The organism is Streptomyces sp. YPW6 (genome assembly GCF_018866325.1).
Lineage (GTDB): Bacteria > Actinomycetota > Actinomycetes > Streptomycetales > Streptomycetaceae > Streptomyces.
Genome location: NZ_CP076457.1, coordinates 7,257,713 through 7,315,383, shown reverse-complemented (window position 1 = coordinate 7,315,383; position 57,671 = coordinate 7,257,713). Strand labels below are relative to the sequence as shown.

General features: G+C 72.6%; 47 protein-coding genes (2 of these 47 running past the window's edge). 15 read left to right on the top strand and 32 right to left on the bottom strand.

Annotated features, from left to right (window positions below):
- The 4 genes from KME66_RS31995 to KME66_RS31980 all read right to left on the bottom strand — a co-directional run.
- Window positions 1-372, bottom strand: the beginning of a protein-coding gene (locus KME66_RS31995) for a discoidin domain-containing protein (RefSeq protein WP_216328500.1). 3,918 nt of this gene lie to the left of the window's left edge; only the first 372 of its 4,290 coding nucleotides appear in the window; its start codon is at window positions 370-372; its stop codon lies off the left edge, out of view.
- Window positions 373-587: 215 nt separating this feature from the next.
- Window positions 588-1,778: a S8 family peptidase gene (locus KME66_RS31990; protein ID WP_073224099.1), complete on the bottom strand. Its 1,191-nt coding sequence runs from the start codon at window positions 1,776-1,778 to the stop codon at window positions 588-590.
- 99 nt (window positions 1,779-1,877) lie between these two features.
- Window positions 1,878-3,011 carry a type III polyketide synthase gene (locus KME66_RS31985; RefSeq protein ID WP_269086427.1) on the bottom strand — a complete coding sequence of 378 codons (1,134 nt, stop codon included), beginning with the start codon at window positions 3,009-3,011 and terminating at the stop codon, window positions 1,878-1,880.
- Between the two features lie 19 nt (window positions 3,012-3,030).
- The gene (locus KME66_RS31980) at window positions 3,031-4,266 is read right to left on the bottom strand and encodes a cytochrome P450 (RefSeq protein ID WP_216328498.1); all 1,236 of its coding nucleotides are present in this window, start codon (window positions 4,264-4,266) and stop codon (window positions 3,031-3,033) included.
- Window positions 4,267-4,588: 322 nt separating this feature from the next.
- Between KME66_RS31980 and KME66_RS31975 the strand changes: the two genes are divergently transcribed.
- A complete protein-coding gene (locus KME66_RS31975; protein ID WP_216329759.1) occupies window positions 4,589-5,734 on the top strand; it encodes a Dyp-type peroxidase in 1,146 nt (381 codons plus the stop codon).
- Window positions 5,735-5,876: 142 nt separating this feature from the next.
- On the opposite strand, the gene KME66_RS31970 is transcribed toward KME66_RS31975, so the two are convergent.
- The 7 genes from KME66_RS31970 to KME66_RS31940 all read right to left on the bottom strand — a co-directional run bounded on the left by KME66_RS31970 (window position 5,877) and on the right by KME66_RS31940 (window position 13,774).
- Window positions 5,877-6,293, bottom strand: coding sequence for a thioesterase family protein (locus KME66_RS31970; RefSeq protein ID WP_216328496.1), 417 nt, complete (start codon window positions 6,291-6,293; stop codon window positions 5,877-5,879).
- 263 nt (window positions 6,294-6,556) lie between these two features.
- Complete coding sequence (locus KME66_RS31965; RefSeq protein WP_216328494.1) at window positions 6,557-7,621, bottom strand: aldose epimerase family protein; 1,065 nt, start codon at window positions 7,619-7,621, stop codon at window positions 6,557-6,559.
- 76 nt (window positions 7,622-7,697) lie between these two features.
- Entirely contained in the window at window positions 7,698-8,729 is a 1,032-nt protein-coding gene (locus KME66_RS31960; protein ID WP_216328492.1) for a LacI family DNA-binding transcriptional regulator, read from the bottom strand.
- A 46-nt stretch (window positions 8,730-8,775) separates the two neighbouring features.
- Window positions 8,776-9,825 (bottom strand): ABC transporter permease, encoded by a 1,050-nt coding sequence (locus tag KME66_RS31955; RefSeq protein ID WP_216328490.1) that lies wholly within the window; start codon window positions 9,823-9,825, stop codon window positions 8,776-8,778.
- Window positions 9,822-10,799, bottom strand: a complete 978-nt coding sequence (locus KME66_RS31950) for an ABC transporter permease (RefSeq protein ID WP_216328488.1) — start codon at window positions 10,797-10,799, stop codon at window positions 9,822-9,824. The genes KME66_RS31955 and KME66_RS31950 overlap by 4 nt, the downstream gene beginning before the upstream one ends.
- A 40-nt stretch (window positions 10,800-10,839) precedes the next feature.
- Window positions 10,840-12,558: a sugar ABC transporter ATP-binding protein gene (locus KME66_RS31945; protein ID WP_216328485.1), complete on the bottom strand. Its 1,719-nt coding sequence runs from the start codon at window positions 12,556-12,558 to the stop codon at window positions 10,840-10,842.
- 133 nt (window positions 12,559-12,691) lie between these two features.
- On the bottom strand, window positions 12,692-13,774 hold the full coding sequence (locus KME66_RS31940) for an ABC transporter substrate-binding protein (protein ID WP_216328484.1): 1,083 nt from the start codon (window positions 13,772-13,774) through the stop codon (window positions 12,692-12,694).
- A 593-nt stretch (window positions 13,775-14,367) separates the two neighbouring features.
- Between KME66_RS31940 and KME66_RS31935 the strand changes: the two genes are divergently transcribed.
- The gene (locus tag KME66_RS31935; RefSeq protein WP_216328482.1) at window positions 14,368-16,719 is read left to right on the top strand and encodes an AbfB domain-containing protein; all 2,352 of its coding nucleotides are present in this window, start codon (window positions 14,368-14,370) and stop codon (window positions 16,717-16,719) included.
- A 142-nt stretch (window positions 16,720-16,861) separates the two neighbouring features.
- Here KME66_RS31935 and KME66_RS31930 read toward each other — a convergent pair whose 3' ends face one another.
- Together KME66_RS31930 and KME66_RS31925 are read right to left on the bottom strand one after the other, a co-directional pair.
- Window positions 16,862-18,532: an alpha/beta hydrolase gene (locus tag KME66_RS31930; RefSeq protein ID WP_253208530.1), complete on the bottom strand. Its 1,671-nt coding sequence runs from the start codon at window positions 18,530-18,532 to the stop codon at window positions 16,862-16,864.
- Between the two features lie 262 nt (window positions 18,533-18,794).
- Window positions 18,795-22,169, bottom strand: coding sequence for a LamG-like jellyroll fold domain-containing protein (locus KME66_RS31925; protein ID WP_216328479.1), 3,375 nt, complete (start codon window positions 22,167-22,169; stop codon window positions 18,795-18,797).
- A gap of 224 nt (window positions 22,170-22,393) precedes the next feature.
- Between KME66_RS31925 and KME66_RS31920 the strand changes: the two genes are divergently transcribed.
- The 4 genes from KME66_RS31920 (at window position 22,394) to KME66_RS31905 (ending at window position 27,320) form a co-directional block, all read left to right on the top strand.
- A complete protein-coding gene (locus tag KME66_RS31920) occupies window positions 22,394-22,810 on the top strand; it encodes an ATP-binding protein (RefSeq protein ID WP_073224105.1) in 417 nt (138 codons plus the stop codon).
- 250 nt (window positions 22,811-23,060) lie between these two features.
- Window positions 23,061-25,418, top strand: coding sequence for an FHA domain-containing protein (locus KME66_RS31915; RefSeq protein WP_216328478.1), 2,358 nt, complete (start codon window positions 23,061-23,063; stop codon window positions 25,416-25,418).
- 9 nt (window positions 25,419-25,427) lie between these two features.
- Window positions 25,428-26,297, top strand: a complete 870-nt coding sequence (locus KME66_RS31910) for a hypothetical protein (RefSeq protein WP_216328469.1) — start codon at window positions 25,428-25,430, stop codon at window positions 26,295-26,297.
- A gap of 6 nt (window positions 26,298-26,303) precedes the next feature.
- Window positions 26,304-27,320 (top strand): serine/threonine-protein kinase, encoded by a 1,017-nt coding sequence (locus KME66_RS31905; RefSeq protein WP_073224108.1) that lies wholly within the window; start codon window positions 26,304-26,306, stop codon window positions 27,318-27,320.
- Between the two features lie 19 nt (window positions 27,321-27,339).
- Here the strand turns inward: KME66_RS31905 and KME66_RS31900 are convergent, their stop codons facing one another.
- Complete coding sequence (locus tag KME66_RS31900) at window positions 27,340-28,647, bottom strand: streptophobe family protein (protein WP_216328467.1); 1,308 nt, start codon at window positions 28,645-28,647, stop codon at window positions 27,340-27,342.
- 189 nt (window positions 28,648-28,836) lie between these two features.
- On the opposite strand from KME66_RS31900, the gene KME66_RS31895 reads away from it, so the two are divergent.
- Window positions 28,837-30,195 (top strand): DUF6777 domain-containing protein, encoded by a 1,359-nt coding sequence (locus KME66_RS31895; RefSeq protein WP_253208529.1) that lies wholly within the window; start codon window positions 28,837-28,839, stop codon window positions 30,193-30,195.
- A gap of 70 nt (window positions 30,196-30,265) precedes the next feature.
- On the opposite strand, the gene KME66_RS31890 is transcribed toward KME66_RS31895, so the two are convergent.
- From KME66_RS31890 to KME66_RS31875, 4 genes are all read right to left on the bottom strand, one after another.
- Window positions 30,266-30,616 (bottom strand): YkvA family protein, encoded by a 351-nt coding sequence (locus KME66_RS31890; RefSeq protein ID WP_216328465.1) that lies wholly within the window; start codon window positions 30,614-30,616, stop codon window positions 30,266-30,268.
- Window positions 30,617-30,689: 73 nt separating this feature from the next.
- A complete protein-coding gene (locus tag KME66_RS31885; RefSeq protein ID WP_216328463.1) occupies window positions 30,690-30,965 on the bottom strand; it encodes a WhiB family transcriptional regulator in 276 nt (91 codons plus the stop codon).
- A 152-nt stretch (window positions 30,966-31,117) separates the two neighbouring features.
- Window positions 31,118-32,221 carry a PP2C family protein-serine/threonine phosphatase gene (locus KME66_RS31880; protein WP_216328461.1) on the bottom strand — a complete coding sequence of 368 codons (1,104 nt, stop codon included), beginning with the start codon at window positions 32,219-32,221 and terminating at the stop codon, window positions 31,118-31,120.
- 56 nt (window positions 32,222-32,277) lie between these two features.
- A complete protein-coding gene (locus KME66_RS31875) occupies window positions 32,278-33,111 on the bottom strand; it encodes a Scr1 family TA system antitoxin-like transcriptional regulator (protein WP_216328459.1) in 834 nt (277 codons plus the stop codon).
- A gap of 177 nt (window positions 33,112-33,288) precedes the next feature.
- Between KME66_RS31875 and KME66_RS31870 the strand changes: the two genes are divergently transcribed.
- Window positions 33,289-33,699, top strand: coding sequence for an ATP-binding protein (locus KME66_RS31870; protein WP_073224114.1), 411 nt, complete (start codon window positions 33,289-33,291; stop codon window positions 33,697-33,699).
- Between the two features lie 36 nt (window positions 33,700-33,735).
- On the opposite strand, the gene KME66_RS31865 is transcribed toward KME66_RS31870, so the two are convergent.
- Entirely contained in the window at window positions 33,736-34,455 is a 720-nt protein-coding gene (locus KME66_RS31865) for a ribonuclease H (protein ID WP_216328457.1), read from the bottom strand.
- A 216-nt stretch (window positions 34,456-34,671) separates the two neighbouring features.
- Here KME66_RS31865 and KME66_RS31860 point away from each other — a divergent pair, with 216 nt between their 5' ends.
- Window positions 34,672-36,570 carry an ABC transporter ATP-binding protein gene (locus tag KME66_RS31860; RefSeq protein ID WP_216328455.1) on the top strand — a complete coding sequence of 633 codons (1,899 nt, stop codon included), beginning with the start codon at window positions 34,672-34,674 and terminating at the stop codon, window positions 36,568-36,570.
- Between the two features lie 107 nt (window positions 36,571-36,677).
- Here KME66_RS31860 and KME66_RS31855 read toward each other — a convergent pair whose 3' ends face one another.
- Window positions 36,678-36,944, bottom strand: a complete 267-nt coding sequence (locus KME66_RS31855) for a hypothetical protein (RefSeq protein WP_073224184.1) — start codon at window positions 36,942-36,944, stop codon at window positions 36,678-36,680.
- A 152-nt stretch (window positions 36,945-37,096) separates the two neighbouring features.
- Here KME66_RS31855 and KME66_RS31850 point away from each other — a divergent pair, with 152 nt between their 5' ends.
- From KME66_RS31850 to KME66_RS31840, 3 genes are all read left to right on the top strand, one after another.
- A complete protein-coding gene (locus KME66_RS31850) occupies window positions 37,097-37,750 on the top strand; it encodes a bifunctional 2-polyprenyl-6-hydroxyphenol methylase/3-demethylubiquinol 3-O-methyltransferase UbiG (RefSeq protein WP_216328453.1) in 654 nt (217 codons plus the stop codon).
- Between the two features lie 318 nt (window positions 37,751-38,068).
- Window positions 38,069-38,665 (top strand): carbonic anhydrase, encoded by a 597-nt coding sequence (locus KME66_RS31845; RefSeq protein ID WP_216328445.1) that lies wholly within the window; start codon window positions 38,069-38,071, stop codon window positions 38,663-38,665.
- A gap of 73 nt (window positions 38,666-38,738) precedes the next feature.
- A complete protein-coding gene (locus tag KME66_RS31840) occupies window positions 38,739-40,208 on the top strand; it encodes a SulP family inorganic anion transporter (RefSeq protein ID WP_216328443.1) in 1,470 nt (489 codons plus the stop codon).
- Window positions 40,209-40,302: 94 nt separating this feature from the next.
- Here the strand turns inward: KME66_RS31840 and KME66_RS31835 are convergent, their stop codons facing one another.
- Both KME66_RS31835 and KME66_RS31830 read right to left on the bottom strand, forming a co-directional pair.
- Window positions 40,303-40,740 (bottom strand): DUF2267 domain-containing protein, encoded by a 438-nt coding sequence (locus tag KME66_RS31835; protein WP_216328441.1) that lies wholly within the window; start codon window positions 40,738-40,740, stop codon window positions 40,303-40,305.
- A 286-nt stretch (window positions 40,741-41,026) separates the two neighbouring features.
- A complete protein-coding gene (locus KME66_RS31830) occupies window positions 41,027-41,812 on the bottom strand; it encodes an SAM-dependent methyltransferase (RefSeq protein ID WP_216328439.1) in 786 nt (261 codons plus the stop codon).
- Window positions 41,813-42,176: 364 nt separating this feature from the next.
- Here KME66_RS31830 and proP point away from each other — a divergent pair, with 364 nt between their 5' ends.
- Window positions 42,177-43,691 (top strand): glycine betaine/L-proline transporter ProP, encoded by a 1,515-nt coding sequence (gene proP / locus KME66_RS31825; protein WP_216329746.1) that lies wholly within the window; start codon window positions 42,177-42,179, stop codon window positions 43,689-43,691.
- Between the two features lie 812 nt (window positions 43,692-44,503).
- Entirely contained in the window at window positions 44,504-46,570 is a 2,067-nt protein-coding gene (locus KME66_RS31820) for a neutral/alkaline ceramidase (RefSeq protein WP_216328437.1), read from the top strand.
- Between the two features lie 33 nt (window positions 46,571-46,603).
- Here the strand turns inward: KME66_RS31820 and KME66_RS31815 are convergent, their stop codons facing one another.
- From KME66_RS31815 to KME66_RS31795, 5 genes are all read right to left on the bottom strand, one after another.
- The gene (locus KME66_RS31815; RefSeq protein WP_216328435.1) at window positions 46,604-47,086 is read right to left on the bottom strand and encodes an NUDIX domain-containing protein; all 483 of its coding nucleotides are present in this window, start codon (window positions 47,084-47,086) and stop codon (window positions 46,604-46,606) included.
- A gap of 30 nt (window positions 47,087-47,116) precedes the next feature.
- A complete protein-coding gene (gene lnt / locus KME66_RS31810) occupies window positions 47,117-48,709 on the bottom strand; it encodes an apolipoprotein N-acyltransferase (protein ID WP_216329744.1) in 1,593 nt (530 codons plus the stop codon).
- Between the two features lie 259 nt (window positions 48,710-48,968).
- Window positions 48,969-49,532, bottom strand: coding sequence for a hypothetical protein (locus KME66_RS31805; protein ID WP_073224128.1), 564 nt, complete (start codon window positions 49,530-49,532; stop codon window positions 48,969-48,971).
- Window positions 49,533-49,772: 240 nt separating this feature from the next.
- Window positions 49,773-50,276 carry a lamin tail domain-containing protein gene (locus KME66_RS31800; RefSeq protein ID WP_073224129.1) on the bottom strand — a complete coding sequence of 168 codons (504 nt, stop codon included), beginning with the start codon at window positions 50,274-50,276 and terminating at the stop codon, window positions 49,773-49,775.
- Between the two features lie 320 nt (window positions 50,277-50,596).
- Window positions 50,597-51,382, bottom strand: coding sequence for a glutamate racemase (locus tag KME66_RS31795; protein ID WP_216328432.1), 786 nt, complete (start codon window positions 51,380-51,382; stop codon window positions 50,597-50,599).
- A gap of 58 nt (window positions 51,383-51,440) precedes the next feature.
- Between KME66_RS31795 and KME66_RS31790 the strand changes: the two genes are divergently transcribed.
- Window positions 51,441-52,622 carry a glycosyltransferase gene (locus KME66_RS31790; protein WP_216328430.1) on the top strand — a complete coding sequence of 394 codons (1,182 nt, stop codon included), beginning with the start codon at window positions 51,441-51,443 and terminating at the stop codon, window positions 52,620-52,622.
- Window positions 52,623-52,674: 52 nt separating this feature from the next.
- Here KME66_RS31790 and KME66_RS31785 read toward each other — a convergent pair whose 3' ends face one another.
- The 5 genes from KME66_RS31785 to KME66_RS31765 all read right to left on the bottom strand — a co-directional run.
- Window positions 52,675-54,006, bottom strand: a complete 1,332-nt coding sequence (locus tag KME66_RS31785) for a TerD family protein (RefSeq protein WP_216329742.1) — start codon at window positions 54,004-54,006, stop codon at window positions 52,675-52,677.
- Between the two features lie 171 nt (window positions 54,007-54,177).
- The gene (locus tag KME66_RS31780) at window positions 54,178-55,710 is read right to left on the bottom strand and encodes a SulP family inorganic anion transporter (protein ID WP_216328428.1); all 1,533 of its coding nucleotides are present in this window, start codon (window positions 55,708-55,710) and stop codon (window positions 54,178-54,180) included.
- Window positions 55,711-55,788: 78 nt separating this feature from the next.
- A complete protein-coding gene (locus KME66_RS31775; protein ID WP_216328427.1) occupies window positions 55,789-56,388 on the bottom strand; it encodes a carbonic anhydrase in 600 nt (199 codons plus the stop codon).
- 236 nt (window positions 56,389-56,624) lie between these two features.
- Window positions 56,625-57,284, bottom strand: a complete 660-nt coding sequence (locus KME66_RS31770; protein ID WP_216328425.1) for a response regulator transcription factor — start codon at window positions 57,282-57,284, stop codon at window positions 56,625-56,627.
- Window positions 57,214-57,671, bottom strand: partial view of a cell wall metabolism sensor histidine kinase WalK gene (locus KME66_RS31765; protein WP_216328423.1) — the end only. It continues 1,042 nt past the right edge of the window; the window shows 458 of its 1,500 coding nt (coding positions 1,043-1,500); its start codon lies beyond the right edge, outside the window; the stop codon is at window positions 57,214-57,216. The genes KME66_RS31770 and KME66_RS31765 overlap by 71 nt, the downstream gene beginning before the upstream one ends.

Genomic DNA, 57,671 nt, shown 5'->3' with positions numbered 1-57,671 from the left:
CGTCGCGGAGTTCTTCAGGGTCGCGAAGCTGGTGCCGTCCGCGCTGCCCTGGAGGGACAGCGTCTGGGTGCGGGCCTCCCAGCCCGCAGGGAGGGTCAGCGTCACCTCGTCGACCCGGGTGCCCGCGCCCAGGTCGGTCTGGATCCACTGGGGCATCCCGCCTCCGGCGCTCTCCCAGTACGTCGACCGGTTGCCGTCGGTGATGTTGGCCGCGCCGTACTCGGCGTGGGCGCTGCTCGCGGCCGCGGCCCGGCCCGCGGCGAGGTTGGGGCCGTCGGCCGCCGCGGCGGCGAACGACGGCACACCGATCATCAGAAGACTGGTCGTGATGACGGCGGATATCGCTCGCCATCTCCAGCGTTGGGCTCTCATAGCTCCCCGATCTTCGGCCTCGGCGCAGGGCGCGCCGAGGGCGCGGCTCTGTGACCGCAGCCAGGGAACACGAGTTTCTGCGTATGCTGCGGCCTGTTTTGCGTTGTGTCGTCAGAGAGTTGCAGAGAAATGAGAGAGCGTCCACCGTTACGGCAACAGCCGGGCGGCCTGTCCGGTCCCGTCGCGGGGAGCCGGACGGGCCGCCCGGCCGATCGTCAGAGGCCGCCGGTGTACAGCAGCCGGTCGGGCGAGCCCTGGCCGAGACCGAGGAGCACGCCGGGGGTGGCCGTGTCCGTCAGCCATCGCGCGACGGCGGCGGGCGAGGCCGAGGGGTTCTCCTCCTTGTAGAGCGCGGCGACGCCCGCGACGTGGGGGCTGGCCATGGAGGTGCCGTTCAGCGAGACGGTGCCGCCGCCGAGCCGGGCGGAGACGATGTCGGCCCCGGGGGCGTACAGCGCGAGGCAGGAGCCCCAGTTGCTGAAGGAGGTCTCCCGGTCCTGCCGGTCGCTCGCTCCGACCGTGACCACGCCGTCGGCGGCGGCCGGGGAGACGTCGCAGGCGTCGCGGTCGTCGTTCCCGGCGGCCACGACGGGCAGCACGCCGGCGTCGGCGACGGCCTCGACCGCCGCGTCGACGGCGGTGGAACGCGCCCCGCCCAGCGAGGCGTTCAGCACGCCGGGGGCCTTGGTGCGCTCGGCGTCCTTGGCGACCCAGTCGAACCCGGCGAGGATGCCGGCCCAGGTGCCCCGGCCCTGGCAGTTCAGGACGCGTACGTTCACCAGCGAGGCGTCCTCGGCTACGCCGGAGGTCGCACCGCCCGCGGTACCGGCGACATGGGTGCCGTGTCCGTTGCAGTCCATGCCGTCGCGGCCGTCCCCGACGGCGTCGTACCCCTGGACGACCCGGCCGCCGAACTCGCTGTGCGCGGCGTCGATGCCGGTGTCGACGACGTACACCTTGACGCCGTCGCCGGTGGCCGTGGTCGTGAAGGCGTCGTCCAGCGGCAGGGTGCGCTGGTCGATGCGGTCGGTGCCCCAGCCGGCCGCGGGAGCCCCGAAGAGGCTTCCCGCCCTGGGGGCCTCCACAGCGACCTCGGCGTTCTCCTCGACGGCGAGGACACCGGGAACGGTCCGTACCGCGGCGAGTTCGGCGGCGGTGAGCGTGGCGGCGAAGCCGTGCAGGACGTTCGCGTAGCGGAACATCGGGCTGAGCCCGAGCTCCCGCAGGACGGCGTCCGGCGAGAGCTCGGGCTCCAGAGTGACGATGTACTGCCCGGGTACGGCCCGGGTGGACTGCTCCACCACGACCCCTTCCGGGCCGCTGTCGGCCGAGGCCGGGGCGGGGGTGGCGACCATCGGGGCGATCAGCAGCAGGGCGGCCGCGGCCCATCGGGCGGGCAGGCGCATGCGTTCTCCTCGGGATGGGGATCCGATCGCGGAGCGAGTGCATCCGCGAAGCACGAACACCCGTTCCTTCGTCTCCGTCCGCCGGTCGCCTTAGCCGGTTCAGCCGGACAGCGCAACGCCGGCGGTCAGCTCCAGCTCGTCGAGGCCGGCTTCGACGGCCGGGCGGAGGTCGTCGTGGGTCCAGCTGCCCACGGCCGCCTCGGCGGTGATGCCGGGTCCGAAGCCGGCGATGAGGCCCTGCGCGGACTCCGCGGCACCGCCGTCGTCGAAGAGGCGGGCCAGCGCGTCGAAGACGACGGAGCTGGCGATGTTGCCGCGTTCGGTGAGGGTGGCCCGGCTGTAGCGGAACATCTCGGGCGGCAGCTTCAGGAAGTGGCAGAGGTCGTCCAGGATGCGCGGGCCGCCCGCGTGCACGATGAAGAAGTCCATGTCCGGGACGGACCAGCCGTGCAGGTCGACCAGGTCCTGGAGGACCGGGGCGAGCATCTCCATGGTGCCGGGGACCCGCTTGTCCAGCAGGAAGTGGAATCCGGTGTCGCGGACCGCGTAGGAGATCCAGTCCTCGGTGTCGGGCACCAGGTGCGAGGCGTTGCGCTCCAGCCGCATCCCCGTGCCGCCCTGTCCGCGTACGACGGCGGCGGAGAGGGCGTCCCCGAAGAGCCCGTTCGAGAGCAGTGAGCCGACGCCGATGTCGGTGGGCTGGTAGCACAGCGAGCAGAACTCGCAGGAGACGATGAGGACGTTGGCGTCGGGGTAGGCCACGCAGAAGTCGTGCGCGCGGTTGACGGCCGCGCCGCCGGCCGCGCAGCCGAGCTGGGCGATGGGCAGTTGGCGGGTCTCGGGCCTGAAGCCCAGGGTGTTGATGAGCCACGCGGTCAGCGAGGGCATCATGAAGCCCGTGCAGGAGACGTAGACGATGAGGTCGATCTCGGACGGCTCGGTCTCGGCGTGGGCGAGGGCCTGCCGGACGACGTCGGGCACCCGCCTCTTGGCCTCGGCCTCGTACACCCGGTTGCGGAGCTCGAATCCGGGGTGCTTCAGGGTCTCCTCGATGGGCTGCACGAGGTGCCGGGTCTGCACTCCGGTGTTCTGGATGAGCCGCAGGACGAGATCGCGCTGCGGGTGCCCGGCGTGGGTCTCGCGGGCCAGGTCCAGGGTCTGCTGCATCGTGATGACGTGCTCGGGCACAGCGATGGCGGGTCTGCACAGGGTCGCCATGGGTTCTCCTCGTATCTCGGAGCGGAGGCTCTCGTCACCAGGTGACGGGCAGGGCGAGCGGGTAACGCCAGATGGACGTCGTGTTCCACTCGATGTCCTCGGGCGGCACGTCCAGACGCAGGGCCGGGAAGCGGGTCAGCAGCGTGGAGAAGGCCACGTCCAGCTCCATCGTGGCCAGCGGTGCGCCCAGGCAGTGGTGGGCGCCCCAGCCGAACGTCATGTGGGGGATGGACGGCCGGTCGGGGTCCAGCTCGTCGGGGCGGTCGAACTTGGCGGCGTCCCGGTTGGCCGTCAGATAGGACACGTGCACCACGTCCCCGGCCTTGATCAGGACGCCGCCGAGCTCCACGTCCTCCAGGGCGATGCGCGGGATGCCGACGCCCTTGCGGAAGGGGATGTGGCGCAGCAGCTCCTCCAGGGTGCGGGGCAGCCGGGCCGGTTCGGCCCGGAGGGAGTGGAGGAGTTCCGGGCGGGTGAGCAGGGTGTAGGCGATGTTGCCGAGCTGGTAGGTGGTGGTGTCCTGGCCCGTGATGAGCAGGACCATCGCCATGACGGCGAGTTCGTCGTCGTCCAGCAGCTCGGCGCCGTCCCGGGCCGTGGCCAGCGTGCTGATGAGGTCGTCGCCCGGGGAGCGGCGGCGGTCGGCGGTCAGCTCCTGGAAGTAGCCGCGCAGCTCCGCCTTGGCGCGTACGGCGTCCTGCTTGCCGGCCGCCCCGACGTTCATCATGGTCATGGCGTGGGCGCGCAGCCAGGGGCGGTCGGCCTCGGGGATGTCGAGCGCCTCGCAGATGGTGATGAGCGGCAGCGGCGAGGAGACGCGGGCGACGAAGTCGGCCGGCGCGCCCTCGTCGGCCATCTCGTCCAGCAGCCGGTCGACGACGCGCTGGGTCCCGCCGCGCATCTGCTCGACGCGGCGCGGGGTGAAGCTCTTGGCGACGAGGCTGCGGAGCCGGCTGCTGGCGGGCGGGTCCATGAGGTTGATGGACTCGGCCTGGACGATCGGTTCCGGGGTCATCCGGGGGAAGTCACGGCCGAGCACGGCGCTGCGGCTGAAGCGCCGGTCGGTGGTGACCGTCCGGACGTCGTCGTAGCGGGTGACGAGCCAGGCCTCGCCCTCGCCGTACGCCATCCGGATCCGGGACACCGGCTCCTCGGTCAGCAGGTGCCTGAGCCGGGGGTCGAACTCGAGCTGCTCCGCGTAGTCGAACGGGCAGGTCCGTACGGTTTCGTCGTGTCGCACCGTGGTGTTCTCCACCGAGGTTCTCCCCATGGCCGGTTCGGGACGTTCAGGGCATCCCGGTGCCAGGCCCGGGAACAGACCTCCCCTGTGTCCCCCGCCGCGCCGGGAAACATGTCACTCACTGTTCGCCATCAGCCGATCAGGGGGGCGCACGCCCCGGCGCTCGGCCTCCGGGCCCAGGCGTACCGCCCGCACGGAGGAAGCAGCGCTGAGCTGGTGCTCCGTGCGGTAGAGATGAGAGCCAGAGCAGACCGTCCGACTCGCGGGAAGAGGAACGGCTATGACGGAAAGTGACCAGCACCGGGACACGCATCTCGGTCGACGTACCTTCGTACGGGGGGCCGCGAGTGTGGTGGGAGGCGCGGGGCTGATCGGCGCCGGGGCGGCGGGCGCCGCTTCCGCTGCCCCGGCGGCGGGCTCGGACGAGGGCCGGGTGCCGTTCCACGGGCCGCACCAGGCGGGCATCCTCACTCCGCAGCAGCGGTTCGGCGGTTTCGTCGCCTTCGACGTGCTGGCGCGGGACCGGGCGGAGCTGGAGGCGCTCTTGCGGAAGTTGACCGTCCGGTGCCGCGTCCTCACCGCCGGGGTCACCCCGAAGGATCCGGATGTGGCAGCGCTGCGGGGACCGGAGGACCGGCTGACGATCACCGTCGGGGTGGGCGCCTCGCTGTTCGACCGGCGTTTCGGCCTGCGGGGAGCACGGCCGCCCGGACTCACCCGGATGCCGCGCTTCCCCGGGGACCGGCTCGAACCGGGCGGCTGCCACGGGGACCTCTCGGTGCAGGTGTGCGCGCAGCACCCGGACGCCGTCCTCCATGTCGTACGGGATCTGGCGCGGGAGACCGGCGGGCTGCTGCGGGCCCGGTGGCGGGCCGACGGGTTCGTGAACCCGCCGCGCCCCGAGGGCAGCCCCCGGTCGTTCACCGGCTTCAAGGACGGGACCGCGCACCCGGACACCGCGTCGGCGCGGGAGATGGACCGGCTCGTCTGGGTCGGGCCGGAGGGGCCGGGCTGGGCGCGTGGCGGGAGCTACCAGGTACTGCGCACGATCCGGTTGAGGGCCGAGGCGTGGGACCGGGTACCGCTGGACGAGCAGGAGCGGATCTTCGGCCGCCGCAAGTCGACCGGGGCACCGCTGGACGGGAAGAAGGAGAGCGACCCGCTCGACTACGGGCGCGACCCGCAGGGCCGGGTGACGCCGCTGGACTCCCACATCCGCCGGGCCAATCCCCGTACCCCCGGGAGTGAGGACTCGGTCCTGCTGCGCCGGAGCTACAACGTCGACCGGGGCCTCGCTCCCGACGGCACGCTCGATGTCGGGCTCGTCTTCTGCTGCTACCAGCGGGATGTGGAGCGGCAGTTCGCGACGGTGCAGAGGCGGCTGGAGGGCGAACGGTTCGCGGACTTCAGCACCACGACGGGCGGCGGCTACTTCCTCACGCTGCCGGGGGTGACCGACGCGTCGGACTGGTACGGCTCGGCCCTGCTCGGTTCCTGAGAGGCCGCCGCCGCGGTGCGGTCCGCGCCCTCCAGCACGTGGTGCCGGGTGGCGGCACCGGGGGCCGCCACCCGCACGGCGGGGCAACGATGACGCCGGCGTCCGTCCGGGTGGGGCCGTCCTCCGGACGACGCTCCCGGTGTCAGCCGGTCAGCAGATCCGGGTTGCCCGCCAGCGCCGCCAGGCGGCCCCGGGGGTCCGCGACGAGCCGGCGTTCGGTGAGGTCGAGGACGCCGGCCACTCCGGTGATCTCCGCGGCCACCGTGCCGTCCTCCTTGAGGATCTGCTGCTCCAGGGTGAACGTCTTGCCGGTGCCGTAGTCGAACCAGCAGGTGACCCGTACGCGCTCGCCGCCGCGCAGTTCGCGGCGGTACCTGACCGTGACCTCCAGCTGCACCGGGCCGATTCCGCCGGCCAGCAGCTTCTCCTGGGGCAGTCCGGCGGCGCGCAGCAGCTCCCAGCGGGCGTGCTCCGCGTACTGGAGGTAGACGGCCTGGTTCAGGTGGCCCTGGGTGTCGAGCTCGTAGCCGCGCACGGTCACATCAACGGAGAAGGTCATGACCGTGCGAACAACCGGGCCGGGCCGTCCATTCCGGTGGACCGAGGGGGGGCCTGTTCCAGGAGGGCCTGCACCCGGGGGGACCCGTTCCGGGGGGGGCCTGCCCCGGGGGCCGGGCGTGCCGGATCCCACGGCGCACCTGCCGTGCTCGGGTGGCGTCGTCCGCCCCGTCCGGCCCCGGCCGACCCGTCCGGCCCCGGCCGACCCGTCCGGCCCCGGCCGGCCCTTCCGGATGCGGCCGGCCCGGCCGCCCGGATGCGCGGCTACCGTGCCCGCAGGTGCGGGAAGCGCCATTCGGTGCGGCTGCGCAGCACGGCTCCGGGGCGCAGCACCGTGCTCGGGTGGCCGGGGCGGTTGGGTGAGTCCGGGAGGTGCTGGGTCTCCAGGCAGAGCGAGCCGTGGCGCCGGTGGCGGCGGCCGGTGCCGTCGGTGAACGCGCCGTCGAGCTGGTTGGCGGTGTAGATCTGGAGGCCCGGTTCGGTGGTCCACAGCTCCAGGGTGCGCCGGTCGCCGGGGGCGGTGAGGCGGGCGGCACGGCGCAGGGTTCCGGGGGCCGCGGGGCGCAGGATCCAGCAGTGGTCGTAGCCGCCGGCCCGTTCCAGCTGGGCGTCGCGGTGGTCGAGGCGTTCGCCGATGCGGCGGGGGACGGTGAGGTCGAAGGGGGTGCCGGCCACCGGGGCGGGCGGGCCCTCGGGGATGGAGCCGGCGTCGACGGGGAGGTAGGCGTCGGCGTCGGCCTGGAGGGTGTGGCCGAGGATGTCGTCGTCGCCGAGGTTGAGGTAGGCGTGGTGGGTGAGGCTGACGACGGTGGGCCGGTCGGTGGTGGCCGCGTAGTCGACGGCGAGGGTTCCGGCGGTGTCCAGGGTGTAGGTGGCGGTGACGTCGAGCGCGCCCGGGAAGCCCATGTCGCCGTCGGGGCTGTGCAGGGTGAGCCGGAGGACGGCGGTGGTGTCGGTGCGGTGCCCGGTGGCCCGCCAGGTCTTGGTGTGGAAGCCGTCGGGGCCGCCGTGCAGGGCGTGGCCGCGGTCGTTGGCGGGGATGTGGTGGGTGGTTCCGTCGAGGGTGAAGCGGCCGTGGGCGATGCGGTTGGCGTACCGCCCGACGATCGCCCCGAAGTACGGGTTCTTGTCGGTGTAGTCGTCGAGCGCGGGCAGCGAGCGCACGACCGGGCCGGGTTCGCCCGCGGTGTCCGGCACGGTGAGGCTGTGCAGGACACCGCCGTAGGTGAGGATCTCGGCCCGGACGCCGGTGCCGGAGTCGAGGGTCCACAGATCGGTCTCGCTCTGCCCGTGGGCGCGGCCGAAGGGTGTGCGGTGCACGGTGGGCATGAGGAAGTCCTTGGAGGATGCGGGGAGGGGCGTCGCTGCGCCGGGTCCCGGGTGCGGGAGGGCCTCGCGGGGAGGGTCAGCTGGTCGGCCCGGAGGCCGCGCGGTGCGCGGTGGATTCACGCAGGACGAGGCGGTGGCCGGGGCGGGGCCGCCGGGGTTCTGCGACGGGGGTGCCGGCGAGGCGTTCCACGAGGCTGTCGACGGCGAGCCGGGCGATGGACTCCTTGTCCGGGGCGATGGTGGTGAGGGTGGTGGCCCCGTACCGGCTCTCCTCGATGTCGTCGAAGCCGACGACGGCGATGTCGTCCGGGATGGCGAGGCCGCGTTCGGTGATGGTGCGCATGGCCCCGATCGCGATCAGGTCGTTGTACGCGAACACGGCGTCGGGCCGCTCGCCCCGGTCGAGGAGGGAGGCCATCGCGGCGGCCCCGTCCTCGCGGCCGTAGCCGTCGGTGACGACGACCAGGGACTCGTCGGGGGTGATGCCGGACGCGGCCAGCTCCTCGCGCCAGCCGCGCAGCCGGAGGTGGGCGGGCTGGCGTTCCCGGCCGGTGCGGGAGCCGAGGAAGGCGATACGCCGGTGGCCCAGGGCGATGAGGTGGGCGACGGCCTCGCGGGCGGCGGCCACGTTGTCGATGGCGATGTGGTCGTACGGGGCCTCGTACTCGCGTTCGCCGAGCAGCACCAGCGGCGCGGTCTCGGTGCGGGCCATCAGGTCCTCGGTCTCCAGGTGGATGGGGCTGAGGATGAGCCCGTCGATGACGTGGGAGCGGAATCCCTGGCAGACCAGCAGTTCCTTCTCCCGCTCGCCCGCGGTGTGGTCGACCAGGACGGTGTAGTCGTGCCGGGCCGCCGCGTCGACGACCTCGCCGGCCAGCTCCGCGAAGTACGGGTTGCCGAACTCGGGGACGGCCAGCGCGATGATGCCGGTACGGCCCTTGCGCAGATGACGGGCGGTGAGGTTCGGCCGGTAGCCGAGCTCGTCGATCGCCTGCTGCACCTTGGCCCGCATCTTCGGGGTGACGTGCTGGTAGTTGTTGACCACGTTCGACACGGTCTTGATGGACACGCCCGCCCGTTGAGCTACGTCCTTGAGGCTGACGCCCACGGCACTCCCTGTCTTTCCTGGTTCGACTCGGCCCGATCCGTACGGCTCAGGTGGTTCTCCGGCTGCGCGCGAGGTAACGCTGTGCCACCACGACCACGATAAGGAAGCCGCCGCTGACCACCGACTGGTACGAGGAGTTGAGCGAGCCGATCTGGTTGATCAGATTCTGGATCACGGCGAGCAGCAGGACGCCCCAGAGGGTGCCGCTGACCGATCCGGCACCGCCGATGAGGAGCGTGCCGCCGATGACGACGGCGGAGATCGCGTCCAGTTCCATGCCGACCCCGACGATGGTGACACCGGAGGAGAGCCGGGCGGCGTTCAGTGCTCCGGCCAGTCCCGCGAGCAGCCCGCTGAGGGTGTAGACGAGGATCTTCGTCCGGGCGACGGGCAGCCCCATCAGGGTGGCCGCGTCGCTGCTGCCGCCGACCGCGAACAGCGTCTGCCCGAAGGAGGTCCGCTGGAGGAGGAGGCCGCCCGCGCCGAAGAGGCCCAGCGCGATGAGGACCGGGTGGCCGAAGCCCCAGACACTGCCCTGGCCCAGCTCGGCGAAGGCGGAGTCCTTGGGCACCAGGTACGTGGTGGCCCCCTCGTCGGTGAAGGCGAGCAGCATGCCGCGCGCCGCGAGGAGACTGGCGAGCGTGACGATGAAGGGCGCCATGCCGGCGCGGGCGATGAGCAGCCCGTTGACCACGCCGATCGCACCGCAGACCACCAGGGGGACGAGCAGGGCGGCGAAGAAGCCCCACGGGGAGGCCCAGGCGGCGAGGACTCCGCCGAGGGCGAAGACGGACCCGACGGAGAGATCGATTCCGCCGGTGATGATGACGAGGGTCATGCCGAGCGCGACGATCGCGAGGAACGACGCCTGGACGGTGATGCCGCGGGCGTTGTCGAGGCCGGCGAACGTCGGGTAGACGAACGAGGCGATGAGGATGACGGTCAGCAGGACCGCGAGGACGCCCTGACGCCGGACGAGTTCCCCGAGGCGGGAGCCGGTGGAGCGCCCGGGGTGGGCATCGGGACGCGAGGGGGCGTTCCCGGGGAGTGCCGGGGCCTGCGCCGCGGGCACGGTGGCCGGTGTGGTCTTGTTCATCGGGACCTACGCTCCCGGGCGACGTAGACGGCGGCGATGATGATGGCCGCCTGGGCGATCTGTGCGGTGGAGTCGGGCAGGTCGTGCTTGACGAGGGTGGCGCGCAGCAGTTGCATCAGCAGGGCTCCGGCCACGGTGCCGAGCACGCGGATGGAGCCGCCGTTCAGGGGTGTTCCGCCGACGACGACCGCCGTGATGGCGGACAGCTCCATGAGCGTGCCGAGGGATGACGGGTCGCTGGCGGTGAGCCGTGCGGTGGCGAGGATCCCGGCGAGTGCGGCCGTCACCCCGCAGAGGATGTAGACGCCGATCAGGACGCGCTTGACCGGCAGTCCGGACAGCGCGGAGGCCGATCGGTTGCCGCCGATGGCGACGATCTGGCGGCCGAAGGTGGTGCGCTGCACCAGGAACGCGACGGCGAGCGCGAGAACGCCCGCGATGAGGACGACCGTCGGGATGCCGAGGAAGGAGCCGGTGCCGAGGGCGAGGAGATCGGGGTTGACGATCTGCTTGAGGCGGCCGTCCGCCATGACGAGGGCGAGACCCCGGCCTCCGACGAACAGGGCCAGGGTCGCCACGATGGGTTGCAGCCCGACGAGGGAGACGAGCGTCCCGTTGACCGCGCCGACCACCGCCCCGGCGAGCAGGGCGATCAGGAGCGCGGGGACCAGTCCGTAGCCGAGGTAGAGCGGCAGCAGGGCCGCGGCGAGCGCCATGGTGGAGCCGACGGAGAGGTCGATGCCCTCGGTGCCGATGACCAGGGCCATACCGAGCGCGACGATCACGATGGGCGCGACCTGGACGAGCTGGGTGCGCAGGTTGCCGGCCGTCATGAAGTGCTCGGTGAACAGCGCGTTGAACAGCAGGACGACGGCGACCGCCGCGTACACGCCGTACTCCTGGTACCAGGCGGGGTCGCGCAGCCGCGCCCGTGGCTTCGCGGCGGGGCGTGGCAGGGTGGCCTGGGTGGTCACTGGCCCACCCTCCTTTCTGCGGGCTCCGGTCGGTTGTTCATCATCGGAGGTCCTCCTGGCCGGCCGGGATCTTCCCGCCGGTGTCGGGCGTGCGGCCGGCGGGCACGGTGCCGGCAGTGCGGTCGGCGGGCACCGCGTCGGGCGTGCGGTCGGCCGCCACGGCGTCGGCAGTCCGGTCGGCGGGCACGGTGCCGGGCGTGTGGTCGGCGAGCACTTCGAGGAGGCGGCTCTCGTCCACCTCGTCGCCGGCGAGTTCACCGGCGACCGCGCCGCCGCGCAGGACGACGATGCGGTCGGCGCCCTCGATCAGCTCCTCGATGTCGGACGAGATCAGCAGCACGGCGAGCCCCTCACGGGCGAGTTCGTCGATGAGCGACTGGACCTCGGCCTTGGCACCCACGTCGATGCCGCGGGTGGGCTCGTCGAGCAGCAGGACCGTGGGCTCCAGGCAGAGCCAGCGGGCGAGCAGCACCTTCTGCTGGTTGCCGCCGGAGAGTTCGCCGACCTTCTGCTCGGGGCTGGAGGCCTTGATCCGCAGGCGTTCCATGAAGATGCCGACGATGCGGTCCTGCTTGGCGCGGGAGACGATCCCGGCCCTGGAGAGCCGGGGCATGGCGGCGAGCACGATGTTCTCGCGGACGGAGAGACCCGGCACGATGCCCTCGGCCTTGCGGTCCTCGGGGAGCATGCTGATGCCCGCGCGGATGGCTGCGGCCGGGGTGGGCCGGCCGATGCGCTTGCCGCCGACGGTGATCTCCCCGCCGTCCAGGGGAAGCGCCCCGGTCAGCGCCTTCGCGGTCTCGCTGCGCCCGGAGCCCAACAGACCACCGAGTCCCAGCACCTCACCGGCGTACAACTCCACAGATATGTCGTGCAGTTGGTGATGGCGTTCGAGGCCGGTCGCGGTGAGCACGGGGGCTCGGGCGGTGTCGTGCCCCTCGGCGGCGAAGCCGGTGAGACCGTCGCGGCGGACCTCGGCCATGTCACGGCCGAGCATCATCGACACCAGCCGCATGCGGTCCAGCGGGGCGAGTTCGCCGGTGTGGATGTGGCGGCCGTCGCGCAGCACGGTGACCCGGTCGCAGATGCGGTACAGCTCGTCCATGCGGTGGCTGACGTAGAGGACGGCGATGCCCTGACCGCGCAGGTTCTCGATGACCCCGAACAGGGTCTCGACCTCACGGGGCTCCAGGGACGACGTCGGCTCGTCCATGATGACGACCCGCGCCCGTACGGAGACGGCGCGGGCGAGAGCGACCATCTGCTGGGTGCCGATGCCGAGGGTGTGCAGGGGGCGCTTCGGGTCGACGCGGACACCGAAGCCGTCGAGGAGCGCGCTCGTCTCCCGGTGCATCCGGGAGAAGTCGATGAGCCCGAAACGGTTCTTCGGCTCCCGCCCCAGGAAGACGTTGCGCGCCACGCTCATCAGCGGGACGAGGTTCACCTCCTGGTAGATGGTGGAGATCCCGGCCTGCTGCGCCTCGAAGGGGCGGGCGAAGCGGACGGGTTCGCCGCTGACGCGCACCTCGCCCTCGTCGCTCCGGTGGACACCGGTGAGCACCTTGATGAGGGTGGACTTGCCGGCCCCGTTCTCGCCGACGAGCGCATGGACCTCGCCCGCGCGCAGGGCGAAGGAGACGTCATCGAGGGCGACGACGCCCGGGAAGCGCTTGCTCACGGAGCGGGCTTCGAGGACGGGCCGGGCGGCAGCGGCCCCGGCGGTCTCGGCATGCGGGGGCGGCGCGTGGGTGGGTGCCATGGATCCTGGCCTTCCGGTGGTACGGGAACGGTGCCGGGCCGCCGCGTCGCCCCGGGGGATGTCCGGGGCCGGGGCGGCGGCCGACGTGCCGGTCGGGGTGCCGGTGCGGGTTCCGTCGGGAACGCCGGCCGGGTCAGTACGCTCCGCCGAGCGACTCCTCGGCGTTGACCTCGTCGTACGCGCGGTCGGCGATGATGACGTTCTCGGGGATCTCCTCACCGGCGTAGAACTTCTGCGCGGTGGCGAAGGCGAGGGGACCGAAGCGCGGGTTGGACTCGATGACGGCGTTGTACTCGCCGTCGACCAGGGCCTGGACGGCATTGCGGGTGCCGTCGACCGAGACGATCTTGACGTCCTTGCCCGGCTCCTTGCCGGCCGCCTTCAGCGCGGTGACCGCCCCGAGGCCCATCTCGTCGTTCTCGGCGTAGACGGCGGTGATGTCGGGCTTGGACTGGATGAGCTGCTCCATGACCTGCTGGCCCTTGTCACGGGCGAATTCGCCGGTCTGCTGTGCGACGATCTCCAGCCCGGGGGCCTCCGCCTTCACCTGGTCGACGAAGCCCTTGGTGCGATCGGTGGTGACGTTGTTACCGGAGGCGCCGAGCAGGATCGCGACCTTGCCCTGACCTCCGGTCACCTTGATCATCGCGTCGGCGGCGCGCTTGCCCTGCTCGACGAAGTCGGAGCCGAGGAAGGCCACGTAGTCCTTGCAGGCGGTGGAGTTGACCTTGCGGTCGATGGTGAGGACGGGGACCTTCTTGGCGGCCGCCGCCTTCAACGCGGGCTCCAGACCGTCGGAGTTGAGCGGGGCGACGATGAGGAACTGCGCGCCCTGGGACAGCATGTCCTGGATGTCGCTGATCTGCTTGGACAGCTGGGACTGGGCATTGGTGGTGAGGAGCTTCTTCACGCCGATCTTCTTCGCCTCGTCCTTGATGGACCGGGTCTCGGCGATCCGGAACGGGTTGGCCTCCTTCTCCGACTGGGAGAAGCCGACCACGGCGTTCTTCAGGTCCAGTCCGGGCGCACCGTAGGTCTCCAGCGTGCAGCCGGCGCCGGACGAGGATTCAGGGGTCTTGGCCTCCTGGGCCGCCTGGCCGCTGTCGCCGCCCGCGTTGCTGGAGGTCTCCGACTTGGCGCAGCCGGCGGCGGCCAGCGTGGTGGCGGCGAGGACGCAGGCCACGGCGAGGGTACGGGATCGACGCTGGATCATCATGCGCGGAACGCTCCTTGGCGGGTTGACGGCACGCTGATCGGCGTGCGGTCGGGCATGCGGGACGAGGCATCGGCCATGGGGCAGCCGGTGCCGCCGCACTCCTCACACCCCTGCTCCGGACTGCGGCAACAGCGGTCGTGAGAGTGTGCGCGGCCTGTCGGCGGCTCGGTTTACAACGTTATATAGGCGGCGCGGCACGGGCGGCAAGAGCGCTGTCGATGCGTTTCCAGAAAGTGCCGGACGGCGGCCCGGGGCGCTGCGCGACCGGGGTTGGACGGCGGCCCGGGACATGGCGCGACCGACGGCTCACCGCTCGGCGCGGGCTCTGCGCGGGGTATGGACACCCGCCCGACCCCGTGCTGTCATACCGCCGGACAGCTGATTTCTAACGTTGCAGAACGGCCCCTCGTCCGCCCCCGCCGCCGCGCGACGGCGCTCCTCGGCATGCGCCCGGCCGATCGCCCGCCGCCTTGCTCCGCACCTCGGTTCACGTGCGTACCACCGGCGGCGGAGCATCTGCCGCGGCTGCCCAGAGCTCTCCCGGCGTACCGACCGCCCCCTCCCCGTACGACCGCAGAAAGGGATGTCCGACCATGCGACCAGCACCCGCACCCCGACGCCGCACCTGGTGGCGGAGATTAACGGCCACCACCGGCCTGTTCGCCCTGGTGGCCACCGCCCTCGTGGGGACCGGCACCGCTCCGGCCGCCGCCGCCCCCGCCGCCTGGGAGCCGAAGCCCGCGCCCATGACGACGCCGTGGACGAACAGCGTCCCGGTCGACAAGCCGCTGCCGGAGTACCCGCGCCCGCAGCTGACCCGCCCCGACTGGACGAACCTCAACGGGATCTGGGACTTCGCCGTCACCGGCCGTGACGCCGGGCAGCCGGCCACGTTCCCGGAGCGGATCCGGGTCCCGTTCGTCGCCGAGTCCGCGCTCTCCGGCATCCAGCGCCGCATCACCGAGAACGACAAGCTCTGGTACAAGCGGACCTTCACCGTCCCCGCCGACTGGGCCGGCCGCCGGGTGAAGCTGCACTTCGGGGCCTCCGACTGGCAGACCACGGTCTGGGTCAACGGCACCCGGGCCGGGGTGCACAAGGGCGGGTTCGACTCGTTCGCGTACGACATCACCCCGCAGCTGAACGGCGGCACGAACACGGTCGTCGTCTCCGTCCACGACCCGACCCAGACCGGCGGCCAGGCGGTCGGCAAGCAGCGGGTCAACGAGGTGAAGCCGCATCCGGGCGGCGGGATCTTCTACACCGCGGCCTCCGGCATCTGGCAGACGGTCTGGCTGGAACCGGTGGCAGCCGCGCACATCACCCGCCTCGACATGACGCCGGACCTGGGGAACAGCACCCTGCGGGTGAGGGTCCGGACGTCGGGCGCGGCCGGGCGCAGCGCCCGGATCACCGTCTCCAGCGGCACTACGGTCGTGGGCACGGCGACCGGAGCGGTGAGCGGCGAGATCTCCGTGCCCGTACCGAACCCCCGCCTTTGGACGCCGGAGGATCCGTTCCTGTACGACGTGGCGGCGGATCTCCTCGACGGCTCGGCCGTCACCGACACCGTGGGCAGCTACACCGGCATGCGGTCGATCGGGATCGCCGAGGTCGACGGCATCCTGCGGCCGGTTCTCAACGGGGAGTTCGTGTTCCAGACCGGCACCCTGGACCAGGGCTACTGGCCGGACGGCATCTACACCGCGCCGAGCGACGAGGCGCTGAGGTACGACCTCCAGGCGCACAAGGACCTCGGGTTCAACATGGTCCGCAAGCACATCAAGGTGGAGCCGCAGCGGTGGTTCCACTGGGCGGACAAGCTGGGTCTGCTGGTGTGGCAGGACATGCCGTCGATGGACACCGGCAAGGTGCCGGACGGGCCGGCCCGCACCCAGTGGGAGGCGGAGTACCGCACCATCATCGACCAGCACCGCAGTTCGCCCTCCGTGGTCATGTGGGTCAACCAGAACGAGGGCTGGGGACAGTACGACCAGGCGAGGATCGCCGACGAGGTGAAGGCCCAGGACCCTTCGCGGCTGGTCAACAACATGAGCGGGGTGAACTGCTGCGGCTCCGTCGACGGCGGCAACGGCGACGTGGTGGACCACCACGTCTACGTCGGCCCCGGCAACACCGCGCCGACCGCGACCCGGGCGGCCGTGCTGGGCGAGTTCGGCGGGCTGGGCTACAAGGTGCCGGGCCACGAGTGGTATCCGGGCGGCGGCTTCAGCTACGAGGACCAGCCGAGCGTCGCGGCTCTCGGCAACCGGTTCGTCGGGCTGCTCGACGCCATCCGGATCGGCCAGCTGCCCGCCGGGCTCTCCGCGTCGGTGTACACGGAGATCACGGACGTCGAGAACGAGGCGAACGGACTCCTGACGTACGACCGCCAGGTGGTGAAGGTGGACACGGCCCGGGTGAAGGCCGCCAACGAGGCCCTCATCCAGGCGTCGCGCGACCCCGTCCCGCCGGTCGGACTCCCCACCGGCCGGTACACGTCGCTGCGGGTCACCACACCCGGGCACACCACGAAGCACCTGCGCCACTACGACGGGCTGGCCTTCACGGAGGTGGTGAACGGCGGAAGCCCGGCCCTGCTCAAGGCGGACGCCACCTGGAAGATCGTCCCCGGGCTCGCCAACAGCAACTGCTACTCGTTCGAGTCCCGGAACTACCCCGGCGAATTCCTCCGCCACCGGGACTTCCGGGTGCGCCGCGACGCCGACGACAACTCCGCGCTGTTCCGGGCGGATGCGACGTGGTGCGCGGTCGCGGGTGTGGGCGGTGTGCGGTTCACCAGCGCCAATCTGCCCGGCAGTTATCTGCGGCACATCGACTCCGAGGTGTGGCTCGCCACGCCCGGCGGCGGCCGGCCCTTCGACAGCCCGGCGCTGTTCACCGAGGACACGACGTGGGCGGTGGACGCACCGTGGGCGCCCTGACCTGAGCGCGGGGGCACGGCAGGGGCCCGGCAGCGGCGGAGAACGTTCCCCCCGTCGCCGCCGGGCCCCTGCTGCTCGCTGTTCCCGCCGTTGAGCCCGGCGGGAGGCGCCCGGCGGGAGACGTCCCGCCGGGCTCAACGGGTCAGAAGCGGTCCGGGGCGCGTTCCGGGACCGGCGACCCGGGGAGCACGTCCGGCTTCCGGTCCTCGCGGGCCCGGGCGTTCGACGCGGCGGTCGCCCTGCAGGTCACGTCCTTCGCGGGCAGCCTGCCAGTGGCCAGGTAGCGGTTGACCGCGCCGTCCGTGCAGGTGGTGCCGCTCGGGTAGACACCGTGGCCCTCGCCGCCGAGGACCGTGACCATCTTCGAGCCCCGCAGCTGGGCGTGCAGGGCCCGGCCGCTGGGCAGCGGGGTCTGCGAGTCCCACTCGTTCTGGACGACGAGGGAGCCGACCCTGTTCCTGACCGCGGTCACCGGCTCGGCGGACTTCCTCCAGAACGCGCAGGGCTTGATGCTGGAGGCGAAGTCCCCGAAGAGGGGGTAGCGGCCCTTGTCCTCGATGGCGTCCCGCCGGTAGGTCCTCGGATCGCGTGACCACGCGGCCGAGTTGTCGCCGCACACCACGGCCCAGAAGGCGGCCGTCATGTTGTCGGCGGGGGCCTCGGCGGCGAGCGCGGCCCTTCCGGCCCACTCGGGCGCACCGGTAGCGCCGCCTTCGGTGATCAGGGAGAGCTTCCGCGCGGAGGCGGGCCTGCCCTGCGCGGCCTTCTTCAGCTCCACGACCGCCTCGGAGGCGGCCTGCGGGGTGAAGGCCAGTGCGCGCATCCCCTGACGGATGTCGTCGCCGCTGGTGGGCTGTCCGTCCACCTCGATCGGGTCCTCGTCGGCCCGCGCGACGAGATCCCAGAAGGTCCGGTCGACCTTCTTCGGGGTGTCGCCGAGGCCGTACGTCTTCGAGCGCGCGGCGGCCCATTCGGTCCACCGGTCGAAGGCGGGTTCCGCGCCTTCGGCCCACCACTGGATCATCCCCCGCCAGGCACGCCGCGGGTCGACCGCGCTGTCCAGCACGAACCGGTCGGCGCGGGCCGGGAAGAGCTGGGCGTAGACGGCTCCCAGATAGGTGCCGTAGGAGTAGCCGAAGTAGGAGATCCTCTTCTCGCCGAGGACCGCCCGCACCAGATCCATGTCGCGCGCGGTGTTGCGGGTCGTGATGTGCGGGAGCCGGTTCCCCATCCTCTTGCGGCACTTGTCCGCCACCGTGCGCGCCCACGCGACGTCCTTGGCGTACGTCTCCGCCTTGTACGGCCTCAGCCAGTTCTCCTGTTCCGGCGTCAGGTCGCAGGAGACCGGGCTGGAGCGGCCGACACCGCGCGGGTCGAAGCCGACCAGGTCGTAGCGCTTCAGCACGGACTCGGGCAGCTCCTCCTTCATCATCAGCGGCATCCACAGCCCGTCGCCACCGGGTCCACCGGGGTTGGAGAGGAGGATGCCGCGCCGCTTGCCGGGCTCGGCGGTTCTGATCCGGGATATCGCCAGCTCGATCCGCTTGCCTCCGGGCTTCCGGTAGTCCAGCGGGACCTTGACGGTGGCGCACTGGTACGCCGCCGACACTTCCGGGGCGCACCGCTTCCACGCGGGCTTCTGCTTCACATACCGGTCGAGCCCGCTCGTGGCGGCGGGTGAGGAGACGGCCGAGGAGGTCCCGGCCGAGGGGGCGGCAGCCGGGGCCGCGGTGGCCGTCGAGGTGACGAGCGCCGGGGCCAGCGTCGCCAAGGCGCTCACGGCCACCAGAGGCGCGAGACGTCGTCTGCGCACGATATCGATCCTTCCGGTCGCATGTTCGGACAGGAGGATCCTGTCGGACCTGTGTACGCCTGCGTATCCCTCCCGGGGCCTCACCTCCGCTACCTCTCGGGAATGACGGCAACAGGCGTGAATGGTCCGCGGGTTGGAGAACCATTTCCGCCATGGCGGGTGCGCCGCGCCCCGGCACACCCGGAGACCGCGGGGTGCGCCTCCTTCCCGGAGCGCCCGGGGACTGCGGGCGCTCCGGGAAGTGTCCTCACGTCCTTGCGGACTACGGCTTTTGACGGTCGTGGAGCGCGGAGACCTCCTCCGCGGTCAGGGCCTTGTCGAACACCTCGACCTGGTCGACGGAGCCGTTCCAGAAGTCGGTCGTGGCACCGCCGTACCGGGCCCGCCCGACGGAGAGCGGTCCGGTGCTCACGTCGGCCGGCCCGGCCTCGGCGGTGGCGGCGGTCTTCCCGTCGACGTACAGCGTGATCGCGTCGCCCTCGCGCACGCCGACCAGGTGGTACCACCTCCCCGTCTGCGGGACGGTCTCCAGACGGGCGCGCTTGCCGCCCGGGGTGGAGAAGGCGAAGGCCCCCTGGCCGTACTGGAGGTAGAAGGGGTTCTCGGTGCGCCGGCCGTCCTGGCTGACGACGGTGGCGTAGTTGCCCGGTACGGCGTCGAGCGAGGCCCACGCGGAGACGGTGTAGTCCTTCGTGGTGTCCACGACCGGGCCGGCGCTCTGTGCGTAGCCCCCCTCGCCGTCGAACTTCAGCGCCGAGCCCGTGATGCCCGGGGCCCAGGACGAACCGCCCTCCAGCGTGAGATGGGCCTTGTTGGGGCCGCTGTCGCGGGCGGTCGTGCCCTTGTTCTCGTCGAGCGACCAGGAACCGCCGCCCTCCAGATCATCACGCTCGCCGGCGCCGGCCCCGGCTGCGATGACCCGGCGGTTGATCTCGCGGACCTTCCTCGGGTCGACCTTGATCTCTCGGCGGTCGTACGTCCAGAACCCGTTGAGCTCGTTCTCCAGATCGCTGACCTGGGTGTAGACGGAGCCGGACAGTTCGGCGCCGGCGGCCGCGAGGTAGTGGGTACGGGTGTTGTCGACGTACTTCGCGGTGAGGGCGTCCTTGTCCGCCACGCCGGAGTAGATGTCGGCCGGGGCTCCGGGCCACAGGTGACCGGGGGTCCGCAGCGTGAAGCCGCCGTGCTCGCCGTCCATCGCCGCGCGCCGCTCGTCCGGGAAGGCCGGGTCGTTGTTCAGGTAGTCGTGGTGGTCGATGATCCCACCCTTGCCGGAATCACCCTTGGAGGCGCAGCAGTTGACGCCACTGTGCGCGTTGACCACGCGGGACGGGTCCAGCGCCTCGACCTCATCGGCGATCCGTCCGGTCTCCGTGCGGTCCCACTCGCCCCATCCCTCGTTGAAGACGATCCAGCCGCTGATGGAGGGGTGGTTGTGGAACTGCTTCATCAACTCCTTGCCCTGCGCGAGGAAGGCGCTCCGGCCGGCGTCGTTGCCGATGTCGGCGTTGACGAAGTCCTGCCAGACGAGCAGCCCGAGCCGGTCGGCATGGTAGTACCAGCGCGGCGACTCGACCTTGATGTGCTTGCGCACGGCGTTGAAGCCGAGGTTCTTCTGGGCCTTCAGGTCGAAGGTGAGCGCCGCATCGCTGGGCTGGGTGTACAGCCCGTCGGGCCAGAATCCCTGGTCGAGCATGGCGAGGGAGAAGAACGGCTTTCCGTTGAGGACGAGCTTCTGGTAGCCGCCCACCTCGTCGACCTTCAGCTGCCGCATGCCGAAGTAGCTTTCGACACGGTCCTCGGAGCGGCCGTCGACGAGGGAGACGTCGAGGTCGTACAGGTAGGGGTCGTCGGGCGACCAGAGGTGCTGGTTCTTGAGCCGCAGGCCGAGCTCGCGGTTGGCGGGGCCGCTCACCGTGCCGACGACCCTGCCCCCGCGGTCGCGGGCGACGGCGGTGATCCGGGCGTCGGCCGAGGCCTTCGCGGAGTTGACCGTGACCGCGAGGCGGCCGGTGCCGATGTCCGGGGTGGTGGTCAGGGAGTCGATGGCCGCGGGGGCGACGGGCTCCATCCACACGGTCTGCCAGATGCCGGAGGTCGGGGTGTAGACGATGCCGCCGGGGCTGGTGGACTGCTTGCCCTTCGGCTGGTTCGGACCGGTCGTGTCGGTGACCGCGACGACGATCTCCTGGGGGCCGCCGCCCTGGAGCGCGTCGGTGATGTCGGCGCTGAACCCGGTGTAGCCGCCGGTGTGTTCGGCGACCTTGGTGCCGTTGACCCACACGGTGGACCGGTAGTCGACCGCGTCGAAGTTGAGCTTCAGCCGCTTGCCCCGGCCACCGGCGTCACCCTTGCCGTCTCGGGAGCCCTTGGCGATCGACCAGCTCTTCGGAACGGTGACGAGCTTGCGGTAGAACATGTGGTCCTCGTCGCGCTCCAGCCCGGAGAGCTGGGATTCGACGGGGAACGGCACGATGATCTTCTCGTCGAGCTTCTTGCCGAAGACCGGCTGCTCACCCTCGGCGGCCCCGGCGAACTCCCAGGGGCCGTTGAGGTTCTTCCACTGATCGCGGACCTGCTGCGGCCGGGGGTACTCGGGCAGCGGGTGGTTCTCGTCCAGCCGGTCTCCCCAGGTGGTGGTGAGGCGGTGCGTGGAGAGGTTCTCAGCGGTGCGGCCGATCTCCGGGACGGTCTCGGACCCGGACGTCAGGCCGCCCTTGCCGTCGTAGGCGACCTTGACGCGCTGGCCCTTCTGCACGGGCGCGTCGAGTTCGACGATCAGAGCGTTCGGGTTGTCCGAGGCGCGATTCACCGACTTCACCGGCATCGGGGAGGTGTCGGCCTCGATCGTGAGGTGCTCCTTCACCTTCCGGTAGTCCGCGACCCGGTCCCTGAAGGTGGCCTGGAGGCGCTTGCCGTTCCGCGCGACGCTCAGGGCGACCGGGTAGACCTCGAAGTCGGCGGGCGGGGTGAAGGCGGACTCGGGGACGATCTGCTTCCCGACCGTGTCGCTCTGCCAGCGCAGGAACATGCTGGCGCCGCCGGTGTCCTGGAACATCTCCAGCTTGACGTCGTACTTCTCCCCCGCCGTCAGGGCGATCGGCTCGCTGTGCCGCTCGTTGTCCCAGTCCGGCTCCCAGTGGTCGATGACAACGTTGCCATCGAGGAAGAGCCGGAATCCGTTGTCGCCGACGGCCCAGAAGGTGTATTCGCCGGTCTCGGGGGCCTCGATCTGTCCGGTCCACCGGGCCGTCGTGTGCTCGGTCCTCCCGGTCGCCGACTCGAACGCACCGGTGAGTCCGGGGAAGTTGATGTCGGGGTCGAGGGTGGTGGCGCCGAGCTCGGCGAAGTCGCGGGCGCCCGGGGCGGACATGCTGAAGTACTCGCCCTTCAGCCCGTGCACGTCGGCGACCGGGTCGTCCGCCGCGAAGGCCCTCACGGTGGCTCCGGCCGGAGCGGCGGGCGCGGCGGCCGCCGTCGGCACCACGGCGGCGCCGACCGGTATGAGCAGCGCCGCAGCGCAGGTCAGGGCCCTGAACAGGGCACGGGGGCGCGGGTGTTGTCGTCTCAAGGCGTCGTCCTCGTCGAAGAGCCGGGGGTGCCTCCAACCTGCGAGGCACTGCACATGGTCGAACATTGAGCCACAACACCAAACACGGCACAACGGGTCGCGCACGCGAAATTTTCAACGATAGAAAGATCTGGCCCCACACCAGGGACGATGCGGCCGCGGCATCGACCCGGGGCGGGGAGCGAGCCGATCGGTCTGCGGGGCAGGCCTTCCGCCGGGGGCCTCGGTGAAACGCCGTTTCGCGGGTATCCGAACTGCAGCCAGAAAGCTCACGCGACGGGGTGACCGCTATGAACGACCGCATTCTGATGACGTTGGCACCGGACGGCGAGACCCGTACCGACTTCGTCTGCAGGCCGGAGAGGGCCGCCGACGCGCGGGACGCCGTCAGCGCCTTCGTCGCCCGACTGCACCCCGCTCCGAACGCGCACATGGTCCAGAACCTCCTGATCCTCGTGTCGGAGCTGGTCACCAACGCCGTCCGGCACGCGGGGGCCGTCACCGCCCTGTGGCTGACCGCGGACCGCAGGGGCGTCCACGTCCGGGTCACCGACCCGAGCCCGGCCCATCCGCAGGACCGGACGCCCGACCTGACCGGCCGGGCCGGGGGGTTCGGCTGGCCGATGGTCCAGCGGCTGGCCCAGGAGGTACGGGTCCGCGAGACGGTGGGCGGAGGGAAGGTCATCCTCGCCACCGTGCCGCGCTGACGCCGGAGCACGGCGCCCCCCGCGCTGACGCCGGAGCACGGCGCCCCACGCCGAGGCCGAAGACCCGCCCCGCGCTGACGCAGGAGGACGGGGCGCCGCACCGGGGCCGGAACACCGTGATGCGCCGAGGACCGCACCGAGGCCGCAGCGCCGTGTCTCTCCGGACACCGCGTCCGGAAGGGGAGCGGCTCCCCCACGCCGGACGCCTCGACGGCGGGCGCCTGCCGGTACGTATCGATAGAATTCAGGCATGGGAGAGCGGCCTGCGACGCCGACTGCGCCCGAGCTCGTCCTGGAGACCGATCGCGGCTCCACGGTGATGAGTCCGAGCCGGGACTACCACGTGGGGCGCGACCCCGACAGTGACATCGTCATCGACGACGACCGGGTCTCCTGGCACCACGCGATCCTGCACGCCGAGGACGGCCACTGGACGATCGAGGACGAGCACAGCACCAACGGCACGTACACCGCGGGCCGGCGCGTCCACGCCTCCGACGTCGCTGCGGGCAGTGAGATCCGCTTCGGCAATCCGAGCGACGGGCCGCGCGCCGTGCTGCTGGGCCGGGAAGCTCCCGCGCCCTCCGCCGAACGCCCCTCGGCCGTGTCGATGCCCGCGGCGACCGGCACGTTCCGTCAGCCGACGACGGTTCGGCCGCTGCCCGCCAGGACCGTACGGATCGGACGCGACGCCGGGAACGACCTCGTCATCGACGATCTGGTCGTCTCGCGCCACCACGCCGAACTGCGCGCCCTGGCCGACGGCCGTCACGAGATCGTCGACCTCGGCAGCCACAACGGCACCTTCCTCAACGGCCAGCCGGTCGCCCGCGGCCCCGTCGGTCCCGGCGACATCGTCGGTATCGGCCACTCGGCGTTCTGCCTGGTCGGCGACGTTCTCCAGGAGTTCGTGGACACCGGTGAGGTGTCGCTGGACGTCCAGGACCTGGAGGTGACGGTCGGCCGCGCGGGCAAGGGCGGCAAGACCCTGCTGGACAAGGTCTCCTTCCCCGTCGGCGAGAAGTGCCTGCTCGGCGTGGTGGGGCCCAGCGGCGCGGGCAAGTCCACCCTGCTCAACGCACTCACCGGCCAGCGCCCGGCCGACCGGGGCACCGTGCTCTACGACGGCCGTGACCTCTACCGGGACTTCGCCGAACTGCGCCAGCGCATCGGCCTCGTACCGCAGGACGACATCCTGCACGCGCAGCTGACCGTGCGCAAAGCCCTCGGGTACGCCGCCGAGCTCCGCTTCCCCCAGGACACCGCGAAGGCGGAACGGCAGGCACGGGTCACCGAGGTGATCCAGGAACTCGGCCTCGAACAGCGCGCCGACCAGCCGATCCACTCGCTCTCGGGCGGCCAGCGCAAGCGGGTGAGCGTGGCCCTGGAGCTGCTGACGAAGCCTTCGCTGCTCTTCCTGGACGAGCCGACCTCGGGGCTCGACCCCGGGATGGACCGCTCGGTCATGCACATGCTGCGCGGACTGGCCGACGACGGCCGTACCGTCATCGTGGTGACGCACAGCGTGCTGAGCCTGGAGGTCTGCGACCGGCTGCTCGTCCTCGCGCCCGGCGGACGCATCGCCTACTACGGCCCGCCCGAGGACGCTCTCGCCTTCTTCGGTTTCGAGGAGTGGCCGGAGGCGTTCGAGGCGTTCGAGAACGACCGCGGTCGCGACTGGGCGAGCACCTACGCCGGATCGCCCTTCCGCCGTCAGTACATCGACAACGCCACGGCCCAGCCGCATCTGCCGGCCGCCGCGCCCGGAGCACTGGTCGCGCCTCCGCCGAAGACCCGCTCCTGGGGTGCGCAACTGCGCACCCTGGTGCGCCGGTACGCCTCCGCGCTGAGTGCGGACCGGACGTTCCTGATCATCATGATCGCGCTGCCGTTCGTCATGGGCGCCATGGCCCGCGCACTGGCGGGCAGCCGGCTCACCCAGGAGACGGCGATGAACGCCCTGCTGATCCTGTGCGTGGGCGGAGTGCTGACCGGAGCGGCCAACGCGGTACGGGAGTTGGTCAAGGAACGGGTGATCTACCAGCGCGAGAGAGCCGTCGGCCTGTCCAGATCCGCGTACCTCATGTCGAAGATCGTGGTGCTCGGGACCATCACCGTCCTCCAGGCCGTGGTGCTGACCCTGGTGGGCCTGGTGGGCGTCGATCTCGGAGCGCCCGGCGGCGAAGGGGTGTTCCTGCCACCGCTCGTGGAGATCACGCTGGCCGTGGCCCTGCTGTCCTTCACCGCGATGATGCTCGGCCTGCTGGTCTCCGCACTGGTGCGCAAGGAGGAGGTGACGATGCCGCTGCTCGTCCTCCTCGCGATCGTCCAGGTCGTCTTCTGCGGCGCGCTGCTCAAGCTGCACGGTGTCCCGGGCGTCGAGCAGTTGTCCTGGCTGGTGCCGTCGCGATGGGCGCTGGGCGCGATGGCCGGGACGATCGATCTGGCCCGGATCGTGCCGGGCGAGCTGACCTCCGATCCGCTCTTCGAGCACTCGGCGGGGATCTGGCTGCTCAACATGGGCATGATGGTCGTCCTCTCGCTCGTCTTCGGATACGTGGTCGCGAAACTGCTGAGGCGGCACGAACCCGCGGTCATGCGGAAGTGAGGTGGTTCCATGGCGACCCCGACCCCGGAGTTCCGCCCCACGCACGTCGTCCCGCCGGACGGGCTGCCCGCGTGGGAGTCCCCGGACGTCGCCCGTCCCACCGATCCGCTGGACGCACTGCTGCCCGTGGAGGTGCGGGACCGGCGCGGTGACTGGGCGTACGTCGCCTGCTCCAACGGCTGGTCGGCCTGGGTCGACGGCCGCCTCCTCGTCTCCGTACCGCGGACGCCCCCGGCCCCCGGGGCGCCGCTCGCCCGCACCGCGGACCCACGACCGCTGCTGGCCAGGGTGGAGGAGTCGCTGAGCCGGTACCGCCGGGCCGCCCAGGACCTGGCCGAGGGCCGCAGCGACGGGGAGGGCTTCCGGCAGCGGACCCGGGGGCTGCGGGTCGGGATGGTGGTGGACGGGGAGTCGGTCTGGCTGTACGACGCCGAGCACGAGCGGTGGGTCTACTGCGACGGGGACCGGCTGAGCACGTACGCGGCGGAGGCCGGCCCGGGAGTGGCGGCGCCGGCATCCGGGGAGACGGACGCCCCCGCGCCGTCTCCGGCGGCAACCGGCGAGGAACCGGAGCCGGTAGGTGCGGTCCCGCCCGACGGCCCCGAACCCACCCGCGTGGTCACACCCGACCGCCCCGAGCCCACCCGCGTGGTCACGTCCGAAGCGCCGGAGGCAACCCGCTTCGTGCCCCCCGAAGGACCCGAACCCACCCGCATAGCCACGCCCGACGACCCCGAACCCACCCGTGCAGCCGCACCCGACCGCCCCGAACCCACCCGCGTGGTGACGCCCGAGGCCCCCGAACCCACCCGGGCGATCCCCCTCGCCGGGCCCGACGGACCCGCCGGCGGCGGGCCGTCGGCCGATGCGGGGCGGTGACGGGCGATGGCGCCGCCGCCTCCCCCGTCGCACGATGCCTCGGTGCCCACCGGTCGCGAGGACGATCTCGTGGGAAAGCGGATCGCGGGCTATCTCGTGGAGGCCGAGATCGGCCGCGGCGGCATGGCCGTCGTCTACCGCGCCAAGGACCTGCGACTGGACCGGACCGTCGCGCTGAAGCTGCTCGCCCCCGAGCTGGCCCGCAACGACACCTTCCGGCAGCGTTTCACGCACGAGTCCCGGGTCGCGGCCGCGATCGACCACCCCCACATCGTGCCGGTGTTCGAGGCGGGGGAGACGGAGGGGCTGCTCTACATCGCCATGCGCTTCGTCGCGGGTGCGGATCTGCGCGTCCTGATCGACCGGCGCGGGCCGTTGGACCTGACGGCCGCCGTCCGGATCGCCGCCCAGGTCGCGTCCGCGCTCGACGCGGCCCACGACCACGACCTGGTGCACCGGGACGTGAAGCCGGGCAACATCCTGGTGGCGGCGGGCACCGACAGCGACCATCCCGAGCACGTGTACCTGACGGACTTCGGGCTGACGAAGAAGTCGCTGTCGCTGACCGGGTTCACCACGGTCGGCCAGTTCGTCGGCACTCTCGACTACGTGGCGCCGGAGCAGATCTCCGGTCGTCCGGTGGACGGGCGGTGCGACGTGTACAGCCTCGCCTGCGTCGTCCAGGAGAGCCTGACCGGAGCTCCGCCCTTCCGGCGGGACGACGACATGGCGCTGCTCTGGGCCCACCAGTACGACCCGCCCACCCCGCCGAGCGGGCTGCGGCCCGGACTGCCCGTCACCGTCGACGGCGTACTGGCGAAGGCGCTCGCCAAGTCGCCGGAGGACCGGTACGAGACCTGCCTGCGGTTCGTCGCCGCCCTGCGGGCCGCGGCGGCGGGCATCGGACCCGGCGAGCACCCGCCGACCCGGGTGGACGCACCGGCCGGTTCCGGGCCGGCCGGACCGGAACCGCCACCCGCCCCGCCGCGCTGGGCCGCCCCGGTGTTCCCGGGAAGGGGCTGAGCGCGGCAGCGGCGCGCGTTCAGGTCCCGGCCCCGGGAGGCCGTCGGCCCGGATCCGGCTCCACGACCTCGCCGCGCCGGTGCACCCGGGTGGCCGCGAGGCCGCCGAGGAAGCCGGTGACCAGACCCCACAGCACCGCGAACCCGAGCGCCGTCCACAGTCGCGGACGCAGCGCCACCTCACCGCCGAGTGCCCCGCCCAGATCCCCGAGGCCCAGCAGGGACAGCCCGTAGTGGGCCGAGATCCGGGCGGCGAGGCAGATGAACAGCACGGTCAGGGTGAGCGCCACCGCCATGTGGACCGCGTGCTGCCACAGGCGCGTCCGGGCGGGCGACCGGGCCGCCATCAGGAACGCGGCGGCCGACACCAGCACGGCGACGACGACCACGAGCCAGCGGACACGCCCGTCCTGTTCGGCCAGGGTGCTCAGGTTCAGGGTGGAGAGATCCGGGGTGCGCAGGACGGTGTCGAGCACCTGGGGCACGGGCAGCCCGAAGGGGCCTTCGACCTTGCCCTCCCAGGAGGCGCCGAGGCCCAGGGTGAGCGCGAGCCAGACCAGGTTGGGCAGTCCGAGCAGGAGCACCGCGGCGGTTTCGGCGGGGTGCCCGCGCGTGATCATCACGACGATACCGGCGATCACACCGAGCGCGACGCACGCGAGGAGCAGCGCGACCATGGCGAACGCCGCCGGACGCACGGCTTCCTGGAAGCGCAGCAGCCGGGCGGGCAGCGGCGCGCCGCGCGAGACGATCAGGGCCAGCACGAGGACCCCGGCCAGCCACAGCAGCCCGAGGACCAGGGTGAGGGGGATCTCCGCCCGGAATCCGATCCGCGGGTCCTCCCCGAGGAGGTCCCCGGCTCCACCGCCGGTGAGGTCCTCGGCCGAGAGGGTGAAGGTGTGCCGGGCGACCAGCGAGAGGACGAGCAGCGCGACGATCCACAGGGCGGCGACGCGGCCCGCCCAGCCCGCCAGCTCGCGGGCTTCGGCGACAGCCCGGTGGTGCAGCGGGCGGAGGAAGCCCCGGGCGACGAGGAGTGCGCCGACCAGGGTGACCGAGAGGGGCAGGACCGAGAGGTCGGCCTGCGTCCCCACGAGGGAACCGGCGTCGCCGGACAGCCCGACCGAGCCGCCCGCCGCCATCACCACGACCGCGGCGACGACGGCCGGGAAGGCTCCGCCTGGCAGCCCGGTCGCCCCGGCGGCCCACAGGCCGAGCGCCGCGGTCACCACCATGGCCAGCACACCGGTGAGGACCGCCAGGAGCGCCTGGCGCCAGCCGTGCGGGGTGCGTGCGCTGTTCTCGTCGTTGCTCGCGCGGACGTTCACGCCCTCACGCTAAGCAGGGACCGGACGCTTCGCTCCTCGGGGAAACGGTTCGCTCCTCCGCTTGCGGGGACTGCCGGGGCGGAGCAGACAATGGTGCGAAATGCCCTGGATTGCCACCTCTTGTCCCCGGCGCGTTCACGGGGCGGGCGAAGCTTCCGGGGCGGGTCCCGACAACGGGGAGCAGAGCCCGTGAGTGTCCAGCCACCGCCATCCGGCCGCCCCACCGGGCCTCCGTCCGGCCCGCTCTCGGGCCCCTCGGATTCCGGCCCCACCCCGCCTCCTCCGACCGTTGCGGGCCCGCCGTCCGGCCCGCCCAGCGGCGGCGACCACGGCCCGAACGGCCCCGGCGGTCCGGGCGGATCCGGCGGATCCGGCGACGGGGGCGGTTCCGGTGCCTCGGGCGGTGGTCCCGGCGGTCCGGGCGGCGGTTCGGGTGCCGCACCCGGCCCCCGCCCCGACCGTCCCTGGTGGCGTTCGGTGCCCCGGATCGCGGCGATCGCGACCGCCCTGGTCGCCGCCGTGGTGCTGGTCGTCGTGCTGACCCGGCCCGACGGCGGCGGGTCGAAGGAGGGCGGCGAGGTCTTCCTCCAGGCGGCGGGCGAGTCCGGGCCGGATCCGTTCACCGAGTCCACGGCGGAGGACGACACGCCCGAGCCGGGGACCGCGAGCCCCTCCGTCGCACCGAGCCCGTCGAAGACCGGCGCGCAGGTGGCACGCGGCGTGGACGGGGCCGCCCCGGGGCTGTACGGGGGCACGCGGAAGGTCGCGAGCTGCGATGTGGAACAGCAGGTCAAGGTGTTGCAGGCGGCGCCGGACAAGAACCGGGCGTTCGCCTCGGTCCAGGACATCGAGCCGTCCGACGTCCCCGGCTATCTGCGCGGGCTCACTCCCGTGACGCTGCGCATGGACACCCGCGTCACCAACCACGGTTTCCGGGACGGCGAGGCCGACGCCTATCAGGCGGTGCTCCAGGCGGGTACGGCGGTCCTCGTCGACGACCGGGGCGTCCCCAGGGTGCGGTGCGCGTGCGGGAACCCGCTGCTGCCGCCCGTCGCGCAGGAGGACCCGCGGCAGACGGGCGAGGCGTGGCCGGGCTACCGCGCTTCCGACGTGGTCGTGGTGGAGCCGTCGAAGAAGCCGGTGAAAGAGTTCGTGATGGTCGATCCCGAGAACGGCGACTGGTTCAAGCGGCCGGCGGGCGACACGGGCGACGGGGACAAGAAGACGGACCCGCCGGGCGACGCCTCCGAGTCGCCCTGCCCGCCCGGCTCGGACCCGTGCCCGGCCTCGCCCGGGGACACCACGTCGGAGCCCGCGCCGGATGACCCGACGCGGCCCGGTGAGGACCCGGCGACCTCGGAACCCCCGCCGGACGACCCGGCGACCCCCGAGCCGCCGCCCGACGACCCGGGCACCGAGCCCGCGCCGGAGAACCCGCCGGGCTCGCCCGACTCGCAGTCCGCGCCGCAGCCGCCCGCCCCGGGCACCGGGGCTCCGCAGGACCCCGGTGCGGGGACGGCCCCGCCGGGCGCACCGGCCTTCGGCTGAACACGCCGGGCGGTGTGTCTGATCCGTCTCGCGGACCAGGGCGGACGCCGCCCCCGCCTCAGCCCCCGCCTCAGCCCACAGCGTCGGGCCGGCGCTCCACCGGCGTCTGGGGCCGGGCCCCGGCCTTGGCCCCCGCACCCGTTCCCGTACGCACTCCGGCGGCCGAAGCGGCCGCGTGCAGGGAGCGCAGGGCGACCAGCAGGAAGCCGATGTCGTCGAGATAGACGGGGTCGGGCAGCAGGTCGACCGGTGACACGGTGTAGACGACGGCCGCCCAGAAGAGGGCCTTGCTGCGCAGCGGGATCCCGGCGTCGACCAGCAGCTTCCGCGCCTTCACGACGCGAAACAGCAGCACGGCTGCGAGGGCCAGCATGATCAGCGCGGCCGCGGCGCCGAGAACGAGCCAAGCGGTGGTGTCCATGGCTCATCGTGTACCCACTCGTTCCCGGCTCACGAACATCGCTCCGGGCGGCACCGGCGCACAGCGGCACGCGTCAGGCCGCACCGCGTCCCCGTGCTTCCGCCCGCCGGCGGGTGCGGCGCTTCAGGGCGCGGCGCTCGTTCTCGGACAGGCCGCCCCAGATGCCGGAGTCCTGGCTGTTCTCCAGGGCCCACTCCAGGCAGGCGGCCTGGACGGGGCAGGCCCGGCAGACGGCCTTGGCCTCCTCGGCCTGGACGACCGCGGGTCCGGTGGTGCCGATGGGGAAGAACAGGTCCGGGTCCTCCTCGCGGCAGGCGGCGTGCAGGCGCCAGTTCTCCGTGCTGCTCAACTCTGCTCACTCCCGAATGTCGTGACGTCGTGACGAGGGTCGTGACGTCGTAAGTCGGTTGCCGTACGTGTCTTCCGTGCGGGTGACCGGCGATCGACGCCTCAAACACGTATCGGACCGACGGCAACGGACACCGCGGCGCGCAGGGCCCGCTACTTGTGCGGGGGGACCGGGGGGCGGTGCAGGGCGAGGAGGGCCTGATCGTCCTGGATCCGGCCCCCGGTGTGATGGCCGACGTCCTCGATCAGCAGGTGGAGGATCTGCTCCGGGGAGGCCGGGCAGCCGGTCGGCGCGCGGTGATGGACGAGGGCGGGCAGCCGCACGGCCGCGTCGTAGAAGACCCCGGACTCGTCACGGGCCTCGGTGACCCCGTCCGTGTAGCAGATGAGGGTGGCGCCGGGCGGAAACGGGAACGTGTCGACCGGGCACGACCAGGTCCCCAGATCGCTCATGCCGAGCGGGGGCGCCTCCTCGGAGGGTTCCAGGACGGTGGCCCGGCCCTGGGCGTCCAGGAGCACCGGCGGCGGATGCCCCCGGTTGACGACGCGGACGACGCCGAGGTCGTCGGCGAACTCGACGATCAGGGCGGTGGTGAACCCCTCGTCCCGCTCCTGGCCGCCGCGCCTGTCGGCCTCGCGCTGGAGCGCCCGCTCCAGCGCGGCGACCAGGCCGGGCAGGTCCTCCGCCTCGTCCGCCGCGTACCGGAAGGCGCCCAGGTCCGCGCAGACCGCGCGCACCGCGCCCAGGCCCTTGCCGCGGACGTCCCCGACCATCACGCGCACCCCGTGCGGGGTGTCCTGCACGACATAGAGGTCGCCGCCGATCGTGGCCTCGGTCTCGGCGGGCACGTACCGGGCGGCGATGTGGAGCTCCCCCAGGCGTGAAGGGGGCCGGGGCAGGACGGCGCTCTGGGCCACGGCGGCGATGTGGCGGGCGCGCCGGGTCCGGGCGTCCCGGCCCTCCAGGGAGCGGTTGATGAGGACGGCCAGCACGGTTACGGCCAGAAGGGTGAGCTGGTTGGCGATGCCGCGCTGCCAGCCGAAGGTGCCGTCGTACCAGGCGAGGATCGCGTGGACGGTCATGGCGAGCACACCGACGGCGATGATGCCGCGCAACCTGAGCAGGGGCGCTGCGGCGACCGGAGCCGCGATCAGCAGGGGCGCCGAGGTGACGTCCGCCGGGGTCAGCAGGTCCAGCACGACGCCCAGCACGATGACCCCCAGAGGGATCCACTTGGCCTTGCGCTGCTGCACCACTCCCCCACGCTGTACGGGCCCGGGGCCCGGCGCATCCCGGCGGCGGGCGGCCCCGGTCACTCCGGCAGCGGGCTGCCGGGGCCCGGCGCGGCGGCGCACGCGGCGTCGAGCCGGATGCGGTGGGCCGTCACGGCCTCGGGATCGTCGATGACGTCGACCCGGACGCCCGGGGTCTCCAGCACCGCCTGGTCCCCGATCTCGGGTGCGGGCACCCGGAGGAGGTGCAGGGGCGGTACCCCGGTCAGGGGGTGCGGTGGGTGGTCCAGGGGCACCACCTGGACGGTGACACGCCGTTCCCGCATCGCCTCGGCCAGCGCGGCCCGCTGCCCCGCCATGGTCTCCCGGTCGCCGACCCGCGTGTGGAGGGCCGCGGCCGGGAGCAGCGCCCACAGGGCGGCCCCGCGCTCGCACAGCCGCCGGCGGCGCTCGCGCAGCAGCTCGACCCGGCGTTCCCGGCGGGCGGGGCTGTCGTCGGGGTACTGGGTGCGGTAGAGCGCGGCGGCGTAGGCGGGGGTGCGCAGCAGTTCGGGCACGAGCGCCGGGTGCCAGGTCCGCACGAGGCTCGCCGAGGACTCCACGCCGATGACCTCCTGCTGCCAGGCCTCCATCGTGTCCCGCCAGCGGTGCCACCAGCCGGGCAGGTTCGCGGCCGCGAGCCCGGCCATGATGGGTCCGGCCACGGCGGGCGGCACGCCGTAGCAGCGCAGCAGTTCGCCGACCTGCCGGGCGTCGAGTCCGGTCTCCGCGCGTTCGATCCGCCGTACGGTGGCGGGGTGCGCGTCCAGCGCCTCGGCGGCGGCCCGCAGGCTGACGCCCGCGCGTTCCCGCAGTATGCGCAGGCGGACGGCGAGGACGCGGTGTTCCACCGTGGGGCCGGACCGGGCTCGCATGCGGCTACCTCTTCCGTCGAGCCCCGTGGCGGAGCACTGCACACTCTGTCGCTTGCAAAGTATGTGTTTTGCGTCGAGAGTGCATACATGTCGGAAATAGTCAGTTGCGCGGAGCGTGCCCCCGATGACGGAGGTGTCCGAGGTGCCCGAGGAGCACACAGCTGGTGGGTTCCCCGATTGCCCGGTGGCGTGCCGGAGGCCCGGCACCGGGTCCAGGAGGCGATGCGGGCCTGGGGCGAACCGGCCGACCGGATCGAGGCGGCGGCTCTGATAGTGACCGAGCTGGTCACCAACGCGGTGCAGCACACCAGCACCCGGCGGATCCGCTGCCGGCTCCTGCGCTCCGCGGAGGGCGTGCGCATCTGCGTGTGGAACCGCGGCCGGGCCCGGATACCGGCTCCGGCCTCCCCGGCCGACGCGGCGGGCCTGCCTCCCGGCGGGGCGCCGACGGCCGGCTGCCCCGGCGCCGACGACGCGCTCGACCACCTCTCCGAGGGCGGCAGGGGCCTCCTGCTCGTCGACGCGCTGGCCGCCCGCTGGGGTACCCGCGCGGCACTGGCGGGCCGGCTCGTCTGGGCCGACCTCTGAGCGGCTTCCTTCAGCGCCGCCCGCTCCCCCGCCCGGTCAGGCGGGAGCCGTACGGCACTCCGGGTGGCCCCAGCCGTTCGGGTTCTTCGCGATCGACTCCTGGGCCGCGTACGGCCTTCCGCAGTGGCAGCGGCCCGCGAAGCGCGCCTTGATCGTGCCGCTGGACCGCCCGCCCCGGGAGGCGCGCCCGGCACCCCGCCCCTTCGCACCGCCCGCGCCCGACGCCCCGGACGCTCCCGTGCCCCCCTTCGTGGACCGGGCGGGCGCGGGGACCGGCAGCGCCGTCGCGCCGTGCGCGGTGCCGGCCGGGACCTGGGTCACCGCCACCTCGCTCGCCGCCTGGTCGGCGATCGCGTTGAGCGGGTCGCCGTTCACCTGGTGGGCGGGAACGTAGCGGAACGTCACCGTACGGTCGGTGAGCAGGGCGTCGATCCGGGTGACCAGTTCACGGTTGGCGACGGGCTTGCCGCCGGAGGTCTTCCAGCCGTTGCGCTTCCAGCCCGGCAGCCACTTGGTCACGGCGTTCATGGCGTACTGCGAGTCCATCCGCACCTCGACGGGCACCGCCGGGTCGGTGGACTCCAGCAGCTGCGCCAGTGCCGTCAGCTCGGCCACGTTGTTGGTCGCGGTGCCCAGCGGCCCGGCCTCCCAGCGCACGGGATCGCCCTGCGCGTCGGCGACGACCCACGCCCAGGCGGCCGGCCCGGGATTCCCCTTCGACGCCCCGTCACACGCGGCGATGATGCTCTCGTTCATCCCTCGATCATGCCAGCCCCGCATGACCGCTCCGGCCGCCCGCGCGAGGGACCCGGCACCCGGGGCGGGACCGGGCCGCGGCTCGCCGTGCCGCCGCCGGCCTTGACCTCAAGCAAACTTCAGGTCCTAGCGTTCTCCGTGACCCCGGGGCCGCACGGCCGACGGGGATCCGCAGGCCGTCGGACGATCCGGGGGCCACCGATTCCGGAGCACTCCATGGACATGGAAGTCACCGCGTGGCAGTCGCTGCACAGCGCGATGAACGCCCAGCAGGACCGCCGGCCCTTCTCCCGGGCGTCCTTGCGCCGCATCCTGCTCTTCGCCCGGCCCCACCGACGGCGCATCCACCGCTTCCTGCTGCTGAGCGTCCTGACCGCGCTGCTCGCGGTGGCCACGCCCCTGCTGGCCGGGAAGGTCGTCGACGCGATCGTGAACGGTGAGGACACCGGCACGGTCACCCGGCTCGCCCTGCTCATCGCGCTCATCGCCGTCGCCGAGGCCGGTCTCGGGCTGCTCACCCGCTGGCTGTCGGCGACGCTGGGCGAGGGCCTGATCCTGGACCTGCGCACGGCCGTCTTCGACCATGTGCAGAAGATGCCGGTGGCCTTCTTCACCCGGACCCGGACGGGTGCCCTGGTCAGCCGGCTCAACAACGACGTGATCGGCGCGCAGCGGGCGTTCAGCAACACGCTCTCCGGGGTCGTCTCCCACCTCGTCACCCTGCTGCTGACGCTCGCGGTGATGCTCACGATCTCCTGGCAGATCACCCTGCTCGCGCTCGTCCTGCTCCCGGTGTTCGTCGTACCGGCCCGCCGGATGGGAGCCCGGATGGCCGGACTCCAGCGGGAGGCGGCCGACCACAACGCCGCGATGGGCACCCAGATGACCGAGCGGTTCTCCGCCCCGGGTGCGACGCTCGTGAAGCTCTTCGGGCGGCCTTCGGACGAGTCGGCCGAGTTCGCCGCCCGCGCGGACCGGGTGCGTGACATCGGCGTCCGAACGGCGATGGCCCAGACGGCGTTCATCACCGCCCTCACCCTGGTGTCCGCCCTCGCGCTGGCCCTGGTCTACGGGCTCGGCGGCTTCTACGCCCTGCGCGGCAGCCTGGATCCGGGGGCCGTGGTGGCGCTGGCGCTGCTGCTGACCCGACTGTACGCGCCGCTCACCGCCCTCGCCGGAGCCCGGGTGGAGGTGATGAGCGCGCTCGTGAGCTTCGAGCGGGTCTTCGAGATCCTGGACCTGAAACCGCTGATCGAACAGAAGCCGGACGCCCGCCGGGTGCCCGAAGGGCCGGTCTCCGTGGAGTTCGACGGGGTGTCGTTCGCCTACCCCACCGCCGAGAAGGTCTCCCTGGCCTCGCTGGAGGAGGTCGCCACGCTCGACGAACGGGGCGGCACGCCGGTCCTGCACCAGGTGTCCTTCCGGGCCGAACCGGGCCAGACGATCGCCCTGGTGGGCTCCTCCGGCGCGGGCAAGTCCACGATCGCGCAACTGCTGCCCCGGCTGTACGACGCGGACGCCGGTTCCGTACGGCTGAACGGTGTCGACGTACGCGACCTGAGCGCCGACTCGATCCGGGACACGCTCGGCATGGTCACCCAGGACGGGCACCTCTTCCACGAGTCGGTGCGGGCCAACCTGCTGATCGCCCGGCCCGACGCCTCCGAGGACGAGCTCCGTGACGCGCTGCGCCGCTCCCGGCTCGACGCTCTGATCGCCTCGCTGCCCGACGGGCTCGACACCGTGGTCGGCGAGCGCGGCTACCGGCTCTCCGGCGGGGAGCGCCAGCGCCTCACCATCGCCCGGCTGCTGCTGGCCCGTCAGCGGGTCGTGATCCTGGACGAGGCGACCGCGCATCTCGACTCCACCTCGGAGGCGGCCGTCCAGGAGGCGCTGGCCGAAGCCCTGTCGGGCCGGACCGCCCTGGTGATCGCCCACCGGCTCTCGACCGTGCGGGCGGCCGACCGGATCCTGGTGCTGGAGGCGGGCCGGGTCGTCGAGAGCGGCACGCACACCGAACTGCTGGCGGCCGGCGGACGCTACGAGGAGCTGTACCGCACCCAGTTCGAGCAGCCGTCCTCCGACGGGGAGCGGCCGGTCCAGCCGGTGGGCTGACGCCGGACCCGGGACCGGGACCCGGGACCGGCGCCCCCGCCCGCACGCGCCCCCGCCCTCACACCCGTAGCGAAGCCGTCCGGCCGGACCTCTCCGGCCGGACGGCGTCAGCGCGTGCCGTTGCGGGCGAAGGAAGGGCGCTCGGCGGTCCGCAGCCGCCGCAGGGCGTGGCCGCCGCAGCGGCGCCACTCCCTCGGCGACACCCGCGGGCGGTGCCCGTTGGTGACGAGCGCGTTCACCGAGGTCATCGGGTCCGCCGCCATGGTCTTGGCCAGCAGGACGCCGACCACCAGCGGGAGCAGCGTGACGGCCAGCGCCGAACCGGCGGTGGTGACGTGCTCGATACGGGGGCGGCGCGGCGCTGGGGAGGTCATACGGCCATCGAACAGCGGCCCGGTGGCCCGGACCATCGGGGAACGTACTCAGACTCCTGGGACCGGCATACTCAGACGCCTGCCGGGGGACGCTCACAGCGGCCGGGCACAGGGCTTCCGGCCGGTCGCCGGACCACGGAAGGACCGTCTCGATGGATCACAGCCGAAGGGACGCGGGCGAGGGTCACGGGAGTCCGGCCGCGGCCGTGTTCGACGCGCTGGGCGCGGAGTACGAACGGGCCTTCGCCGCTTCGCCCGCCCACCGGGAGTCGCTGGAGCGGCTGCTGGCGGATCTCGCCCCGGGCAGCCGCGTGCTGGATGTGGGCAGCGGGACGGGCCGACCGACGGCACAGACCCTGGCGGAGGCGGGGCACCGGGTGCTGGGCGTCGATGTGTCCGGGGTGATGACCGCGCTGGCCGCCCGGCAGGTACCGGGGGCGGAGTTCCGGTGCGCCGACATCCGCGACCTCCCGCTGGCGGAGGGCGCGTTCGACGCGGTCTGCGTGTACTTCTCGCTGCTGCAGCTGGAGCGCGGCGAGCAGGCCGGCCTGCTGGAGCGGCTCGTGCGGTCGCTGCGGCCCGGCGGACGGCTGGCCGTCGCGACGGTGCCGGTGGACGTCGCGGGGGCCGACGCGGTGTTCATGGGGCAGCCGGTCCGGGTCTCCAGCTTCCGCGCCGAGGAGTTCACCGCCCTGATCGCGCGGTCGGGGGCCGCCGTCGACTGGACGCACAGCGCGCTGTTCACCCCGGACCACCCGGCGGGGGAACCGGAGCCGCACCTCTTCGTGCACGGCCGGCGTATCTGACGCCGCAGGCTTACCTCTCGAAACTCTCCACCCATTGGCTATCACAAAGAACAAGCCGAATGAATGACCTGGGTGGCGCATTTGTGGTGCTTCACGAGAAGGTAATGCGATAGCAAAGTTCTGGTCGATATGCTCAGCTGTAGTCGTATCCGCGCGGAACGGCCGGAGCGGGCCTCATGACGGCTGCCGTCCGGCAAACCACAAGGTGAGGCACCCTTCACCCTTTCCGAACACGCATACGGATACAGCCAGCGCATTCGTCAATATGACCCGACCACACCGCTCCCCGGCGCCGCCGGATGCAGGAGGCAGGCCACCATGCAGTCCCTCGTAGAACACGCCCGGACATTTCCCGAGCACGTCGCCGCGAACGCAAAGGAATTCGAACGCCTAGCGGACGGCCAGACCCCCGAAGCACTCTTCGTCACGTGCTCGGACTCACGTGTCGTTCCCTCGCTGATCACCGGCGCCCGCCCGGGTCAGCTCTTCGAACTCCGCACCGCGGGCAACATCGTTCCGCCGTATCCGGGCCGGGAGCGGCCCACCGGCGAGTCCGCCACCATCGAGTACGCCCTGCGCATGCTCCGGGTGCGCGACGTCATCGTCTGCGGACACTCCCACTGCGGCGCGGTCGGCGCGATCCTCCGCGGCGACGACCTCTCCGCCATGCCCGCCGTCCGCCACTGGCTCGACCACTCCACCGACGGCCGGACACCCCCCGCCGGCGCAGGTGACCTCCCCGGCGCGGTCCAGGCCCACGCCCTCGCCCAGCTCGACACCCTGCGGGGCTACCCCGCGGTGCGCGAGCGGCTCGCCGACGGCTCCCTGGGCCTGCACGCCTGGTACTACGAAGTCCACACCGGCTCCGTCAGCGTCCACCGACCCGAACGCGGCACCGCGTTCGCCCGCCTCTGACGGCTCTCCCTCCCCCCACTTCACCGCGCCCGGCCCCGGGCCCGGCGCGACCGTACCCACAAGGGAAGCCATCGTGATCTCCGCGAAGGAACTCAAGAACCCCCACGTCGTACGACGTGACCTGCTGGCGTCACTCGTCGTCTTCCTGGTCGCACTGCCGATGTCCATCGGCGTCGCCATCGCCTCCGGGGTACCGGCCGAACTCGGTCTGGTCACCGGAATCGTCGGCGGTCTGGTCGTCGGCTTCCTGCCGGGCAGCAGACTCCAGGTCAGTGGTCCGACCGCCGGACTCGCCGTGCTCGTCTACGAGGCGATCACGGAGTTCGGCCTCAGCACGCTCGGCCCGATCGTGCTGGCCGCCGGACTGCTCCAGGTGGCGCTGGGCCTGGCACGCGTCGGCCGCTGGTTCCGCGCCATCTCCGTCTCCGTCGTCCAGGGCATGCTGGCCGGCATCGGCCTGATCATCGTGCTCGGCCAGGTGTACGCCATGGCCGACACCGAACAGCCGGGCAGCGGCCTCGCCACGCTGGCCGGACTCCCGGGTCTCGCCGTCGAGATCGTCACGAACCACGAGGCCCTGACCGCGTTCGGCCTGGGTGCCGGAACGCTCGCCGTGCTGCTGCTGTGGCCGAAGCTCCCGGCGAGGGTGCGCCTCGTTCCGGCGCCGCTGGTCGCGGTCGTCCTGGCCACCGCCGTCGCCGCCCTGGCCGGGCTGCGGCCGGCGGTGGCCGATGTGAACGGACTCCTGCAGGCCATCGATCCGCCCGGCGGGGCGGAGTTCGCCCGGCTCGCCGATGTGGCGGTCATCGGCACGGCCCTGGCCATCGCCCTCGTCGCCTCGGCCGAGAGCCTGTTCAGCGCGGCGGCCGTCGACCGGATGCAGGACGGACCCCGCACTCACTACGACAAGGAGCTGATGGCCCAGGGCGTCGGCAACACCCTCTGCGGGGCGCTCGGCGCGCTCCCGATGGCCGCGGTCGTCGTCCGCAGCACCGCCAACGTCCAGGCCGGGGCGACCACCGCACTCTCCCGGATCGCCCACGGTATGTGGCTGCTGCTCTTCGCCGCGCTGCTGCCCGCCGCCGTCGGAGTCATCCCGCTGGCCGCGCTCGCCGCGGTCCTGGTGCACGCGGGGTGCAAGCTGGTGCCCGCCAGGGACTTCGGCCCGCTGTGGCGCGAGCACCGCGGGGAGGCCGTCCTGTTGGCGATCACCACGATCGCCATCGTGGTGACCAATCTCTTCGAGGGGGTCGTGCTCGGCCTGCTGCTGGCGGTGGTCAAGTCGGCCTGGGAGACCTCGCACGTCCAGCTGACCACCCACGAACTCACCGGCGGACGGGTCGTGGTGACCCTCACGGGGAACGCCACCTTCCTCCGACTGCCGCGCATCCTGGAGCAGTTGGAGAAGCTCCCGCAGGACCAGCCCACGGAGCTGGACCTCACCGGGCTGCGCCACCTCGACCACGCCTGCCGGATCGCCCTGGAGAACTGGGCGCGCCGGCACAACCACGCGGAGACCGAACCGGTGACGATCCGCCAGTAGGCTCCCCGCCCGGACAGCGGTGCGGGACGCTCGGTCACCCGCGCCGTACGCCTTCGCGGGGCCCGGAGTCCGGGCCCCGCGAAGGCACCGTGGGTCAGGCCGCCTGGGCGAGGAGTTCCGCGCGGCCGAAGAGGAGCGCGTAGCCGGGCGGCAGGCAGCTGACGACCTCGGCGACGCGGTCGTCACCCACCAGGGCGGCGACCTGGCTGAGGACCACCCCGGCGTCCCACCGGGCGGTCGCCGGGGTCCCTCCGGTCTCCTCGGCGAGCCGGGCGACGAACGCGGCCCCGGCGAGCTGCTTCACGGCCGGGACCTCAGCGGTGAACACGCGGGCGGCCTCCTCGGGCAGGGCGGCGGCCAGGGCGACACGTTCGTCACCGGCGATCTGGCGGCCGAGCGCGCCCAGCACGGCACGCAGGCTCTCCTCGGCGCGTTCGCGCGTGGGGTAGGCGCCCTCGTACCGGATCTTCTCCAACAGCAGGCCAAAGGTCGTGTCCATCGGTGCGCCGGCGTTCCGAGGCTCGTGGATCATCGTGGTGGCAGCCCCTCTCGTCCGTACTGCTCGTGTCGATGCGCTGTCCGCCCCCGCGGCTCGTCGTCGAGGCGGCGCGGGGGCGGACAGCGCTGGATCAAGGTCAGGTGCTCTTCGGATGCCCGCCGAGGAGCCGGTCAATCCCGGGTCCTGGTCCCGCTCCGCAGGTGCGCGGGGAAGCGTCCGCAGGACGGCACGGCGAAGGACGGCACGCCGGCGGGCCCGGACGCGCCACCCCGGACCCGCCGTACGGCCCCCCTACCGCCGGTCGGCGGTCTGCGCTCGGCTAGGGCTTGCGGGCGACGAGACCCCACTGGTCGACCGGCACCGCGTCGTCCTCCTCGGGCCGCCAGCGGTCGATGGGGACGAAGCCCGGTTCCACCAGCTCCAGGCCCTCGGCGCAGCCGGTGATCTCCTCCGGCTCCCGGACGAAATAGGGCGGGTTGTCGCCCGAGGCGTACGCCTCCTGCGCCGCCAGTGTCTGCGGGGTCTTCACCGTGTCGCAGAGCACCAGATGGCTTCCCGACGGCATCCGGGCCAGATACCGCCGGACGACCTCGATGCCCTCGGCCGGATCGAGGTGCCCCAGGGTCGAGAGCAGGAGCACGGCGACCGGCTCGGACAGATCGAGGGTCTTCGCCGCCTCGTCCACCACCGCGTCCGTCGCGGAGAGGTCGGCGTCCACATAGGCCGTACGCCCCTCGGGCGCGCTGGTCAGCAGCGCCTCCGCGTGGGCGAGGACGATCGGGTCGTTGTCCACGTAGACGATCCGGGACTCCGGAGCGATGCTCTGCGCCACCTCGTGGGTGCTGTTCGCCACCGGCAGCCCGGTCCCGACGTCCAGGAACTGGCGCACCCCCACCGAGGCGAGATGGCGGATCGCGCGGATCTGGAAGGCCCGGGAGGCCCGCGCGATGTCGGCCATCTGCGGGTAGGCCGCGGTCACCGCCTCGGCCAGCTCCCGGTCCACCGGGTAGTGGTCCTTGCCGCCCAGCCACGCGTTCCAGACGCGTGCCGAGTGGGGAACGTCGGACCGGATGCTGCGGCGGAATTCGTCGTCCTCGACGCTCATGGCTCTCCTCTGCCCGCTTTCCGTACCTGGCGGTCGACCGGACGCACGCGGACCGGCCCCCTGCCGGCGACCGTACCGCGCGCCCCGAAGGCACGCAGCCAAGACGGGACGGGCGGACACGCGAGCAGGCAGGCCGGACGGCGCCGCCCGGAAGATCCTGCCCACGGGACGCCCTCACTCGTGCGCACCGTCCGGGAGGCCGGACCGGGGCGGCGGGGCCAGAATCGAAGACGCTGAGCTCCGGGACGGCCCGTGCCCCACCGCGGCGGTCGTCCTCGCGGGCGGAGAGGGCGGATCGATGGCGGGACCCGCACGCCGGGGGCGTACTCCCCGGCGCGAACGTGACAACGTGGCCGTGGAACGTATGGTCCGCACCCTCATCCGGCGACGGAAGAGGTCGTTCCGCGAGGGCGACGTCACCGTCACCGACCCGCCGAAGGTCCGGCGCGCCGTGACGGCAGCGGCCCTCGGCAACACCATGGAGTGGTTCGACTTCGGGGTCTACGCCTATCTGGCCGGGACCCTCGGCAAGGTCTTCTTCCCCTCCAGCTCACCGGGCGCCCAGGTGGTGTCGACGTTCGCGACCTTCGCCGCGGCCTTCCTGGTACGCCCGCTGGGCGGGCTGGTGTTCGGGCCGCTGGGCGACCGGGTGGGACGGCAGAAGGTCCTCGCGGTCACGATGATCATGATGGCGGCGAGCACCTTCGCGGTCGGGTTCCTTCCCACGTACGCGGCGGTCGGCTTCGCCGCCCCGTTGCTGCTCCTGGTCTGCCGTCTGGTGCAGGGGTTCTCGACCGGCGGGGAGTACGCGGGCGCGACGACGTACATCGCGGAGTACGCCCCCGACAAGCGGCGCGGGTTCCTGGGCAGCTGGCTCGACTTCGGCACGTTCGTCGGCTATTCGCTGGGCTCGGGTCTGGTCACCGTGCTCACCGCCGTGCTCGGCACGGACGGGATGACGGACTGGGGCTGGCGCATCCCGTTCTTCGTCGCGGGCCCGATGGGCATCATCGGGCTGTACATGCGCCTGAAGCTGGAGGAGACGCCGGCCTTCCAGAAGGAGGAGGCCTATCAGGCCGCGGAGTCCCGCTCGGGCTCGGGCGCCGGGGGCGATCCGGTCGAGGAGGCCCGGCAGTCGGGCAAGGGGCGGCTCAAGGAGATCTTCACGAGGCACTGGCAGGCCGTGCTCATCTGCATGGGCCTGGTGCTGCTGTACAACGTCACGAACTACATGGTGACGTCCTACCTGCCCACCTACATGTCCTCCACGCTGGGCGAGCCGGAGACCACCTCGCAGCTGCTGGTCCTCGGCACGATGCTGCTGGTGGTGCTGCTCATCACCACCGTGGGCCGGACCTCGGACCGGTGGGGCCGCAGACCCGTCTTCATGGCGGGCAGCGTGGCCCTGATCGCGCTGGCCGCACCCGCCTTCCTGCTGATCCGGCAGGGCGGGATCCTGCTGCCCGCCCTCGGGTGCGCGGTGCTCGGTCTGCTGCTGGTCTGCTTCGCCGGGACGGCGGCCTCGACGCTGCCCGCCCTGTTCCCGACGCGGCTGCGGTACGGGGCGCTGTCGATCGCCTTCAACATCTCCGTGTCGCTGTTCGGCGGTACGACTCCGCTGTTCGCCTCGGGGCTGGTGGAGGCCACGGGCAACGAAATGGTGCCCGCGTACTACCTGATGGTGGCCGGGGTGATCGGACTGGTGGCCACGTTCTTCCTGCACGAGACGGCGGGGCGGCCGCTGCGGGGTTCGGGCCCGATGGTGGAGACGCCCGAGCAGGCCCGCGAACTGGTGGCACGGAGCAGGACCGCGGCGGGCCGCCAGGCGCGCGACGTGTGGCTGCGGGTGCGGAACCTCTGGCGGGGGCCTCCGGCCTGAGACCGTACCGGTCGTGGGGCGCCGCCCCGCCGATGAACGCCTGCGTTCAGCTCAGTAGCAGGGCGCTGTCACAGACAGGCGATGGCCACCGCCACGGCCACGAGGGCGGTGGGCAGTTCGGCCGGCGCGGCTCCGGCCGCCTCCCGCGCCTGCCGGTTGTCGGCTGTCGGCTGTCGGCTGTCGGACGACGCCGCCCCGTCTCGGGGCGAAGGCGCCCATGCCGCTTCCCTTCCGGCCGGGGTTCGTCCGGCGTCCCCCGGCACAGCCCCCGCCGGATCCGGTCCGTGTGATTCGCCAGGGGTTCCCTGCCCAGCGCGGCGCGCCGCCGGTCCGCCTCATCCGACTGCTCCGTCGGCCAGGGCACCAGTTCGCCCTCGACGGGCTCAACCTCGGTCCCTTAGACCTGAGAGCACCCCTGGCATGCACACAACTCGTTCGAGAGATAGGCGACTTCACGCCACGGCAGTGCGCGGCGTGAAGTCGCCTCCCCGATCAGCTCCATGCAGTAGCGGCGGAAGTCGAGGGGCCGCCGACGTGCCGGACCCGGCGGCAAGCGGCGGAGGCCGCATCGGCGCCCAGGAGGGAGTACCCCGGCCATCCGTGGCCGGGGTACGGCCACGGCGAGCCGGGGGATTCCGGCGTCACATCCCGCAGCCGGCGCCCCGCCCGCGCTCGGCGCGAGGGCTCTACTGGCCGGTAGACATCTAGGCGACGCAGGTCACACTGCTCTACCGTCGGGGCACCGCCCCGGCCCCCACGTCGGTGAGCCGCCGACCGGGTCCGGCATCCCGTCTCCCGCCCCAGGAGGTCCCATGCCACCCCCCACCGTCCGCCGTTCCCGGCGCAGGCTCCCCGTCGCGGTGCTCGCGGCCGCCCTCGGAGCGGTCACCCTCGGCGCCCCCTCCCCCGCGTCCGCGTCCCCGTCGGACGCCGCCGAAGAGGCGGGCCACCTCGTCGGGCGCGGCATCGCGGATGTCACGGGCGAGGCGGCCGAGACGGGGATGATGGGCTACTCCAGCTTCGACCAGAAGACCTCGGGCATCCATCAGCGGCAGCGGTCGCGCGCCTTCGTCGTCGTCGACCGGGCGAGCGGCAAGCGCGTGGTCTACGTCAACGCGGACCTGGGGATGATCTTCCAGTCCGTCCGGCAGGGCGTCATGGCCCGGCTGAAGGAGCGGTACGGCAGCCTGTACGGCGAGGACAACGTCCTGCTCTCGGCCACGCACACCCACTCGGGGCCCGGCGGGTACTCCCACAACGTCGCCTACAACCTCTCCGTCCTCGGCTTCCAGAAGGAGACGTACCGGGCGATCGTCGACGGCATCACCGAGTCCGTGGCCAAGGCGCACGACGACCTGAAGCCCGGCACGATGAGCCTGGGCACGGGGACCCTCACCAACGCCAGTGTCAACCGCTCCCGGGAGGCGTTCGACCGCAATCCGGCCGCCGACCGGTCCGCCTTCCCCGACGGCATCGACCCGGCGATGACCGTGCTGCGCTTCCGGCAGGGCGGGAAGGACGCGGGCGCGATCAGCTGGTTCGCCACCCACAACACCTCGATCACCAACAAGAACACGCTCATCAGCCCCGACAACAAGGGCTATGCCTCCTACGTCTGGGAGCACGACCACGAGGGCGTCCGCTATCTCGACGACACCCCGGGGTTCGTCGCGGCCTTCCCCAACACCAACGCCGGCGACATGTCCCCCAACCTCAATCTGAAGCCCGGCTCCGGGCCCACCGAGGACGAGTTCGAGAACGCGCGCGTCATCGGCGAGCGCCAGCTCGACAAGGCGCGCGAGGTGTACGACGACGCGCGGCCCGTCACGGGAGGGGTCGACTCCCGGATCGCGTATGTCGACATGGAGAACGTGACCGTACGACCGGAGTACACCCCGGACGGCAAGGAGCACCGCACCTGCCCCGCCGTGGTGGGCGCGTCCACACTCGCGGGCAGCGTCGAGGACGGTCCGGCCATCCCTCTCTTCGAGGAGGGCATGCGCACCCCGGTCGCTCCCATCCTCGAAGCGCTGCGCGTCGACACCCCGTCCTGGCTCGCCACCTGCCAGTACCCCAAGGCGAGCCTGATCCCCACGGGCCTGCTGAGCAACGTCCACCCGGTGACCCCGAAGCGGCTCCCCCTCCAGATCATGAAGATCGGCGAGCTGCACCTGGTCGCCGCCCCGGGCGAGTTCACCATCACCTCGGGACTGCGCGTGCGGCGCACGGTGGCCGAGCGGCTGGGGGTACCGCTGGACCGCGTCCTGCTCCAGGGGTACGCCAACGCCTACAGCCAGTACGTCACGACACCGGAGGAGTACGACACCCAGAACTACGAGGGCGGCTCCACGCTCTACGGCCGCTACACCCTGCCCGCCTACCAGCAGGAGTACGCCCGGATCGCGGAGTCCCTGCGCGCGGGCACGGCCCTGGCGCGGGGCACGATGCCGGCGGACGAGTCGGGGCGGCAGTTCACGTTCCAGACGGGGGTCGTGTACGACAACCCGCCCTCGGGCAAGGCATTCGGCGCGGTCCTGAAGGCCCCGGAGAGCTCGTACGCGCGCGGCTCCACCGCCACCGCGGAGTTCGCCACCGGCCACCCGAAGAACAACGTCCGCCGGGGTTCCACCTTCCTGGAGGTCCAGCGGCTGGAGAACGGCACCTGGCAGCGGGTGCTGGACGACGGTGACGGGGAGACCGTCTACCGCTGGACCCGGATCAACGGTCTGACCGGCACCTCGAAGGCCACGATCACCTGGCGCATCGCGGCGGACACCGCACCGGGCACCTACCGGATCGTCCACCACGGGGACGCGAAGAACCTGCTGGGCAGGATCACACCGTTCTCCGGGGCGACGGGTGCCTTCACCGTGAAGTAGGGGCGGCAGGAACCCCCGTCGGGACGGAGGGGTTCAGGTCGTGCGCGGGGTGGGCTGGAACCAGGCGGGGCCATCGGTGAGGGCCTGCTTGATCCGGAACAGGGCGAACTCGCCGAGCGGCGGCAGCCCGTCCAGCGGGAACCAGCCCACCTCCAGCGACTCGTCATCGGCGACCCGCGCCTCGCCGCCGGTCGCCCGGCAGCGGAAGGTGATGTCCAGGTACTGGCAGTGGTCGCCGTTGGCGTACCGCACGGGCTGCAGCGCCTGGGTGAGCACCACCCGCTCGGCCGCACAGTGCACGCCCGTCTCCTCCAGTACCTCGCGCTCCGCCGTCGCGGCCGGCTCCTCCCCGGGTTCGGAGATCCCCCCGATGACCGCCCACTTCCCCGTGTCCACGCGCCGGTTCAGCAGCACTCGGCTCTCGTCGTCGAGCACGACGGCGGTCACGCCGGGCAGCAGGAGCAGCTGGTGCCCGGCGGTGGCACGGATGTCACGGATGAAGTCGGGAGTAGCCATGGATCCGAGCCTACGCGGCCGGATCAGGCACTATGGCCCGACGGCCCCGCCCTTGCGGGACCGGAAGGCCGAGACGCCCGCCCAGCCCAGGCCCGCCAGGGCCAGCAGGGCGATGACGCCCTCGGGCAGCGGGCCCATCCGGGTGGCGGGGGTGAGCGAGGAGCGCAGCGGGACCTCCTCGACGAGGGCGTCGGGGGTGAACATCCCGCTCTTCTCCGCGATCGTGCCGTCGGGCCGGATCACCGCGCTGACCCCGCTGGTGACGGGGACGACGACGGCCCGGCCGTGCTCGACGGCCCGCACCTGGGACATGGCCAGCTGCTGGTAGGTCATCTCGCTGCGCCCGAAGGTCGCGTTGTTGCTCGGTACGGCGATCATCTGCCCGCCGTGCTCGACCGTGTCGCGGACGGCGTCGTCGAAGGCGGCCTCGTAGCAGGTCACGAGCCCCACCTTCGTCCCCGCGAGGTCGAAGACGCCCACCTCAGTGCCGGGGACGAACTCGCGCTGCACCCGGTCCACGTCCTCGCTGAAGAAGCGGGCGACCGTGCGCATCGGCATGTACTCGCCGAACGGCTGGATGTGGCGCTTGTCGTAGGTGTCGACCGGGCCCTGGTCGGGGTCCCACTCGATCAGCGTGTTGCGGAGGCTGTCGGAGCCCTTCTCGACCACCGAGCCGACGACCGTGGGGACGCCGATCGCCCGGACCGCGTCGTCGATGACCTGGCGGGCGTCCGCGTTGAGGTAGGGGTCGAGGTCGGAGGAGTTCTCCGGCCACAGCACGAAGTCGGGCTGCTTCGCCCTGCCCTCCTTCACCTCGTCGGCCAGCTGGGTGGTGCGCCGGGCGTGGTTGTCCAGGACGGCGCGGCGCTGGGCGTTGAAGTCGAGGCCGAGGCGGGGCACGTTGCCCTGGATCGCGGCGACGGTGGCCGTGCCGTTCTCCGCCGAGTCGTCGACCAGCGGCAGCGCGGCGAGGGCTCCCGCCACGGGTACCAGGACGCTCGCGGCGGCCCCGGCGACGGCCGCGCGGGGGATCGTCCCGGTGCGCCGGTACGCCAGCACCTGGCGCACCGCCTCGCAGAGGCCGAAGCCGCACAGCACAACGGCGAAGGAGAGCAGCGGGGTGCCACCGAGCGCCGCGAGCGGCAGGAAGGCGCTCTCGGACTGGCCGAAGGCGATCTTGCCCCACGGGAAGCCCCCGAACGGGATGCGGGCGCGGACCGCCTCGTCCAGCGTCCAGACCGCCGCCGCCCACACGGGCCAGTACGCGAGGCGGGTCACCGCGGCGATGCCCAGGCAGCCCACGGCGATGAAGAGTCCCTCCGCGGCGGCCAGGGCCAGCCACGGCACCGGGCCGACGTCCTCACCGGTCCAGTGCAGCAGCGGCAGCATGAAGCCGAGCCCCGCCAGGAGGCCGAGGCCGAACGCGGCACGCAGCCGGCGCCCGTGCAGCACCCAGCCGAGCAGCGCGAACCCGGGCAGCACGAGCCACCACACGGTCCGGGGCGGGAAGCTCGCGTAGAGCAGGAGCCCGGACAGCACGGCGGCGGCCGGGCGGAGGAGCTTCCGGGGCAGCCGGGCGGCCCGGGGGGTTGCCGGGGCCGGCGAATCGTCGACGGGTGTCATGGTGGCGCTCACCCGCCGGAGTCTACGGTGGGCGGCTGTGAGCGGCGGTGGCGACCTGCGCGGGGGCGGGGCTCCTGGGGCCCCGGGGCGGCTCGCCGCCGGACCGGCGCGGATGCCGGAGGCGGGGCTGCCGGGCACCGGGACCGCCGGGCCACCGCACGAGGTCCCCGCCGCGCACACCACCCGGCCACCGGGCAAGCTGCCCGCCGCCGGGACCGCACGGACGTCGGACAGGGTGCTCGCCGCCCGGACCGCCCGGTCAGTCGCCGGGCCGTTTCCCCGGTGACGCCAGGTGCAGGCGGTTGCGGATGAACCGTACGGCCGTCTCCGCGTCGTCGACCGTGACGGTGAAGGTGCGCCCGTCGCCGAGGCGCAGAGCCATGCCCTCGCCCTTGCGGACCACCACGGCGGTGCCCTGCTCGGGGCGCCAGCGATAGCCCCAGCCGCCCCACTCGCGCGGATTGATCCGGGGGACGAACTCCGCGCCCGTGACATGGCTGAGCAGGATCCGGCGGCGCGGCAGGCCCGCATGGCCGCAGCGGACCTCCAGGCTGTCCCCGTCGACCCTGACGGCCACATGGACGAAGGCGAGGGTGCCGAAGAGGATCAGCAGGCCGGCGGCGAGGCAGCCGATCACGGACATGAGCAGCGGGGCGATGCCCGAGGTCCACGCTCCGTCGACGGCGAGTTCGATGCCGAGGGCCACACATCCCGCGCCCGCGAGGGCCAGCAGCCACTGGAGCCGGTTGGTGGCCCGGCCGTTCCACTCCGCGGGCGGCGCCTGGCTCGACCCGTGCCTCGCAGTCTCGGGGTGGTCGGTCATGTTCAGCAGCGTAGCCGTGTTCCGGGCTCCCGGCCGGGGCTGCGGGGGCCGATCGGGCGAGCGGGGCCGTCTCCTGCCGCGGACGCCGATGGCTCCATGAGCCCCTCTCCCCTCCGCGTCGCACCGTGATAGGTGGTTCGCCGCGGCGAACCGTCGATCACGGTCCCGGCCGCCGCCGGGCAGGGGCCGGGCGGCGGCCGGGCGCGCGCCGTTCACGGGAACGTCAGCGCGGCGGGCGGGTCAGCCGTGGTACGTGATGTAGCCATTGCCGTCGCGGTCGTTGGCCTTCTTCGTGTACGCGTGCACGTCGGCGCGGGCGCCGGAGGGCTTGTACAGGTAGATGGTGTCCTTGTCGTTGTTCCATATGAAGTTGCAGTTCTGCCGGTAGACGACGTTCTTGGCGTCGGAGTCGGTGCCGTGGTTGCCGCGCAGCTTGACGTAGTCGCCGGGCTGCAGCGTGTGGTTCGACCGGAAGGTGAACCTGTTGCCCGCGGCGTCCTTGACGACGTACCCCTTGAGGTTCACCGTCGTGGTACGCGAGTAGTTCTTGATCGTCAGGTACTCGTTCTTCGTGTTGCCGCCGGAGCACTTGTTGGAGTCGCGCCCGGGGGCGTCGTACTGGACGCCCCTGATCTTCAGGGCCGACGAGTACTCGGCCGCCTGGGCCGGGGCAGTGGCCGCGAGGCCGAGCGCGAGGACCGAAGCGGCGGTGGTGGCAGCGGTCAGGGCATGCCGGGCATGCATGAGGAATCCCCCCTCGATGGTGCGGATGCAGCGTCCAGGAGCCTAGCGAGACCTGTGACCGTCCCGTGAAGGAACAGCGGAGAAAGTGGGCCCGGAATCGAGAGGGCGGGCACTCCGGCTCGGCACCGCACCGCACCGCGCCGCACCGGGGAGCGATGCTGGGCCTGCTCCGGCAGACGGGCGGGGATGCCGACCTGGGTCCGGCCCCTTTCAGCGGGCGAGCCGTGCACATCGCAGAGCGTCTGTCACGGCCCGCGCCACGGCACCGGTACGCGACAGCGCCCCGGCATGCCCGGACCCGTGCCCGGCCGGGCGCGCGGTCAGCGGACGGGCGCTCCGGCGGCCAGGATCCGGCCTTCCGCGTAGGTCAGGGCGGCGTCCGGCAGGGCGGCGACCCGGCCGGCCCGCAGCACGGTGAGGCCCCCGGAGGGTGCGGCCGTCGGGGTGGGTTCCGCGCCGATCCGGCGCAGCGCCTGGGCGGCGACCGCCCCGGCGGAGGCGTGCAGGGCGAGCGGCGGGCGGCCGGGGCGCTGCACGGCGTCGCGGATCCGGGTGGCGACCAGCTCGTAGTGGGTGCAGCCGAGCACGACGGCGCGCACGTCGGAGGGGGTGAGGGCGGCGGCCGCCGCGACGGCCCGGTCGATCGCGGCCTCGTCGCCGTGCTCCACGGCGTCGGCGAGTCCGGGGCAGGGGACCTCGGTGACCTGGGCGGAGCCGCCGAACTCGGCGATCAGTCCGCGCTGGTAGGGGCTGCCGGTGGTGGCCGGGGTGGCCCAGATGGCGACGGAGCCGCCGCCCGCGGCCGCGGGCTTGATCGCGGGGACCGTGCCGATGACCGGCAGGGCGGGCTCCAGCTCGGCGCGGATCGTCGGCAGGGCGTGGACCGAGGCCGTGTTGCAGGCGATGATCAGCGCGTCGGGTCCCTGGGCCGCCGCGGCACGGGCCACGTCCAGGGCACGGGCGGTCAGGTCCTCGGGGGTACGGGGCCCCCAGGGCATCGAGCCCGGGTCGGAGGAGAGCACCAGCTCGGCGTCGGGCCGCAGGCGGCGCACGGCGGCCGCTGCCGCCAGCAGGCCGATTCCGGAGTCCATGAGCGCGATCTTCACCCGGTCACCCTAGCCGACAGCCCTTGCGAACCGGGCTCAGTGGGGCAGACTTCGGCGGATGAGCGCCGTTGCCTGGATCGCCGTGGGTTCGCTGATCGCGTGGGTGTGGCTGCTGCTGGGCCAGGGCTTCTACTGGCGGACGGACCAGCGGCTCCCCCGGCGCGGCGACCCGGCGCGCTGGCCGTCGGTGGCGGTGGTGGTGCCCGCCCGCGACGAGGCGGCGATGCTGCCGGTGAGCCTGCCGTCACTGCTCGTCCAGGACTATCCGGGGGATGCGCGGATCGTCCTCGTCGACGACTGCAGCAGCGACGGCACCGGGCGGCTGGCCCGGGAGCTGGCCGCCCGCTACGGCGGTCTCCCGCTGACGGTGGTGACGCCCGGCGAGCCCGAGGGGGGCTGGACGGGCAAGCTGTGGGCCCTGCGGCACGGGATCGCGGTGGCCCGCCGGGACAAGCCGGACTTCCTGCTGCTGACCGACGCGGACATCGCGCACGAGCCGGACAGCCTGCGCGATCTGGTGGCCGCGGCCGGTCCCGGCGGCCCCGGCGGATTCGACCTGGTGTCGCAGATGGCGCGGCTGCGGGTGGAGAGCGTCTGGGAGCGCCTGGTGGTGCCCGCGTTCGTCTACTTCTTCGGGCAGCTCTATCCCTTCCGCCGGGTGAACAGCGCCCGGTCGCGGACGGCCGCCGCGGCGGGGGGCTGTGTCCTGCTGCGTACGGAGGCCGCCGAGCGGGCGCGGATCCCGGAGTCGATCCGGCAGGCGGTGATCGACGACGTGTCGCTGGCGCGACAGGTGCGGCGCGGCGGCGGCCGGATCTGGCTGGGGCTCGCGGAGCGCGTGGACAGTGTGCGGCCGTATCCGCGGCTCGCGGATCTGTGGCGGATGGTCGCACGCAGCGCGTACGCGCAGTTGCGGCACAGCCCGCTGCTGCTGGCGGGGACGGTCCCGGGGCTGCTGCTCGTCTACGCGGCGCCCCCCGCGACGCTGGTGGCGGGGGTGCTGACGGGTGACGCGCCGGCGGCCTGGGCGGGGGGCGCGGCGTGGGCGGTGATGACGGTGACGTATCTGCCGATGCTCCGGTACTACCGGCAGTCTCTGTGGCTGGGGCCGCTGCTGCCGCTGACGGCGGTGCTGTACCTGCTGATGACCGTCGACTCGGCCGTGCAGCACTACCGGGGGCGGGGCGCGGCCTGGAAGGGGCGCACCTACGCGCGCCCGGAGGCCGCGCCCGACCGGTGACGACGCCTCCGGCGGACGCGCGGCCGGTCCGGTCGGGTGCGGTGGCCGGCCGTCACTTGCGGCCGGGCGTCCAGTTCATGCCCCAGCCGTATGCGGCGTCGATGGTGCGCTGGGGGCTGACGCCCCGGTCCGGGACGAGGTAGCGGGCCTCGCGCTGCACGGTGAGGTCGCCGCCGTCGTGGGTGATGAGGGCGAGGGCGCAGACGGTGGAGGGCACGGTGCACTCGTCGAGGGAGAAGTCGATGGGTGCGCCGTTCTGCGGCTGGAGGGTGACGGTGGCGTGGAGGTCGGCGAAGCTCCGCGCGCCTTCGTAGATGGTGACGAAGATCAGGACGCGCCGCAGCAGGTCCTTGTGGTCGAGGTTGATGGTCATGTTCTCGCCGGTGGAGACCGCGCCGGTGCGGTCGTCGCCGTCGAGGTGGATGAAGGGCGGCTGACGCAGTGAGCCGAAGGCGTTGCCGAGCGCCTGCACCACTCCCTTGCGACCGTCGGCGAGCTCGTACAGGGCGCAGAGGTCGAGGTCGAGATCGCCGTGCATGGCGACGGCCCTGCCCAGCTTCGCCCCCCAGCCCTTGAACTGCTTGCGCACCTCCCAGTTGAGGTTGACGCGCAGCGCGCCGGAGGTGCCGCCCTGCTTGGCGAGCGAGACGGACGGGGCGCTCTTGGTCAGCGTGACCTTGGTGAGCCGTACGGGCTCCGGCGCGGGCGGAGCCGCGGGGGCGGGAGGGGCCGGGGCGACCGGTGCGGGAGGCGCCGGGGCCGGCGGTGCTGGAGGCGTCGCGGCGGGCCGGGGCTGCGAGGGGGCGGGAGGGGCCGCCGGGGTCTGCGGTACCGCCGGAGGCTGCTGCGGTTCGTCCACGGAGATGCCGAAGTCCGTCGCCAGGCCTTCGAGGCCGGTGCTGTACCCCTGCCCGACCGCGCGGAACTTCCACGCGCCCTGGCGCAGGTACAGCTCGCCGAGGATGAAGGCGGTCTCGACCGTGGCGTCGGTGCTGTCGAAGCGGGTCAGCTCGGCGCCGCTTGCCGCGTCCGTGATCCGCACGTACAGTCCGGCCACCCGGCCGAAGGTCCCGCCGTCGGCCGAGGCCGCGACGACGATGCGCTCGATCGCGGGCTCGACCCTGCCGAAGTCGACCAGGAGCGTGTCGGTGACACCGTCGGGAGCGGTGCGCTTGCCCTCGTGCCGGACCGCGCCGGAGGCATGGGAGGGCTGGTTGTAGAAGACGAAGTCGGCGTCGCTGCGGACCCTGCCCGCCACCAGCAGGAGCCCGGAGGCGTCGACATCGGGGGCGCCCGGTGCGGCGTGCCACCCCACTTCGACGCGGACGGTGCCGCCCGGGACCGGAACGTTGCTTCCCTTTTTCATGACCATCATCGCCCCCATCACGTGTCCGGCTGCCCGCAGGCTCTCCCCCACAACCTAGCCCCCGGCCCCGGCGCGGTGTGACGCACCGCCCGGAGAACCCCGGGGCGGCGCAGCGGCCCGGGCACCGTCCTCGCGGGGCGGCGCCCGGGCCGTCGTCGGCCTGCGGCCGGGCCGGACGGGCGGGCCCGGCTACCGTCCGCGCGGCGTGGGCCCCCGGCCGTCCGGCGAGGCGGCCGCGAGGGCCTTCTCGCGCGGAGCGCCGTCCGCCTCCGGTCCGGCGGTCATGGGGGTCCCGTTGTGGGTGGACCACGCCTCCAGCGCGGTGCGGCAGGCGTGGTCCAGATGCCGCAGCCGGGAGAGGTCGAGCTCCACTGGTCCGCCCTTCGGGAGGGCTTCCAGCGTGTCCAGGATCAGGGGCAGGCGCAGGAAGGTGGCACTGCCGCTCAGGACGACCGTGGTGTGGTCCGCGCGCTCCTCGACCTCCAGGCGGACCGCGGAGGTCTCCCACGCCGTCTTGACCACGGCCAGTCCGATGCCGAGCAGAACTCCCATGAACATGTCCGTGAGAACGATGGCCAGCGCGGTCGCGATCAGGACGACGGCCTCGCCCCGGTGGTCACGCCAGAGCGGGCGGATGGCCGTGACGGGGATGAGCTTCGCGCCGGCGTGGACGAGCACCCCGGCGAGGGCGGCCACCGGGATCAGGCCGAGCACGGCGGGGAACAGCGCCGCGAACAGCAGCAGCCACACCCCGTGGAGGATCCGGGACGCCTTGGTGCACGCGCCGGCCTGGACATTGGCCGCGCTGCGCACGATGACGGCGGTCATGGGCAGCGCGCCGACGAGACCGCAGAGGGTGTTGCCCGCCCCCTGGGCGACGAGTTCCTTGTTGTACTGGGTGCGCGGTCCGTCGTGCATCCGGTCCACGGCGGCGGCGCTGAAGAGGGATTCGGCCGAGGCGATGAGCGTGAAGGCGAGGACGGCTCCCAGAAGCCCGACGTCCGCCAGGAGACCGAAGTCGTCCAGTCCGGTCAGCCGCAGCGAGTCGGCCAGTCCCCGGACCTCGATGGTGGCGACGGGAGGGTCGAACAGCGCCACCGCCGCGGTGGCCGGCACCACGGCCGCCAGCGGGGCGGGAAGCATCCTGGGCAGACGTCCCGGAAGCCGTTTCCACAGGATCAGTACGGCGATGGTGCCGACGCCGATCGCCACGGAGGAGAGGGCGGCGGCCCCCGTGATCCGGGTGAGGAGCTCCGGCAGGCCGGCCAGGTTGTCGAGACCGCTGCCGGGGGCGGAGGCCCCGGCCATGGCGTAGAGCTGGCTGCTGATCAGTACGAGACCGATACCGGCGAGCATGCCGTGGACGACGGCGGTCGAGATCGCGCGGAACCAGCGGCCGAAGCCGACGAGGCCCAGCCCGACCTGGAGAATTCCGGTGGCCAGGACGAGGATGCCGAGGGCCGCGATGCCATGGGTGGTGACGGCCTCGTACACCAGGACGGTGAGCCCGGCGGCGGGACCGCTGACCTGGAGCGAGCTGCCCGGCATCGCGCCGGCGACCAGGCCGCCGACGATGCCCGTGACCAGGCCCAGTTCGGCGGGGACTCCGGAAGCTACCGCGATCCCCACGCAGAGGGGGACGGCGACGAGGAACACCACGATCGAGGCGAGGATGTCGCGGGACAGGACGTCGGGGCGTAACCGGGGGCGGGGTGAGGACATGGGAGTTCGGCTCCTTGGGGTGGGGGGAGACAGCGGAGGGCGGCGGGACGGCCCGCGGCACTCACCCTCGGGGCGCTGTCACAGGGAGGAGAAGGTTCCGGTCGAGGGCCGGTGAGTGAGCACGGCGCCGGTGTGGACCTCGTAGTACCAGGCGTGCAGCCCCAGCCGGCCCTCGCCCAGCGCCCGGCTCACGCACGGGTAGCCGCGCAGGGTGTCCAGCTGAGTCACCGCGTGGCGCTGTACGGGCTGTTCGCAGTCGGGGCCGAAGCCTTCGAGGTCCTGGAATCCGCCCGCGGGGGCGCACCGGCCGAGCCATCCCCGTACCGCCGGCAGGGCCCGCAGGTCCTCGCCCCGGGCCAGGGCGCCGACGGCGCCGCAGTGGGAGTGTCCGCAGAGGATGATGTCGGAGACCTCCAGCACGCAGACGGCGTATTCGATGGTCGCCATCTCGCTGGTGGGCGTTCGGGGATCGTAGGGCGGGACGATGTTCCCGGCCGTACGCATCTCGAAGAGTTCGCCGGGTCCGGAGTCGGTCAGCAGGGTGGGGACCACCCGGGAGTCGGAGCAGGTGATGAACATGGTGGAAGGCCGCTGGCCGGCCTCGAATTCCTTGAGGTCCCGGCCGGCTCCGCCGCAGCGGGCGGGGAAGGCGCGGGCATGGTCGATGAGTCGGCGCACAGGGGTGTCCTCCCTACGGACGTACGAAAGCGGCGGCGTGAGGCTCGTCACGCGAGGGGCGGGGCCGCTGCGACCATCAGCACCGCTCACGGGCCCCGGGTCACCGAACAGCCCGCAAGGAGGAGTCTCGGGGCGGGCGATGAGCTGGCGGTGAGACGGCCGTGAGACTGCTCTCATCCGACGCGGGGGTAGGGGTGCGCCGCCCCGGCCGCGATGCCTCGCCGGGGCGGCGCACGTCAGGCCCGCAACCGGTAGCCGACGCCCCGCACGGTCTGGACCCGGTCGGCCCCGATCTTGCGCCGCAGGTAGCGGATGTAGACGTCGACGATGTTCGATCCGGGGTCGTAGTCGAACCCCCATACCTGGCTGAGCAGTTGCTCGCGGGACAGGACCCGGTCGGGATTGCGCATGAGGATCTCGGCGAGGGCGAACTCCCGGGCGGACAGGTCGGTGACGCGCTCGCCGGCCTGGGCCCTGCGGGTCCTGAGGTCCAGGAGCAGATCGCCGACCCGCAGCAGGAAGTTCTCCGGTGGCTCCTCGCGTCGCAGGCGCAGCCGTACACGGGCCAGCAGCTCGTCGAAGGCGAACGGTTTGACCATGTAGTCGTCGGCGCCGCTCTCCAGGCCGGCCACGATGTCGCTCACGCTGTCGCGCGCGGTGAGGATGACGACGGGGAGAGGGACGCGCGCCTTCCGCAGCTTGCGCAGCACGGTCAGTCCGTCGTCGCCGGGCAGGCCGAGGTCGAGGATGAGGAGATCGAAGTCCCGTCCCCGGGCGTGTTCGTAGGCGGCCACGCCGTCGGCGACGACCCGGGTGACGTACCCGCTACGGCGCAGGCCCTTTTCTACGAACGCGGCGATGCGTGCCTCGTCCTCGGCTATCAGGATCCTGCTCACAGAGGGTTCCTTCGGTCGTGGGATGCAGTGCGGGAAGGTCGATGACGAAGCGCGCGCCGCCCCCGGCGGCCTCCTCGACGCGCGCGGTGCCGTCGTGGGCCTGGGCGATCTCGCGGACCAGGGCGAGCCCCAGGCCGATGCCGGTGGCGGCCCGGCCAGGAACCGCGGCGTCCCCCTGGTAGAAGCACTGGAAGATCTGTTCGCGGTGCTCCGGGGGCACGCCGGGCCCGGTGTCCGCCACCCACAGCAGCACCCGGCCCCGCCGCAGGCGCGACCCGACCTCGATGGTGTCGCCCTCCTCGGTGTGGCTCACCGCGTTGGCCGCGAGCTGCATCAGGGCCTGCGTGATCCGCTGCCCGTCCAGACGCACGCTGACGTCGGCGACCT

Excerpts from the sequence above, each read along its gene's own strand:
- KME66_RS31785 (WP_216329742.1), bottom strand. The coding sequence starts at position 54,006 with ATGGGGGCGATGATGGTCATGAAAAAGGGAAGCAACGTTCCGGTCCCG.
- KME66_RS31805 (WP_073224128.1), bottom strand. The coding sequence starts at position 49,532 with ATGACCGACCACCCCGAGACTGCGAGGCACGGGTCGAGCCAGGCGCCG.
- KME66_RS31920 (WP_073224105.1), top strand. The coding sequence starts at position 22,394 with ATGAACGACCGCATTCTGATGACGTTGGCACCGGACGGCGAGACCCGT.
- KME66_RS31815 (WP_216328435.1), bottom strand. The coding sequence starts at position 47,086 with ATGGCTACTCCCGACTTCATCCGTGACATCCGTGCCACCGCCGGGCAC.
- KME66_RS31780 (WP_216328428.1), bottom strand. The coding sequence starts at position 55,710 with ATGTCCTCACCCCGCCCCCGGTTACGCCCCGACGTCCTGTCCCGCGAC.
- KME66_RS31790 (WP_216328430.1), top strand. The coding sequence starts at position 51,441 with ATGAGCGCCGTTGCCTGGATCGCCGTGGGTTCGCTGATCGCGTGGGTG.
- KME66_RS31910 (WP_216328469.1), top strand. The coding sequence starts at position 25,428 with ATGGCGACCCCGACCCCGGAGTTCCGCCCCACGCACGTCGTCCCGCCG.
- KME66_RS31945 (WP_216328485.1), bottom strand. The coding sequence starts at position 12,558 with ATGGCACCCACCCACGCGCCGCCCCCGCATGCCGAGACCGCCGGGGCC.
- KME66_RS31800 (WP_073224129.1), bottom strand. The coding sequence starts at position 50,276 with ATGCATGCCCGGCATGCCCTGACCGCTGCCACCACCGCCGCTTCGGTC.
- KME66_RS31965 (WP_216328494.1), bottom strand. The coding sequence starts at position 7,621 with ATGCCCACCGTGCACCGCACACCCTTCGGCCGCGCCCACGGGCAGAGC.
- KME66_RS31915 (WP_216328478.1), top strand. The coding sequence starts at position 23,061 with ATGGGAGAGCGGCCTGCGACGCCGACTGCGCCCGAGCTCGTCCTGGAG.
- KME66_RS31835 (WP_216328441.1), bottom strand. The coding sequence starts at position 40,740 with ATGATCCACGAGCCTCGGAACGCCGGCGCACCGATGGACACGACCTTT.
- KME66_RS31865 (WP_216328457.1), bottom strand. The coding sequence starts at position 34,455 with ATGAACGAGAGCATCATCGCCGCGTGTGACGGGGCGTCGAAGGGGAAT.
- KME66_RS31855 (WP_073224184.1), bottom strand. The coding sequence starts at position 36,944 with ATGACCTCCCCAGCGCCGCGCCGCCCCCGTATCGAGCACGTCACCACC.
- KME66_RS31970 (WP_216328496.1), bottom strand. The coding sequence starts at position 6,293 with ATGACCTTCTCCGTTGATGTGACCGTGCGCGGCTACGAGCTCGACACC.
- KME66_RS31935 (WP_216328482.1), top strand. The coding sequence starts at position 14,368 with ATGCGACCAGCACCCGCACCCCGACGCCGCACCTGGTGGCGGAGATTA.
- KME66_RS31980 (WP_216328498.1), bottom strand. The coding sequence starts at position 4,266 with ATGGGGAGAACCTCGGTGGAGAACACCACGGTGCGACACGACGAAACC.
- KME66_RS31990 (WP_073224099.1), bottom strand. The coding sequence starts at position 1,778 with ATGCGCCTGCCCGCCCGATGGGCCGCGGCCGCCCTGCTGCTGATCGCC.
- KME66_RS31850 (WP_216328453.1), top strand. The coding sequence starts at position 37,097 with ATGGATCACAGCCGAAGGGACGCGGGCGAGGGTCACGGGAGTCCGGCC.
- KME66_RS31875 (WP_216328459.1), bottom strand. The coding sequence starts at position 33,111 with ATGCGAGCCCGGTCCGGCCCCACGGTGGAACACCGCGTCCTCGCCGTC.
- KME66_RS31955 (WP_216328490.1), bottom strand. The coding sequence starts at position 9,825 with ATGAACAAGACCACACCGGCCACCGTGCCCGCGGCGCAGGCCCCGGCA.
- KME66_RS31905 (WP_073224108.1), top strand. The coding sequence starts at position 26,304 with ATGGCGCCGCCGCCTCCCCCGTCGCACGATGCCTCGGTGCCCACCGGT.
- KME66_RS31890 (WP_216328465.1), bottom strand. The coding sequence starts at position 30,616 with ATGGACACCACCGCTTGGCTCGTTCTCGGCGCCGCGGCCGCGCTGATC.
- KME66_RS31940 (WP_216328484.1), bottom strand. The coding sequence starts at position 13,774 with ATGATGATCCAGCGTCGATCCCGTACCCTCGCCGTGGCCTGCGTCCTC.
- KME66_RS31925 (WP_216328479.1), bottom strand. The coding sequence starts at position 22,169 with ATGTTCGACCATGTGCAGTGCCTCGCAGGTTGGAGGCACCCCCGGCTC.
- lnt (WP_216329744.1), bottom strand. The coding sequence starts at position 48,709 with ATGACACCCGTCGACGATTCGCCGGCCCCGGCAACCCCCCGGGCCGCC.
- KME66_RS31860 (WP_216328455.1), top strand. The coding sequence starts at position 34,672 with ATGGACATGGAAGTCACCGCGTGGCAGTCGCTGCACAGCGCGATGAAC.
- KME66_RS31830 (WP_216328439.1), bottom strand. The coding sequence starts at position 41,812 with ATGAGCGTCGAGGACGACGAATTCCGCCGCAGCATCCGGTCCGACGTT.
- proP (WP_216329746.1), top strand. The coding sequence starts at position 42,177 with ATGGTCCGCACCCTCATCCGGCGACGGAAGAGGTCGTTCCGCGAGGGC.
- KME66_RS31820 (WP_216328437.1), top strand. The coding sequence starts at position 44,504 with ATGCCACCCCCCACCGTCCGCCGTTCCCGGCGCAGGCTCCCCGTCGCG.
- KME66_RS31845 (WP_216328445.1), top strand. The coding sequence starts at position 38,069 with ATGCAGTCCCTCGTAGAACACGCCCGGACATTTCCCGAGCACGTCGCC.